Annotated in this window: 51 protein-coding genes and 1 tRNA gene (2 of these 52 running past the window's edge); 30 read left to right on the top strand and 22 right to left on the bottom strand. The window is 36.2% G+C overall.

Annotation, left to right across the window (positions count from 1 at the left end; genetic code table 11):
* On the bottom strand, positions 1-1,697 hold the 5' portion of the coding sequence (locus DBR39_RS17175) for a M4 family metallopeptidase (protein WP_124535133.1). Its footprint begins 259 nt before the window's first position; only the first 1,697 of its 1,956 coding nucleotides appear in the window; it begins with the start codon at positions 1,695-1,697; its stop codon lies beyond the left edge, outside the window.
* A gap of 362 nt (positions 1,698-2,059) precedes the next feature.
* The gene (locus tag DBR39_RS17170) at positions 2,060-3,280 is read right to left on the bottom strand and encodes a type IX secretion system plug protein domain-containing protein (RefSeq protein WP_185147210.1); all 1,221 of its coding nucleotides are present in this window, start codon (positions 3,278-3,280) and stop codon (positions 2,060-2,062) included.
* Between the two features lie 60 nt (positions 3,281-3,340).
* Here DBR39_RS17170 and DBR39_RS17165 point away from each other — a divergent pair, with 60 nt between their 5' ends.
* Positions 3,341-3,979 carry an MBL fold metallo-hydrolase gene (locus DBR39_RS17165; protein ID WP_124535129.1) on the top strand — a complete coding sequence of 213 codons (639 nt, stop codon included), beginning with the start codon at positions 3,341-3,343 and terminating at the stop codon, positions 3,977-3,979.
* A gap of 129 nt (positions 3,980-4,108) precedes the next feature.
* Here the strand turns inward: DBR39_RS17165 and DBR39_RS17160 are convergent, their stop codons facing one another.
* Genes DBR39_RS17160 through DBR39_RS17150 form a run of 3 tightly spaced genes read right to left on the bottom strand, consistent with a single transcriptional unit; the run spans position 4,109 to position 9,275 of the window.
* Positions 4,109-6,538, bottom strand: a complete 2,430-nt coding sequence (locus DBR39_RS17160) for a TonB-dependent receptor (RefSeq protein ID WP_124535127.1) — start codon at positions 6,536-6,538, stop codon at positions 4,109-4,111.
* Between the two features lie 23 nt (positions 6,539-6,561).
* On the bottom strand, positions 6,562-8,043 hold the full coding sequence (locus DBR39_RS17155; RefSeq protein ID WP_124535126.1) for a trehalase family glycosidase: 1,482 nt from the start codon (positions 8,041-8,043) through the stop codon (positions 6,562-6,564).
* Positions 8,044-8,045: 2 nt separating this feature from the next.
* Positions 8,046-9,275, bottom strand: a complete 1,230-nt coding sequence (locus DBR39_RS17150) for an MFS transporter (RefSeq protein ID WP_124535124.1) — start codon at positions 9,273-9,275, stop codon at positions 8,046-8,048.
* Positions 9,276-9,398: 123 nt separating this feature from the next.
* On the opposite strand from DBR39_RS17150, the gene DBR39_RS17145 reads away from it, so the two are divergent.
* Together DBR39_RS17145 and DBR39_RS17140 are read left to right on the top strand one after the other, a co-directional pair.
* Positions 9,399-10,304 carry an AraC family transcriptional regulator gene (locus DBR39_RS17145; RefSeq protein ID WP_124535122.1) on the top strand — a complete coding sequence of 302 codons (906 nt, stop codon included), beginning with the start codon at positions 9,399-9,401 and terminating at the stop codon, positions 10,302-10,304.
* Positions 10,305-10,396: 92 nt separating this feature from the next.
* Positions 10,397-10,687, top strand: coding sequence for a DUF3892 domain-containing protein (locus DBR39_RS17140; protein WP_124535120.1), 291 nt, complete (start codon positions 10,397-10,399; stop codon positions 10,685-10,687).
* Positions 10,688-10,777: 90 nt separating this feature from the next.
* On the opposite strand, the gene DBR39_RS17135 is transcribed toward DBR39_RS17140, so the two are convergent.
* A complete protein-coding gene (locus DBR39_RS17135; RefSeq protein ID WP_124535118.1) occupies positions 10,778-11,332 on the bottom strand; it encodes a thioredoxin family protein in 555 nt (184 codons plus the stop codon).
* Between the two features lie 320 nt (positions 11,333-11,652).
* Here DBR39_RS17135 and DBR39_RS17130 point away from each other — a divergent pair, with 320 nt between their 5' ends.
* The 4 genes from DBR39_RS17130 (at position 11,653) to DBR39_RS17115 (ending at position 18,584) form a co-directional block, all read left to right on the top strand.
* On the top strand, positions 11,653-12,249 hold the full coding sequence (locus tag DBR39_RS17130) for a TetR/AcrR family transcriptional regulator (RefSeq protein ID WP_103235497.1): 597 nt from the start codon (positions 11,653-11,655) through the stop codon (positions 12,247-12,249).
* A 365-nt stretch (positions 12,250-12,614) separates the two neighbouring features.
* Positions 12,615-13,775, top strand: coding sequence for an efflux RND transporter periplasmic adaptor subunit (locus tag DBR39_RS17125; RefSeq protein WP_124535116.1), 1,161 nt, complete (start codon positions 12,615-12,617; stop codon positions 13,773-13,775).
* 40 nt (positions 13,776-13,815) lie between these two features.
* Complete coding sequence (locus tag DBR39_RS17120) at positions 13,816-16,998, top strand: efflux RND transporter permease subunit (protein WP_124535114.1); 3,183 nt, start codon at positions 13,816-13,818, stop codon at positions 16,996-16,998.
* A 173-nt stretch (positions 16,999-17,171) separates the two neighbouring features.
* Positions 17,172-18,584: an efflux transporter outer membrane subunit gene (locus tag DBR39_RS17115; RefSeq protein ID WP_124535112.1), complete on the top strand. Its 1,413-nt coding sequence runs from the start codon at positions 17,172-17,174 to the stop codon at positions 18,582-18,584.
* A 313-nt stretch (positions 18,585-18,897) separates the two neighbouring features.
* On the opposite strand, the gene miaA is transcribed toward DBR39_RS17115, so the two are convergent.
* Positions 18,898-19,818 (bottom strand): tRNA (adenosine(37)-N6)-dimethylallyltransferase MiaA, encoded by a 921-nt coding sequence (miaA, locus tag DBR39_RS17110; RefSeq protein WP_124535110.1) that lies wholly within the window; start codon positions 19,816-19,818, stop codon positions 18,898-18,900.
* A 185-nt stretch (positions 19,819-20,003) separates the two neighbouring features.
* Between miaA and DBR39_RS17105 the strand changes: the two genes are divergently transcribed.
* The 4 genes from DBR39_RS17105 (at position 20,004) to DBR39_RS24320 (ending at position 22,859) form a co-directional block, all read left to right on the top strand.
* Positions 20,004-20,861 carry a YicC family protein gene (locus DBR39_RS17105; protein WP_124535108.1) on the top strand — a complete coding sequence of 286 codons (858 nt, stop codon included), beginning with the start codon at positions 20,004-20,006 and terminating at the stop codon, positions 20,859-20,861.
* 96 nt (positions 20,862-20,957) lie between these two features.
* Entirely contained in the window at positions 20,958-21,521 is a 564-nt protein-coding gene (gene gmk, locus DBR39_RS17100; protein ID WP_124535106.1) for a guanylate kinase, read from the top strand.
* 104 nt (positions 21,522-21,625) lie between these two features.
* Positions 21,626-22,645 carry a quinolinate synthase NadA gene (gene nadA, locus DBR39_RS17095; RefSeq protein WP_103233140.1) on the top strand — a complete coding sequence of 340 codons (1,020 nt, stop codon included), beginning with the start codon at positions 21,626-21,628 and terminating at the stop codon, positions 22,643-22,645.
* Between the two features lie 52 nt (positions 22,646-22,697).
* Positions 22,698-22,859 carry a bacteriocin-like protein gene (locus tag DBR39_RS24320; RefSeq protein ID WP_153816329.1) on the top strand — a complete coding sequence of 54 codons (162 nt, stop codon included), beginning with the start codon at positions 22,698-22,700 and terminating at the stop codon, positions 22,857-22,859.
* 36 nt (positions 22,860-22,895) lie between these two features.
* On the opposite strand, the gene DBR39_RS17090 is transcribed toward DBR39_RS24320, so the two are convergent.
* The 5 genes from DBR39_RS17090 to DBR39_RS24605 form a co-directional block, all read right to left on the bottom strand.
* Positions 22,896-23,105 (bottom strand): bacteriocin-like protein, encoded by a 210-nt coding sequence (locus DBR39_RS17090; protein WP_410494261.1) that lies wholly within the window; start codon positions 23,103-23,105, stop codon positions 22,896-22,898.
* A gap of 65 nt (positions 23,106-23,170) precedes the next feature.
* Positions 23,171-23,368 carry a hypothetical protein gene (locus tag DBR39_RS17085; RefSeq protein WP_124535102.1) on the bottom strand — a complete coding sequence of 66 codons (198 nt, stop codon included), beginning with the start codon at positions 23,366-23,368 and terminating at the stop codon, positions 23,171-23,173.
* 63 nt (positions 23,369-23,431) lie between these two features.
* Positions 23,432-23,602: a bacteriocin-like protein gene (locus DBR39_RS24315; protein ID WP_185147209.1), complete on the bottom strand. Its 171-nt coding sequence runs from the start codon at positions 23,600-23,602 to the stop codon at positions 23,432-23,434.
* 58 nt (positions 23,603-23,660) lie between these two features.
* The gene (locus DBR39_RS17080; RefSeq protein WP_124535100.1) at positions 23,661-23,855 is read right to left on the bottom strand and encodes a bacteriocin-like protein; all 195 of its coding nucleotides are present in this window, start codon (positions 23,853-23,855) and stop codon (positions 23,661-23,663) included.
* Between the two features lie 14 nt (positions 23,856-23,869).
* The gene (locus DBR39_RS24605; protein ID WP_410494260.1) at positions 23,870-24,070 is read right to left on the bottom strand and encodes a bacteriocin-like protein; all 201 of its coding nucleotides are present in this window, start codon (positions 24,068-24,070) and stop codon (positions 23,870-23,872) included.
* A gap of 334 nt (positions 24,071-24,404) precedes the next feature.
* On the opposite strand from DBR39_RS24605, the gene thrA reads away from it, so the two are divergent.
* The 9 genes from thrA (at position 24,405) to DBR39_RS17035 (ending at position 34,157) form a co-directional block, all read left to right on the top strand.
* Positions 24,405-26,852 (top strand): bifunctional aspartate kinase/homoserine dehydrogenase I, encoded by a 2,448-nt coding sequence (gene thrA / locus DBR39_RS17075; protein WP_124535098.1) that lies wholly within the window; start codon positions 24,405-24,407, stop codon positions 26,850-26,852.
* A gap of 10 nt (positions 26,853-26,862) precedes the next feature.
* Positions 26,863-27,789 (top strand): homoserine kinase, encoded by a 927-nt coding sequence (locus DBR39_RS17070; RefSeq protein ID WP_124535096.1) that lies wholly within the window; start codon positions 26,863-26,865, stop codon positions 27,787-27,789.
* 16 nt (positions 27,790-27,805) lie between these two features.
* Positions 27,806-29,110 (top strand): threonine synthase, encoded by a 1,305-nt coding sequence (gene thrC, locus DBR39_RS17065; RefSeq protein WP_124535094.1) that lies wholly within the window; start codon positions 27,806-27,808, stop codon positions 29,108-29,110.
* A 4-nt stretch (positions 29,111-29,114) separates the two neighbouring features.
* Positions 29,115-29,483 (top strand): dihydroneopterin aldolase, encoded by a 369-nt coding sequence (gene folB, locus DBR39_RS17060; RefSeq protein ID WP_124535092.1) that lies wholly within the window; start codon positions 29,115-29,117, stop codon positions 29,481-29,483.
* A 35-nt stretch (positions 29,484-29,518) separates the two neighbouring features.
* Positions 29,519-30,883, top strand: a complete 1,365-nt coding sequence (locus tag DBR39_RS17055) for a DUF4403 family protein (protein WP_124535090.1) — start codon at positions 29,519-29,521, stop codon at positions 30,881-30,883.
* 43 nt (positions 30,884-30,926) lie between these two features.
* On the top strand, positions 30,927-31,424 hold the full coding sequence (locus DBR39_RS17050) for an RDD family protein (RefSeq protein WP_124535088.1): 498 nt from the start codon (positions 30,927-30,929) through the stop codon (positions 31,422-31,424).
* Positions 31,425-31,482: 58 nt separating this feature from the next.
* Positions 31,483-31,553: transfer RNA gene (locus DBR39_RS17045), tRNA-Cys, on the top strand.
* Positions 31,554-31,928: 375 nt separating this feature from the next.
* On the top strand, positions 31,929-32,198 hold the full coding sequence (locus DBR39_RS17040) for a hypothetical protein (protein ID WP_103235382.1): 270 nt from the start codon (positions 31,929-31,931) through the stop codon (positions 32,196-32,198).
* Between the two features lie 1,125 nt (positions 32,199-33,323).
* Positions 33,324-34,157, top strand: coding sequence for a glycosyltransferase family 2 protein (locus DBR39_RS17035; protein WP_124535086.1), 834 nt, complete (start codon positions 33,324-33,326; stop codon positions 34,155-34,157).
* Positions 34,158-34,636: 479 nt separating this feature from the next.
* Here the strand turns inward: DBR39_RS17035 and DBR39_RS17030 are convergent, their stop codons facing one another.
* Complete coding sequence (locus DBR39_RS17030; RefSeq protein ID WP_124535083.1) at positions 34,637-35,077, bottom strand: hypothetical protein; 441 nt, start codon at positions 35,075-35,077, stop codon at positions 34,637-34,639.
* A 351-nt stretch (positions 35,078-35,428) separates the two neighbouring features.
* On the opposite strand from DBR39_RS17030, the gene DBR39_RS17025 reads away from it, so the two are divergent.
* The 8 genes from DBR39_RS17025 (at position 35,429) to DBR39_RS16990 (ending at position 44,726) form a co-directional block, all read left to right on the top strand.
* The gene (locus DBR39_RS17025) at positions 35,429-35,983 is read left to right on the top strand and encodes a YMGG-like glycine zipper-containing protein (protein WP_124535081.1); all 555 of its coding nucleotides are present in this window, start codon (positions 35,429-35,431) and stop codon (positions 35,981-35,983) included.
* Between the two features lie 55 nt (positions 35,984-36,038).
* A complete protein-coding gene (locus tag DBR39_RS17020; RefSeq protein WP_124535080.1) occupies positions 36,039-37,673 on the top strand; it encodes an LIC_10190 family membrane protein in 1,635 nt (544 codons plus the stop codon).
* 50 nt (positions 37,674-37,723) lie between these two features.
* Positions 37,724-38,794: a chorismate synthase gene (gene aroC / locus DBR39_RS17015; protein ID WP_103232664.1), complete on the top strand. Its 1,071-nt coding sequence runs from the start codon at positions 37,724-37,726 to the stop codon at positions 38,792-38,794.
* Positions 38,795-38,811: 17 nt separating this feature from the next.
* A complete protein-coding gene (locus DBR39_RS17010; protein ID WP_103232663.1) occupies positions 38,812-39,375 on the top strand; it encodes a thioredoxin family protein in 564 nt (187 codons plus the stop codon).
* 9 nt (positions 39,376-39,384) lie between these two features.
* Positions 39,385-39,924 (top strand): TlpA family protein disulfide reductase, encoded by a 540-nt coding sequence (locus DBR39_RS17005; RefSeq protein ID WP_124535078.1) that lies wholly within the window; start codon positions 39,385-39,387, stop codon positions 39,922-39,924.
* Between the two features lie 83 nt (positions 39,925-40,007).
* On the top strand, positions 40,008-40,349 hold the full coding sequence (locus DBR39_RS17000; protein ID WP_103232661.1) for a YkvA family protein: 342 nt from the start codon (positions 40,008-40,010) through the stop codon (positions 40,347-40,349).
* Positions 40,350-40,470: 121 nt separating this feature from the next.
* Positions 40,471-41,850: an orotidine-5'-phosphate decarboxylase gene (gene pyrF / locus DBR39_RS16995; RefSeq protein WP_103232660.1), complete on the top strand. Its 1,380-nt coding sequence runs from the start codon at positions 40,471-40,473 to the stop codon at positions 41,848-41,850.
* A 53-nt stretch (positions 41,851-41,903) separates the two neighbouring features.
* Positions 41,904-44,726 (top strand): aminopeptidase, encoded by a 2,823-nt coding sequence (locus DBR39_RS16990; protein ID WP_228447857.1) that lies wholly within the window; start codon positions 41,904-41,906, stop codon positions 44,724-44,726.
* A gap of 162 nt (positions 44,727-44,888) precedes the next feature.
* On the opposite strand, the gene DBR39_RS16985 is transcribed toward DBR39_RS16990, so the two are convergent.
* The 3 genes from DBR39_RS16985 to DBR39_RS16975 form a co-directional block, all read right to left on the bottom strand.
* Complete coding sequence (locus tag DBR39_RS16985) at positions 44,889-45,698, bottom strand: T9SS type A sorting domain-containing protein (protein WP_124535076.1); 810 nt, start codon at positions 45,696-45,698, stop codon at positions 44,889-44,891.
* Between the two features lie 157 nt (positions 45,699-45,855).
* Positions 45,856-46,701, bottom strand: coding sequence for a T9SS type A sorting domain-containing protein (locus tag DBR39_RS16980; RefSeq protein WP_124535074.1), 846 nt, complete (start codon positions 46,699-46,701; stop codon positions 45,856-45,858).
* Between the two features lie 96 nt (positions 46,702-46,797).
* Entirely contained in the window at positions 46,798-47,583 is a 786-nt protein-coding gene (locus DBR39_RS16975) for a T9SS type A sorting domain-containing protein (RefSeq protein WP_124535072.1), read from the bottom strand.
* A 152-nt stretch (positions 47,584-47,735) separates the two neighbouring features.
* Here DBR39_RS16975 and DBR39_RS16970 point away from each other — a divergent pair, with 152 nt between their 5' ends.
* The gene (locus DBR39_RS16970) at positions 47,736-50,963 is read left to right on the top strand and encodes a hypothetical protein (protein ID WP_124535070.1); all 3,228 of its coding nucleotides are present in this window, start codon (positions 47,736-47,738) and stop codon (positions 50,961-50,963) included.
* Between the two features lie 74 nt (positions 50,964-51,037).
* Here DBR39_RS16970 and DBR39_RS16965 read toward each other — a convergent pair whose 3' ends face one another.
* Positions 51,038-53,008 carry a T9SS type A sorting domain-containing protein gene (locus DBR39_RS16965; protein ID WP_124535068.1) on the bottom strand — a complete coding sequence of 657 codons (1,971 nt, stop codon included), beginning with the start codon at positions 53,006-53,008 and terminating at the stop codon, positions 51,038-51,040.
* 198 nt (positions 53,009-53,206) lie between these two features.
* Between DBR39_RS16965 and dusB the strand changes: the two genes are divergently transcribed.
* Positions 53,207-54,202 (top strand): tRNA dihydrouridine synthase DusB, encoded by a 996-nt coding sequence (gene dusB, locus DBR39_RS16960; RefSeq protein WP_124535066.1) that lies wholly within the window; start codon positions 53,207-53,209, stop codon positions 54,200-54,202.
* Positions 54,203-54,255: 53 nt separating this feature from the next.
* Here dusB and deoC read toward each other — a convergent pair whose 3' ends face one another.
* The 5 genes from deoC to DBR39_RS16935 all read right to left on the bottom strand — a co-directional run.
* The gene (gene deoC, locus DBR39_RS16955) at positions 54,256-54,999 is read right to left on the bottom strand and encodes a deoxyribose-phosphate aldolase (RefSeq protein WP_124535064.1); all 744 of its coding nucleotides are present in this window, start codon (positions 54,997-54,999) and stop codon (positions 54,256-54,258) included.
* Between the two features lie 4 nt (positions 55,000-55,003).
* Entirely contained in the window at positions 55,004-55,474 is a 471-nt protein-coding gene (locus DBR39_RS16950; RefSeq protein WP_103232653.1) for an Lrp/AsnC ligand binding domain-containing protein, read from the bottom strand.
* 27 nt (positions 55,475-55,501) lie between these two features.
* A complete protein-coding gene (locus DBR39_RS16945) occupies positions 55,502-56,437 on the bottom strand; it encodes an endonuclease/exonuclease/phosphatase family protein (RefSeq protein WP_124535062.1) in 936 nt (311 codons plus the stop codon).
* 382 nt (positions 56,438-56,819) lie between these two features.
* Positions 56,820-57,491, bottom strand: coding sequence for a tRNA (guanosine(37)-N1)-methyltransferase TrmD (gene trmD / locus DBR39_RS16940; RefSeq protein WP_103235448.1), 672 nt, complete (start codon positions 57,489-57,491; stop codon positions 56,820-56,822).
* A protein-coding gene (locus tag DBR39_RS16935; protein ID WP_109738347.1) for an NAD(P)/FAD-dependent oxidoreductase crosses the window boundary here: on the bottom strand, positions 57,488-57,671 show its 3' portion. The gene runs 1,079 nt beyond the window's last position; the window shows 184 of its 1,263 coding nt (coding positions 1,080-1,263); its start codon lies beyond the right edge, outside the window — the gene reads right to left on this strand; the stop codon is at positions 57,488-57,490. The genes trmD and DBR39_RS16935 overlap by 4 nt, the downstream gene beginning before the upstream one ends.

Here is a 57,671-nt window from a genome sequence, read left to right as displayed (position 1 = left end):
ATTTTTCCTGCCGGAGAAGTTCCGCCTCCTACCCCTACTGCATTCCATGCATTGGTAGTCTGAATGACTTCATTACCTCCTGCACCATAAAGATCTGCAGCTGCCTGAAGAGAATAAGTTCTTGCATTGGCATAGGTAGAAGAAGAAGTAAGATAAGTAGTCAATGTTCTGTAAGCTATAGCGGCTGCTTTATCTAATCCGATTCCGGAAACATTATACGCAAAGCCTTTATCATTGGTTCCTGATCCTCCGGTTACCAATAGATAGTACCAGAAGTTAAGCACTCCCGAATTGGTATGAACTCCGCAATAATCATTCGATTGGCTTGGGCTGGCACATCCTGAAGTTGTGGTAGCTTTCCAATACGTTCCCAAATAAGTATCAGGCTGACTGTACGCATTAGGGTTTGCCATATTTCTGATCACATAGTTGAAGTCTTCTCCCAATGTCCAGCTTGCCTGCGTTGGTCTTGCCCAGCGTTCAATTGTATTTCCAAAAATGTCTGAGAATCCTTCATTTAAAGCTCCGGATTCTCTCTGATAAGCAAGATTGGCTGTTTTGGAAGTCATTCCATGGGTAATTTCATGACCACAAACATCAATGGCAGTTAATGGTTTCCCTCCGTTTGTAGAAGAGCTGCCGTCTCCATAAGTCATTCTGGAACCATCCCAAAATGCATTAAAATAATTGGTTGAATAGTGAACATAAGATTTAATAGCAAAATTATTGTTATCAATACTCTTACGTCCGAATTTTGTATAAAAATAATCTACCGTCATTTCTGCTCCCCAATGTGCATCGGTAGCATATTGATCTTTATTGGTATTGACATTATTCCAGTTATTATCTGTGTCTGTAAAGTCTACTGCAGAAGCGTAGCTGGTTCCTTTTTTCAAATTATAGGTTTCCACAGCAGTTCCTGCGTTTCTTCCCGTTTCTCTTAATCTATAGCTTCCATTATAAGAATCTGCAGTTATATTTCGGGTTCCGCTATATCCTGTAACAGCGGTTCCTGGGGTATTTACCTCATGAATAATGGCATCTACACCCAGTACTTTTCCATTTTTAGCATCTACAAAAACATATTGTCTGCTTAATGGCTTCTCAGCATAGATATCAAATTTATAAGCTAGTCTTACATGATTCAATCTTTCATCGTCCGGATCTGAATAATACACTAATTCACCTTTGGGAGCAAAGCTTGCGTTTGGATCTCCCGTTTCTTTTTTAAGAAAGTCTTCTTCCTCTTTGTTTTTCCATTTATAAGATTCTGCACCTACAAATGATAAAGCACTCTGTAATGCTCCGCTTTCGGAAAGGCTGGCTTTTTTGTCAATTGCTTTTGAAACATCCAGAATCCACTTTCCTGTTTCTCCTACAATTTTACCATCTTTGGTCTGTACGGCCATCATTCCATATTCTACGGGAATATCGTTGATGGTCTGCTGAAATCTATGCGTTTCAAATCCCAACGCATCCTTTTCAAATCCCAGCTTACGCGCCTCTCCCTGTAAAAGTCTCTGAGAAGATTCATCAAATAAAACAGGACTTCCCTGAAAAGCAGGTGCGCTTTTTTCGAATCGCATAAATTCTGCATGTAATCCGCTTTTACCCGGAACTAATTTTGAGGGTGTGTTTTGTCCAAAAACAAAAGAGCATGCTGCAATGCTTGCAACTAAGATAAATTTCGTTTTCATAATAATATTGATTGGTTGTAAAAACGAATGTATAAATTTTTCACAACAAAATGATATATATAGTGTGATAAATTCAATTGATATTATAAATCAATAAACAAAACACAATGATGATTTTAAAACAAAGAAAACTATTTAATGATATTTTTAAAATAAAAAAGATTTTACATTAATATATTTAACAAAAATCAAAGTTTTGTGAATTATTTTTTTTAACTATGCTACGCATTACAATCGACTCAATAATAAAGATTTTAAAATCGGACAAGATATACGCCGCCAGGATCAATAAAAAAGGACCACCTCAAGAGATAGTCCCGTTTTATAAATGTATTTTTAAAATAATAATTGATATCAGATCATTATCGCTTATTCGCAATCGGAGTTCTGAATTCTCCATAGCCCATGAGCCCATCATAGTTTCTTCCGAATGGTGCATAATAAAGAAATGCCTGATACAGGTTTTCTGTCTGCCAGAAATTACCATTTACCTCTCCGAAATTCAATGGTCCGTTCCCTTCTTTTGTTACTAAAACATAGTTGTAAAAACCTTGTTTCAGGAATATTTTAGCTACATATTGTTTAGTGGCTGCATCGTACTGCATCTGATTTTCTTTGCCTGGCTTAAAATTATTAAACCCACCCAAAACATAAATCTCTTTATCTACAGGATCCGACTCCAGATAGAAGTGTACCCATGAATAATCCCCTTCTCTATCGGCATCTCTTTCTCTTCCCAAATCATTTCTTCGGTAATACCATGCTCCGTTGACATCCGGCTGATATTGATAATTTAAAGGAAACGCCCATACAGGATGAAGATAAGTCTGGTTGACATCATCTTTTATTTCAGTTGAACGTACCATATCCGCTGCCATGTTCATATTTTTATTATCAAAATAATAAAACTCATTGTCTCCGGGAAAAGTAAGGTTCATCTGCTGAAAAAGCACCTGATTTCCTAAAACAGCGCTCGGCTTCTGATTGGAAATCACCATATTCGGGTTGTTATTCTGCATCACATTCATAGTGATTGAATTCACATTGGAAGAAATATCTCCTCCTTTCGGAGAAACATTTACCTCTACCCTTTGGTTGATATTGGGATTCTTTGCATCTGCAATTCTGGAAATATTTAAAGCCAGAGCCGTCATATCTTCTACCAGATAAAATCTTTTTTTGAAAAGAGGCTGATCTGCGGAATCTTTGTAAACAATCAGCTCATAATTCCCTGAGACCTTCAGCTGGATTTTATCATTCGGAAAAACCAGTTTATAATGGGTATAAGCCTGCAATGTGTTGAAAGAATACTGAAACTGATCCAGAAGCGCATTCATACTTCCGGTAGCAAATTCTGTAAAAAACAGATTATCTTCATTCCAGTTTCTGTCGTAATGTTTGAATGTATATCTGTAAATCTGACTGCCGTTTGTAAGATCATCAAAGCCTAGAACCAATTGTTCTCCAATTTTAATTACCGGGGTTTCATCATTGGTCTGAGGATTAAACAACTGAACACTTTGGATATTTTGTCCAAAGACCAGTCCGCCTAAAGAAAGTAAGAGTATTCGCAAAGTTTTCATTAAGACGAAGATAGCCATTTCCTTAATAATATTGTATTTTTGAATAAAAAATATTCAGATATGCTTCAGATTCAAGGTTTCGTATTCAACTTTGCGAGCGAAAATACTTACATCATTTATAACGACAATAAAAATGCGTGGTTAATTGATCCGGGAAATATGAGCGGACAGGAAACTCAGGCTATTGATAACTTCATCAAAGAAAACGGGCTGAACATTCAGAAAATCCTTCTTACCCATGCACACATTGATCATGTATTTGGGCTTCAATGGGCTTTTGATACATTCAAAGTTCCTGTAAATATGCATCAGGAAGATCAGGAAGTACTGGATATGCTTCAGGCGAGCGGCGTAAGATTCGGAATGCAGATAGATCCTGTAAAAGTGGAGGTAGAATATATCAATGAGGGTGATGAATTGGATTTAGATGGTGAAAAGTTTAAAATCTATCACGTTCCGGGACATTCTCCGGGAAGTGTGGTTTATCATAATGAAAACCAAAAGTTCATGATTTCCGGTGATGTTCTTTTTGAAGGAAGTATCGGAAGAACAGATCTCTATAAAGGAAATTATGATCAGCTGATTGATGGTATTAAATCTAAACTTTTCATTCTGGATAATGACACTCAGGTTTTCTCAGGACATGGAAATCCTACCTCTATAGGATTTGAGAAACAGTATAATCCGTTTTTGAAATAAACACATCTTTAAATCTCCCACAAATCATTCAGATTCTTTATGATGAAATGGAGATTAATTTTACAATAAAAATATGAAACCACCAGAAATTTCCGGTGGTTTCATTAATAAGAAGAAATAGAGTCTGATTTAGAAATCTAAAGTAATTGATGCTCTGGCAGCAGCTCCCATAATAGGTCTTGCCATGATCGTTCCATCTCCGTTTGGTGATCCTGCTCTTGGATCTCCTTCTGTGATACCAATGGTATTAAAGATATTGGTTCCATCTACTGCAAAGCGTATTTTTCCTAATTGATAAGACATTCCTGCACCAAATTCTGTGAAAGCAGGTAGTGTCTGTACATTTTTCTCATCCTGGAAACGTTTTCCATAGTAATTCATACTTGCATAGGCTCTCCATGCTTTGGTAATATTGACTGCCGGTGAGATATTGAAGAAAAACTTCGGCATTCTTCGTACTACATTTCCTTCAAGAACACTTCCTGCTTCCAGGTTTTTATATTTAGGGCTTTGAACTGTTCCGTTGAATGAAACTTCTAAAATATTGTTGAACAGACGGGCATACCCTTCAAATTCAACCCCGTAGTTTTGTGTATTGGCAAATGTATTTTCAGATTTTCCATTAGAGAAAATATCCGTGAAAGAAAGATTCTTCAATGTAGAATAGAACGGAATCACTGCGATATCAAAGGTACGCGAGTAATATTTATATCCAACCTCCAACTGATTGGTCGTTACAGATTTTAACGGTTTATCAGGAGTTGGGTTGGAGAAATAGTTGTAGTATGCTTCTTCATTCGGAGATCTGAAACCGTTAGAAAAACGTGCATATACGGCATTTTCTCTGTTGATTTTATAATTAGCCGCTACGGTGAAAGACACTTTATCGATGTTATAATTCCAGTACGTGTATTTATTTCCCAATACGCTCATGTTATCATCAGCAGTTGTTGTGTTGAAGCCGTGAGTTCCATCCGTTGTCAACCCAGAATTATTTAAATTGCCAGTCGTTGTATTGGCAAAATTTCCTTTATAGTAATCGTGGCTGTAACGAAGACCTCCATTTACACTTAAAGCATCTGTAATATTATAATCAAGGTTTACATAAAGATCATTCAAGCTTCCCTGAGTCTGTGTATCTCTCTGTAGAAAAGTCATGCTGGTAACTCCGTTATACGTTTTTGAATATCCAGTATCCAAAGGCGTAAGAGAAGTATCTACAAGGTTCAGTAATTCAGGTTTGTCCGTAGCTGTTGCCAGAATATTACTCCAGTTCCAGTACTGGTGAGACTTCCAGTTAGATTTGTAGAAACCTGCTGTAACATTTCCTTTATCAAATTTATAATTGAACTGTAAATCATTTACGAAATTATTCATCTGCTTGTCAATAGCCCAGAATCCAAGTTCCTGTACGAATTGTGGATTAACAATTCCGCCATTGCTTACCATTGAATATTGATAATTACTTCCGGTAATTCCACTGCGCTTCGCAAATTCTGCTGCTGTATATGGAGCTCCGGCAGGGAAAATCCCTGTATAATTCATATTGATATTGGTATATCTTGTTTTGTTTAAAACACTGAAATTGTTTCCAAGATCATATTTAAACTCAGCACCCAATACATCTACTTTCGGATGAATTCCATCTTCAAGATTTCTTTTGAAAAACCCGCCTCCGGCTTGTGGAATATTCAGCTGGCTGATTGATCTGTAGCTGTATGTTCCATAGTTAGGATCAAAACCAGGGAATTCTTTCAGATCATTCCCATTTTGAGTCAAAGGAATCGGAAGGAAGAATGTATTTCTGTCGTCCAGTTTTTTATAATACACTTTTACATAGCCTTTATCAAAGACATATTTCAGATTCATTCTGATCTGACCTCCGTCATTGGCTTTGAAACCAGTTTTTCTGATTCCGCTGTCTGTTCTGTAGAAACCACCGATGTTAAAGAATAATTTATCCTGAACCAAAGCGCCCCCTACATTCAGGTCTGTACGCATCAATCCATAGGTACTTGTTTCCACTTTTGCAGTTCCTCTGAAATCATTGGTTCCTTCTCTGGTAATAAAGTTGATAAGCCCTCCCGGAGAATTTGTAGCAAAAATAGATCCCGAACCTCCTCTCAGAGCTTCCAGACGATTGACCGAATTATCTACACGGAAAAAGTTATCAGCATTGGCAAACTGCAGTGCTCCATCTTCAAAAACCGGGAGACCATCTTCCTGTACCTGTACAAATTCATAGGCACCTGCGGAAGGAATTCCTCTTGCAAAAAGGTTATTCCCTACTTCACCTCCTGAAGTTTCCACAGCAAATCCAGGAACCCTCTGTAGTAATGCAGCGGCGCTGATCGGGTTCTGTTTCTGAATTTCTTTGGCACTAAATGTAGAAATCGCTGTACTGGATTCTATTTTTTTCTTAGGACCGGAATTTCCGGTAATGACAATCTGATCTATAGAAGAAACTTTTGCCGAATCTTTCGGAGTTTCCTGGGCATAAGCATTATTAAAGTATAATGTAGCTGTTGCGGCGATTAAAAAGATCGATTTTTTTTTCATAGCCATATCTTTTATTGTTAGTTTCAGTTTTGTTGTAATTGTAAATACACTCCATTGGTCCAACCGAATCCGTCCTGATTGGGGTATTCCCCGCCGCCTGCTATTGTTTCTGTGTCTAATGCATTGTATTTTTCCATCAGTTTCCCAGTGTTTTTGTAGACCCTTTCTACATTGGAACACCAGTTGTTTTTAATTTTTTCTGCCAGTTCATCAAAGCCGTAATTTTTCATTGCCTTAAAGCCCAGCCATTGATAAGGAGCCCATGCATTGGGAAGATCCCACTGCTGACCCGAGTTTTTAGTGGTTGTCACCAAGCCTCCCTGATAAAGAAACTTCTCAGCAACTGCTTTGGCAACTGCCTCCGCCTGCTTCTGATCGGCGATTCCAAGGAATAAAGGGTAAAGAGCAGCAATATGTTCAGACGGTGTTTTTGTGTTTTTTTTAGTGTGATAATCTTTATAATTGTTAGTATTTCCATCCCAGAAATATTTATTGATCATCTGTCTTCGGCTTGCTGCTCTTTCTGAAAAATAATTGTTTTTTTCACTCAGATTTTGAAGTGCTGAAGATTTTGCCAAAGTCTTTTCCAAATGCCACAAAAGGCAGTTCAGATCAACCTGTGCAAGGTTCAGCGTTTCTATCGTCTGTATATGTTCTCCGTCTGCAAACCATCTGCTGGAAAAATCCCAGCCTGACTCACAGCCGCTTCTTATGTTTCTGTAAAATTCATCTCCTGCCCCTTTTTCGTGATCTTCAATATCGATCAGGTAACTTTCAGGACGTGGTGCATTCTCTGCATCATAGTAACGGTTCAGGATATCTCCATCCTGTGTTCTGACCACTCTTTTTACACTTGAATTGTTCTCAAGCGACTCTTCGCCATTCATCCAGAAAGCATATTCTTTCTCCAGTGTTTCGTGGTATTGGGTATAAATTCCTTCATCGCCTTTGGTTTCAAAAAGAAGATCCAGCATCAGCGAAAAATAAGGAGGCTGCGATCTGCTCAGGAAATGAGTTCTGCTCGCATTCGGGACGAAGCCTACATTTTGGATCAGGTAAGAGCAGTTTTCAACAATGTTTTCCATCATTTCTACTCTTCCGGAAGCTTTTAATCCCAACATAATAAAATAGCTGTCCCAATAGAAAAACTCATTAAAACGACCTCCCGGAACGATATAAGGTTTCGGCAGTTTTAAAAGTGTTCCTTTTTCTTCATAGGCGGTACGCGTCAGTTCATCCCACAACTTTTCAATATGTTCCCCAATGGGAAGCTGCTTGTCTCTGTGAACAGAAACTCTTGCTCCCAAAAAGTCAAAATGGGCCATCACAAATTCTTTCAGATCAAAATCTTCAGTATTTTTTAATTTTTCATAATCCTCATTGATCTTCGCAATTGGAAATAGCGGAACTGCATCTGTCATCATTTTCTGATCTTCAAAAATTTCAGACCTCTGTACCTCATCAAACAGACTTTGAATTTCGTTTATGTAAAGCTGATTACTCATTGTTATTTTTTAGGATTAATTTTTAATTTATTCATGAAAACGGCAGACGTGATCAGTAATGAAAGCGGAATCAGAGAAAGATAAAATGCCTGCTGCCCGCTGAACTCCTGAAATACAAATCCCGTAATTATAGAGCCTATAGTGCCTCCGATTGCTGAGAAAACAACAATCAATCCTGACATCGCGCTGTGCAGATATTTGGGAATCGAAGCAAGAATTACAGAATTAATGCTTGGATAGATAGGTGCCAGCAAACCTCCCATCAAAGGAAATAAATACACGGCCAAAGGCGCATTCATCCAGGTGGTATTCGCATCAATATGAATATTATGGGTCAACGGCAAAACCAGCAGTAAGCTAATGGCAAAACCTACCACACAAAAAGAAACTACATAGATCCAGCTGAATTTTTTAGAGAAAAACCCGGACAAAAATCTTCCCAAGGCAAAAGCTCCTGCCAAAACTGCTCCTGCCTGAATGCTCATGGATGTTGGCATTTTTAAAATCTCCTTATAAAAAGTAGGAGTCCATGTTTGGAAACTCTGTTCTACCAATACAAAAAGAAAGGCACACAATAAAAAGCATAGTACTTTTTTATAACTGAATAAGCTTACACTATTTTTCAGGTCTCCCAACAGGTCTGTTTTCTCACTTTTAGCTTCCTGCTCATTCAGTTTTGAAAAGAACAGAAATAGAAAAGATAAGGTTGAAAGTCCTCCCAGAATCCAATACACATTCAGCCATTCTGTAGATTTCGGATTATGATCATCAATATATAGACTGAATAAAAGATTTCCTGCCAATACTCCGATCATAAAAAAACCTTCCAGAAATCCCATAAAACTTGAATGTTCTTTGTCTGTTTCTGTAACCAGTCCTATAGAGGTAAAAACTGATATTTTTATCAATGCAAAGGAAATTCCTACAATGGCAAATAATAATTTGAATACCCAGAACTCATTGGTAAAAGGCATTACAAAACACATACAGCTTACCAGGAATAAGGCGATTAGCATTGAGTTTTTAATCCCGATTTTCGGAAGAAATGATGCCAGAATGAAAGAACATATCGCAATCGGAAGATCTTTGAAACCTTCCAGAATGCTGGCCGAAGATTTTGAAATCCCAAAATTCTGCTGTACCTGCAGGATCACTGTTCCCACAGAATTCAGAAGAATTGCGAAGACAAAATAGTTTAAAAATAAAACGGCCTTGATGTTAAGATTTTTCATTCAGGTTATTTCTTGTCGGCTAAGATAGAAGCATTTCTGTTAACGATAATTTAACACAGTAAACAAATATTTGAACTATATTAATATAATTAGTATTTTTAGTAAATAAATATGATTAATTAAATGAAAGTTACTTTTGAAAGAGTGATCCCCAATGAGAAGAGCTCATTCCGTACGATTCATAATAACTCCCCTATTTCAGAATTTAAATGGGAGTATCATTATCATCCGGAAATTGAGCTGGTCTGTGTCATTTCCGGGAGCGGAACCCGTCACGTAGGTTACCATAAAAGTAATTATACGAATGGAGATTTGGTTTTAATCGGGTCCAATATCCCCCACTCCGGATTTGGGCTCAACTCTATTGATCCGCATGAAGAGATTGTCCTTCAGTTCAAAGAAGAAATTCTTCAGTTTCCCCAACAGGAAGTGGAAGCCAGCTCTATCAAAAATCTGCTGGAGCTTTCAAAATATGGGATTCATTTTCATCACAAAGTAAAAAAAGTAATGCTTCCCAAATTGAAACTGATATTGGAATCGGAAGGCTATAAAAGATATTTGCTGCTGCTGGAAATTCTTTTTGAACTTTCAAAATGTCACGACTATGATCTCTTAAATAACGAAATCATGCCCTATACTATTATTTCAAAAAATAAAACCCGGCTGGAAAACATTTTCACTTATGTAGAGCATCATTATGATAAAGAAATTGATATTGAAGAGGTAGCGAAATTAGCCAATCTCACTTTACCGGCTTTCTGTAATTTCTTTAAAAAAGCGACTCAGATTACCTTCACAGAGTTTGTGAACCGATATAGAATCAATAAGGCATGCCTGCTGATGGTACAGGACAGGTCTATTTCAGAATGCAGCTACCAATGCGGGTTCAATAATGTAACGTACTTCAACAGGATGTTTAAAAAATACACAGGGAAAACGCCTTCAGAGTTTATAAAGAATCACTCTCACAATAAAGTCAATGTAGATTTGAAGGTTGAAAAGGAGGTCAAAAGTAAGGCAAGTTTTTAATTTTTTGTTAATCAGTGATCTGTTTATGGAAAACCGTAAGGCTAAACAACTTACATAAGTTACTTTCGTAAAACAATTTAAAATAAAAAACCATGGCAATTAGAATTACATGTATCAACAAGGACAACGGTTATCATGAAAATCCAAACTTAGCAATCACTCATTTAGGATGGACTGGAGATGATGGAAAACCAGGAAAAAGTACTCGATTAGAAATATATAACTGGATAAAGAATGAAAGAGGATTAGCTTATGTTACCGATGGTTATGGAAACCAAGTAAAGGTTATCACAGCTGAAACTTACAATGGCACCAAATATTTAAAAACGGAGGCAGATAATACAACAAAAAATAATTTATTATCACTCCCTGAATGTAAATAAAGGTTGGAAGTTATTAAATGAAAGGCTGTCCTACTATTTAATAGAACAGCCTTTTATATTATATAAATAAGAATCAGTAATTACCGAAAATTATTTCCATTTGATATTGCATCCCATGCTAGGTCTCTGAATTTCTTCCTGAGCTTCCCCAGCCAAAAGATTTTCAAAAGCAATAATCAGGTCTTCACCTGTTATATCTTTATTATTTCCAGGTCTTGAATCATCCATCTGACCTCTGTATACAAGATCAAGCTTATCATCAAAGAAATAAAAGTCTGGTGTACATGCAGCTTCATAAGCTCTAGCCACCGCCTGGCTTTCATCGAATAAATAAGGGAAGTCAAATCCTCTTTCAATCTGAAATTCGATCATTTTTTCCGGAGAATCTGCCGGATATTTTTCAATATTATTGGAATTGATAGCGATAAATTCAATTCCTTGCTCGTTATAATCTTCATACAATTCATTGATCTTATCGATCACGTGAAGAACAAACGGGCAATGGTTGCACATAAAGATTACCAATGTTCCTTTTTCTCCTTTCAGCTCTTCCAAAGACTGAAGTTCATTCGTTTTTGATGGGTTAGGAAGTTCAAAAAACGGAGCTTTTGTTCCTAATGCCAGCATATTTGAGGGAGTATTCATATCCTTTTTTCTTTAGTGGCAAAGATAGATATTTCTTTTTATTAATAAACCGGGTTCTGAATAAGACATTATTTATTTAGTATTGTAAGGAGGTTTGAAGCTGGAGGAGGGAAGATATTAGCCCCTCAAAAATAGTTATAGTCAAATTCTATTATTGCATTATTCAACCCTAAAAATAACTTCCAGCTCCCATTCTTCCAGCTTCCAGCCTTTGATTTATTTTTCTTTAAATAGTCGCCCAATCTATAAAACTCATAATATCCTTTGGAAGTTATGTTAAAAAGTTTGTAGTTTTGCTAACGCTGTTAGTAAAGAATATAATGGGCCTACATGAACGTCGTCAAAGAGAAAAAGAATCTATCCGTGCAAACATTTTGCAGGCTGCATTCACTTTGGCTAAAACGGAAGGCTGGGGATCGCTTTCTATGCGTAAGATAGCAGATGCTATTGAGTATAGTGCTCCCGTAGTATATGATTATTTTGAAAATAAAGAAGCTATTCTATTTGAAATTTCTTTAGATGGCTTTCACAAGTTGCATATCGAATTATTAAAAGCTCAGCAGAAACACAGTACCCCGGAAGAGCAGCTTGTTGCTATTGTGGATGCTTACTGGAGCTTCGCTTTTAAAAATAAGGAATATTACCAGCTTATGTTTGGTCTTGGTATGCAGTGCTGCGGAAAAGGCCAGATGAAAAAAGAATTCTCATCATTCCAGGAGCTTATCTATGAATGTACTCATGAGATTATTATGAAAAACGGATCAAATCCCGACAATGCCTGCCATATGTCACATGCTCTGTTTTCGGCCGTTCACGGGATGATCTCTATTATGATGATGCGTACTGCTGATATCCCTTCAACGATGAACAAAACGTCTTTGGACGAAACTGTTTCGGCTTTCATTAAGTCATTATAAATTTTTTTTGAATTAAAAATTAACACCGTTAGGAAACTTAACACTGAATTAATTAAAACATTTAGTTCAGTTTAATTAAAAAACTAAAATAATTTATGTAAAATCTTACAATTTCAGTAATTAAAGATAAGCATTTTTATCATATCAATTAACACTGTTAGTAAAATTAACACGAATACACCTCATTCTTATCATATATAAATCAACATTAAAAATTTTCAATTATGGAAACTATCGACCCAATTGCACATTAAAAATTCTGTAATTTTTTTTGAACTAATTATTAACACTGTTAGGAAAAAACACAGCATTTATCAAAACACATTACTTACCTCTAACACTTCATTAAAAAAATTAAACCAACAATGAAATTACCTGGAAAAACAAGGTTTATTGTACTTATTGCAAGTATAATTCTTTTACAGAGCTGCACCAAAGCCGCAGAAGGAACCAATGCCGCACCTCCAGCTCCAGAACTTCCGGTTTATACCGTTATTACATCACCCGCCACTACATATCAGGAATTCCCAACCGCTTTGGAAGGGAAAAACAACGTAGAAATCAGATCTCAGGTAGACGGATATCTGGATAGAATCTATGTAGAAGAAGGATCTTACGTAAGAGCGGGACAGCCGTTATTTAAAATAGATTCAAGAAGCTACGGCGAGCAAATGAATATGGCTCAGGCTAATCTTCAGGTTGCCAATGCCAATATCCAAAAAGCAAGAGTGGAAGTAGACAGACTTCAGCCACTGGTTGCTGCAAAAGTAGTTTCTGATGTACAGCTTAAAACAGCGAAAGCCAATTATGAAGCTGCTGTTGCTGCTGCCTCACAAGCCAGAGCCTCTGTAGGAAGCGCCAGAATCAATGTAGGATTTACAACCATTACAGCTCCTGTAAGCGGTTATATCGGAAGAATCCCTTACAAAAAGGGAAGTCTGATCTCTAGAACAGATGTAAATCCATTGACATTATTATCTGATATCAGTGAAATTTATGCCTATTTCTCTTTAAGCGAACTGGACTTTATTGCTTTCCAAAATAAATACCCGGGAGCAAGTCTGGAAGAGAAACTGAAAAATATGCCAATGGTAGATCTTGTCATTGCTGATAACAGTACATATCCTGAAAAAGGAAGATTGAGTATTGTAGACGGCCAGTTTGACAAAACTACCGGAGCCATCAGTGTACGTGCTATTTTCCCTAATACAAACGGAGCTTTAAGAACAGGAAATACAGGAAGAGTACGCATGCCGCAACTGATCTCGAATGCTGTAGTGATCCCACAGGAATCCACTTTCGAAATTCAGGATAAAACGTATGTATATGTAATGGGCAAAGATCAGAAGGTAACCGGAAGACCGATCAAAATATCAGGAAAAACGGATAGCTATTATTTTATCTCTGAAGGGCTTACACCTGGAGAAAAAATAGTATTCACAGGAATTGGAAGCTTAAAAGATGGTGCATCCATCAAGCCTAAAAATATTTCTTCTGACAGCTTATTAAAAGCGAAACCATTATAGTCCATTCCGAATACAGAAGACTTAAAAAAATAAACTTCTTATGTTAAAACAATTTATAGAAAGACCGGTCCTTTCAACGGTCATCTCCATAATACTCTTATTATTGGGAGCTTTGTCTCTCTTTAATTTACCGATTGCCCTCTTTCCGGATATCGCTCCACCGAGTGTTCAGGTAACGGCTTTCTATCCTGGAGCTAATGCTGAGGTTGTAGCACGTTCTGTAGCCACACCTATTGAGGAAGCCGTGAACGGGGTTGAGAATATGACCTATATGACTTCCAACTCCAGTAATGACGGTACCATGACACTTAGTGTGTACTTCAAGCAGGGAGCCGATGCGGATAATGCTGCTGTAAACGTACAGAACCGTGTATCGAAAGCGATGAGCCAGCTGCCTCAGGAAGTGGTACAAGCCGGGATTTCGACCCAAAAGGTTCAGAACAGTATGATCATGTTCATGGGATTGACCAGTGAAAATGAAAAGCAATATGATGAATTATTCCTTCAAAATTATCTGAAGATTAATGTTATTCCACAGATACAGCGTATCCCCGGAGTGGCTCAGGCTCAGGTATTCGGAACAAGGGATTACTCCATGAGAATCTGGCTGAAACCGGATCGTCTGGCTTCTAACAATCTTTCTCCTCAGGAAGTTTTAGCAGCCATTAAAGACCATAACCTTGAAGCAGCCCCTGGGCGTCTTGGACAAGGAAGTAAGGAAACTTACGAATATATTCTTAAATACAAAGGAAAACTGAATAAGAATGAAGACTATGAAAATATCGCTATCAAAGCGAACAGCGATGGTTCTTTCTTACGATTAAAGGATGTAGCACGAGTAGAGTTTGGGTCTTATACCTATACTGCAACTAACAGAGTAGACGGAAAACCGGTTGCCGGATTTGCGATCTTACAGACTGCGGGTTCTAACGCCAATGAAATCCTGACTGAAATTGAAAATCAGGTGAAGGTGATGGAAACGACCTTACCAAAAGGAGTAAAGCCCATTATCATGTATAATTCTAAAGACTTCCTGGATGCTTCTATCCATCAGGTTGTAGAAACACTTGTTATTGCTTTCATATTGGTATTTATTGTAGTATATATCTTCCTTCAGGATTTCAGATCTACATTGATCCCGGCTATTGCCGTACCGGTAGCAATTATCGGAACCTTCTTTTTCCTGCAGCTATTTGGTTTCAGTATCAACATGCTTACCTTATTTGCATTGGTGCTCGCCATTGGTATTGTAGTGGATGATGCCATTGTAGTGGTAGAAGCCGTCCATTCTAAAATGGAACAGACGGGAATGCCTGTAGAACAGGCTACCATGAACTCAATGAGTGAAATTTCAGGAGCCATTATTTCCATTACATTGGTAATGTGTGCCGTGTTTATTCCGGTTGGCTTCATGCAGGGACCTGCAGGGGTATTCTACAGACAGTTTGCTTTCACATTGGCCATTGCGATTTTAATCTCAGCAGTAAATGCATTGACATTGAGCCCTGCATTATGTGCAATGTTCTTAAATGATCCTCAGGGAGAACATGGTGAACACGGTCATAAAAAAGGTTTTGGAGCAAGATTTTTCAATGCTTTCAATGCCAGCTTCAACAGCATGACCAGAAAATATATCTACAGCCTTAAATTTTTAATTAAAAATAAATGGGTGGCTATAGGAGGTCTTGTTGTCATTACAGCAGCCAGTATATTTCTGATCAAAAAAGCGCCGTCAGGATTTATTCCTACTGAAGACCAGGGATTCGTATTATATGCAGTGAATACTCCTCCGGGAAGTTCATTGGAAAGAACGCACAGAGCTACAGCACAAATTGATAAAATTATCAATGCTGAAAAAGCAACCAATCACCTTTGGGTAGCAGATGGAATGAACTTCATCAGTAATGCTAACGCTTCTCCATATTCCGCAGGTTTCATTAAGCTTAAAGATTATGACAAGCGTGGTGACATGAAAGATCCTGACCAGATTGCAGCAATGCTTACAGGAAAGGTTAGCCAGGTAAAAGATGCGAACGCATTCTTCTTCAACTTCCCTACTGTACAAGGTTTCGGTAACGTTTCCGGATTTGAGTTCATGCTTCAGGATAAGACGAATGGTTCTTTTGAACAGTTGGGAACAACTACCCAACAGTTCATTGGAGAGCTGATGAAAAGACCTGAAATTGCTTTCGCCTTTACCACTTACGCGGCAGGAAACCCTCAGTACACCATTGATGTGGATACTGATAAAGCCAACCAGCTGGGTGTTTCTGTAACAGAGCTGATGCAGACGATGCAGATTTATTTCGGAAGTAGCTTTGTATCGGATTTCAACAGATTCGGGAAATATTACAGAGTAATGGCTCAGGCAGATATTCCTTACCGTACGGATGTCAATTCACTGGAAGGAATTTATGTGAAAAATAAATCAGGAGAAATGGTTCCTGCAAAAACACTGGTAACGTTAAAAAGATCTTTCGGTCCTGAGACGGTAACAAGAAATAACCTCTTTAATGCAGTAACCATCAACGGAACTCCAAAACCTGGATACAGTACCGGTGACGCCATCAAAGCTGTAGAAGAAGTTGCTCAGCAATCATTACCGAGAGGATATGGATATGAGTGGACAGGGATTACCCGTGAAGAGATTAAGACAAGTGGACAAACTTCATTTATCTTCTTCCTGAGTATCTTATTTGTTTACTTCCTATTAGCAGCACAATATGAAAGCTATATTCTTCCGTTTGCCGTTATTCTTACCATTCCTACAGGGATTTTCGGAGTATTTGCTTTCACAGGATTAGCAGGAATAGATAACAACATTTACGTACAGGTAGGATTGATCATGCTGGTCGGGTTATTGGCCAAAAATGCCATCCTGATTGTAGAGTTTGCCGTACAGAGAAGAAAAGCAGGTAAAACCTTGATAGAATCTGCACTTCAGGCATCAAGATTACGTTTGAGACCGATCTTAATGACCTCTTTTGCCTTTATTGTGGGAATGCTTCCATTGGTATGGACACAGGGTGCTTCTTCAAAAGGAAACCACTCTATCGGTTATAGTACCGTAGGAGGAATGCTTACAGGAGTAATATTCGGGATTTTCATTATTCCGGTAATGTATGTCGTGTTCCAGTATCTGCATGAAAAAATGCCAAGCAGAAAAAAGAAAAGACTTCTGAAAAAACAAATGGAGGAAGAACTTTTAGCTGCTAGTCACTAATAAAAAAATGAATGACAAAAACTTAGAGAAAATTTTAAGATCACAAAGGGTTAACTATTCTCCTACCTGTTCTTAATGGTTTAAAAAAGCTAACTATTTTCTCCTACTAAAGACAATTTTTGCATCAACAGAAACCTCTCTAAGTTTTGTATTCAATTAAAAGTTTAAAAACTATGAAAAGAGTAAAAAATATTATTCTAACATTTGCACTGGCTATAGGCTCTGTTTCGTGTGTGTCCAAACTGGCATATACGGAGCCCGAGCTTCCTCTTCCGGAAAAGTTCCAGTACACCGCAACTGCAGATACTGCCAGTATAGCCAATCTGGAGTGGAAACAGTTTTTCAGTGATCCTATTTTACAGGGATTGATTGAAAAAGGAATTAAAAATAATTATGACCTTCAGATTGCGCTAAAGCAGGTAGCTGCTTCACAGGAAAAACTGAAACAGGCAAAATATATGCAATATCCGGATGTTGGTTTCGGAGTGAGCGGACAGATTTCAAAACCTTCCAAAAACAGCATGAATGGGCAAAGCTTAAATTTGTTTTTAGGACAAAGCCATGTTGAAGATTACAATGCAGCCTTCAACCTTTCATGGGAAGCTGACATTTGGGGGAAAATCAAAAACCAGCAGGAAGTTTCAAGAATGCAGTATCTTCAAACCTATGAAGGTTCAAAAGCTGTTCAGACTCAGGTGGTAGCAGCTATAGCACAGGGATATTACAACCTGTTGATGCTTGACAGACAATTAAACATTGCAAAATCCAATCTTGAATTGAGCAGCAATACCCTAATGATTACACAAAAAATGTGGGAAAGCGGTGATAACACTTCTTTAGGGGTTCAGCAGGCAGCAGCACAGAAACAGGCAACTGAACTTCTGATTGCTCAACTTGAACAGAATATTGCCATTCAGGAAAATGCACTGAGCATTCTGACAGGAGAACTTCCTAATAAAGTAAACAGAACGATTGAAATGTCTGATACTTCATTACCTCAAAATATTACTGCAGGACTTCCGGCAGCTATGGTAAGCCGTAGACCGGATGTACGTCAGCAGGAGTTGGTTTTATTAGAATCCAATGCTATGGTAGGAGTGGCACAGGCCAATATGTACCCGGCATTGAAAATTACAGCCAACGGTGGGGTAAATTCATTCAAAATTGATAACTGGTTTCAGATTCCGGCCTCATTGTTCGGATCCGTTTTAGGAGGTATTACCCAGCCTATTTTTCAGAAAAGACAATTGAAAACGGATCTTGCAGTAGCCAAAATTCAGAGAGAGAAAAACGTTCTGGCTTTCCGTCAGTCGGTATTGAATGCTGTAGGAGAAATTTCTGATGCTTTGGTTTCCAATGAAAATTTAAAAGTTCAGGAACAGAAAGCAACAGAACAAACGACGACGTTGAAAGATGGAATTAAAAGTGCACAGCTTCTTTACAAAGGAGGTTCAGCCAATTACCTGGAAGTGATTACAGCACAGGGAAATTCCCTACAGGCAGAGTTGAACCTGGCTTCCATTAAAAGACAGAGATTAAGCAGCATTGTAGATCTATACAGAGCGCTAGGCGGCGGTTGGAAGTAGTAAATTAAATTATATTTGTTGAAGTGCGGTTCTTTTTAGGACCGCATTTTTTCAATATTAAAGTCCCCTCATTAATTATCATCTGTACTGTCATTCTGAATGGAACAAAGTAGAATGAAGAATCTTTAAAAACAATCAATGAGATTCTTCCTTCGTCAGAATGAAAGGAGAACCATTAAGAACATATAAGTTGTTAAGCTTAATTAAGAAAAATCAAATAGATTTTTAAGACAATACTTCATAAGGCAAAGCTTTCTTAATATTCTTAACACCTTAATAGCTCCTTCATGGTTTAAAATAATTCAGGTAAAATTTATTCCTGAAACTGTTCCGAAATCCATTGAAGCAAGTCTTCAAAATCATTTTGAGAATATCCCAACTGTAAATAATGAATATCATCTGCCTTTCTATACCATGTCAACTGACGTTTTGCATATCTGCGGCTATTTTTCTTAATTTCTGAAACAGCAAAATCAAGATCCCATTCTCCGTCAAAATATTTAAACAATTCAGCATAGCCTACCGTATTCAAAGCCGTCAGACTTTTAAATTGTTCAAGGTCCTTCACCTCATCCAGCAATCCATTTTCCATCATGATATCCACTCTTCGGTTGATTCTGTCATACAGTTCTTCCCTTGAAGTTTCTATTCCGATTCTGATTACATTAAAATCTCTGCCATTTTGGGAAACAGCAATATGTTCAGAATATTTTTTATCCGTTTGCCAGATGATATCTATGGCACGCAAAAGCCTGCGGTGATTGTGAATATCTACCACACTGAAATATTCAGGATCGAGTTCCTGCAAAATTTCCTGAAGTTTTTCAATGCCTTCCTGCTCCATAATGGATTGAAGCTTCTCCTGGTTTTCAGTATTGGCTTCCGGCAGATCATGCAAGCCTTCTATCACTGCTTTTTCATACATCATACTTCCGCCGACAAGAATGACGGTGTCATGAGTTTTGAAAAGTTCATTCAGTTTTTGAAGGGCATCTTCTTCGTATTGTCCGATAGAATAATATTCTTCCACTGAAAGATTTCCGATAAAATGATGAGGTGCTCCAGCCAATTCTTCTTCAGAAGGTGCAGCCGTTCCTATTTTCATTTCCTTAAAAAACTGCCGGGAATCACAGGAAATAATTTCCGTATTGAAGTGTTGAGCCAAATCAATAGCCAATCTCGTTTTCCCAATTCCGGTGGGGCCTACTACAGAAATCAAATTTTTCTTTTTCACAGCGCTAATTTACAAAAATGAGTTTATTTAATTTGCTGGAAGACGGAAGCCTGAGGCTGGAAGTTAAAATTAGATATAATTTATATTTACAACGATCTTCCCGCTTCCTGCCTCCATCTTCCAGCCATTCAACATTAGCCCAACTATAGACTTAAATGTTTATCTTTGTAGAACAATAAAAAACTATGATTTTATCAATGACCGGATTCGGTAGAGCCGAAGATGTTTTTGAAGGAAAAAAAATTACAATAGATATTAAATCACTGAACAGCAAGAGCTTTGATTTAAATATCAAAATTCCTTTACGTTATAAAGAAAAAGAATTTGAAATAAGAAAAATTCTTAATGATAGAATTATCCGTGGAAAAGTAGACTGCTATGTCAATATTGAGAATCTTGAAGAGTCCAATGATGTAAAAATTAACAAAAGCTTAATTGACTCTTACATCAACGAACTTAAAAACATTGCTTCAGACGGACCCAATTTCGAATATCTTAAAATGGCGGTAAGACTTCCTGATGCCATCACATCAAGACCTGACGAATTGACGGAAGGTGAATGGGAATCTTTGGCAAAAATTGTCAACAATGCCGTAGACAAATTCGAAGAATTCAGAAGGACTGAAGGCAGTATCTTACACGAAGAATTAAACAGGAATATTCAGAATATTGATAAATATCTTGGAGCAGTAATTCCTTTTGAAGAAGAAAGAATTGTCAGCGTGAAAGAACGTTATCAGAAATCTTTGAAAGAGTTTGAAAACGTTGATGAAACACGTTTTTACCAGGAAATGGCCTATTTCACAGAAAAACTTGATATCTCTGAAGAAAAGGTAAGACTTACCCAGCACTTAAAATATTATAAAGAAGTAATGGATAATGAATCTTTCAATGGGAAAAAACTAGGCTTTATTTCTCAGGAAATCGGAAGAGAGATCAATACTTTAGGTTCTAAAGCCAATCATTCGGAAATCCAGAAACTGGTCGTAATGATGAAGGATGACCTGGAAAAAATTAAAGAACAAACATTAAACGTATTATAAGTTGCGGGGTTCGAGATGCGAGGTAATAATTCCGAGTGCAAACACTAAGGAATCACTACCCGAAACTCACAATCCCGAAACCCGAAACACATAGAAATGGATAAAGTAATTATATTTTCAGCACCATCAGGGAGCGGAAAAACTACATTGGTAAAGCATTCTCTGGAAACATTTCCTGAACTGGAATTTTCTATCTCATGTACCACAAGACAGCCGAGAGGAAGTGAAGTTCATACAGTAGATTATCATTTTCTGACACCGGAAGAGTTCAGACAGAAAATTTCTGAAGAGGCTTTTGTAGAATATGAAGAAGTATATACTGATAAATATTATGGTACTTTAAAATCTGAAGTAGAAAAAATCTGGAATCAGGGAAAAGTTGTTATTTTTGATGTAGATGTAAAAGGAGGTATTTCTTTAAAAAAATATTTTGGAGAAAAAGCGCTGTCTATTTTTATAGAACCGCCTTCCATTGAAGAGTTGGAACGAAGATTGATTTCAAGAAACACAGATGATGCAGAAACCATCAAAACCCGTGTGGCAAAGGCAGAAGAAGAAATGACCTACGCCAGCGAGTTTGACAAGATCGTGATTAATGAAGATCTTGATGCAGCTAAAGAAGAAATAGAAAGTTTAATAAAAAGTTTTATCAGTAATTAATGGCTGGAAGATGGAAGCAGGAGGATGAGAGTAAAATACTACACTCAAAATCTAACTTCTAATTTCTAACCTCTAGCTTCTGATAATAAAAAATTGAGGTTGATATGAGTACCGAAACATTAGAAAAAGCTAAATCTGCAATTCCTGTCAGAGGATTTTTGGATATAAAAGATATTGCCATTCCTCAGGGAGAAGAACTGGTAAAAGCCATCCTTAAACTTAAAGAGGAAAAAAATGCTGTCATTCTTGCCCATTATTACCAACCGGGGGAGATTCAGGATATTGCTGATTTCCTGGGTGATTCTTTACAGCTGGCAAGACAGGCAAAAGAAACGAATGCTGACATGATTGTATTCTGTGGAGTACACTTCATGGCGGAAGCTGCAAAAATTTTGAACCCAACTAAAAAAGTAGTTCTTCCTGATACCATGGCCGGATGCTCTCTGGCAGACGGTTGTTCCGGAGAAGGATTAAGAAAAATGCGCGAACAGCACCCGAATGCTTTAATCGCCACTTACATCAACTGTAATGCAGAAACTAAAGCAGAAAGTGATATTATCGTAACAAGTTCAAATGCTGAAACAGTGATTGAAGCACTTCCGAAAGACAGACCTATTATTTTCGCACCGGATAAAAACCTGGGAAGATATTTGTCTAAGAAAACAGGACGTGATATGATCCTTTGGGACGGAAGCTGTATTGTACACGAAGCTTTTTCAATGGAAAGAATTGCTCAACAGCTGGCTGACAATCCGGATTCAAAAATGATTGCTCACCCTGAAAGTGAAGAAGCCGTATTGAAACTTGCTCACTTTATTGGTTCCACTTCTGCCCTATTAGATTACGTAGAAAAAGACGACTGTCAGAAGTTTATCATTGCCACAGAAGAAGGAATTCTACACGAAATGAGAAAACGTGCTCCTCACAAGGAATTGATTCCTGCTCTCGTTTTTGATGAAAGCTGTAACTGTTCAGAATGTTTCTATATGAAGCGTAATACAATGGAAAAATTGTATTTATGTATGAAATATGAGCTTCCGGAAATTCTTATCGAAGAAGAATTAAGATTAAAAGCATTGAAGCCTATTGAAGCCATGCTGGATCTTTCCAAAAGTATAAAATAATTTTTTTGTTATTCAATATTTATTATATTTAGCATTCAAACTAACAATAAATATGAAAAATCTAAAAAAATTAGACAGAAGAAGTCTTAAAAATGTAAACGGAGGCAGTGGCATATGTAACTTAAACTGCGAAATACATGAAACCTGTGGTTCAGGATGCAATGGAGAATTGATCTGCGTACCAAGAGGAATGTATATTCCCGATAACTGTTAAAAAAATAAAGCACTGTTTTCACAGTGCTTTTTTATTTTAGTCAGCAGTAATCGCAACAAAGCAATCTACACTTACCATCACACACATTCTGCAGTTTTCTGACAGATGCCAATAGGCCTCACACGAAGGATCACTGGATGAACCCGGCCCAAAAACAAGGTGGGTAGGGCAACCGTCACAACGAGAAACGCCAGCGCCTTTCACTTGTTCTAAATTCCTTCTGTTCAATTTTTTTAAGTTTTTCATAGTAGTTTTAATTAAATTCTGATTTTGATCTTTTTTACAACAAATTGATACTCTTCACTATCTGTCTAGCCCTCAAGAACTGGACAGCTGCCCGGAATAGATGGATCATAAGGTAAAAGGTAAAAACAAACTTTACGCCCTCTCAAATCTGTACATACTGCACAGCCTCTTGGTCCGCAATCAAGGTCTACAGCACAGGTATCACCCACACCTCCAATAATAGCTCTTAAGCTTTCTCTGTTTAGTTTATTTGAATTTCTCATGGTCATTTTAATTTTTAAATTAAATTTTGATTTTTTCCATTGGATAGGATAATCAGCCAATCCTTACAGCATCGGTGCATAACAGGTTCCTCCCGGTTTCAGCCAGCATCCCCATTTTCCTCCTCCGCGGAAACATACAAATTGTTCTCCTCCACATGCTTCAATCTGAATATCAGTGAAGCCACCTTTGATACTTTTTTTATCCTCTCTTGATAATTTTTTGATTGTTTTCATATTGTAATAATTTTAGTATTTGGTAATAAAAGAACAACAAACTTTTTGTTGTTAAAAATTAATAAGGACCGAAGCATTCAAAGCTCACCAGCACTCTTCCTTTACAACATGCCGGTAATGCATTATAATCATCACATGATCTTGGCTCACCTGGTCCGTAGGGTCCGGCAGGACAATTTTCAAAACAGTTATTCACATCTCCCCCACTCACTGATTTCAGATTCTGGCGGTTTAATTTTTTTAAATTTTTCATATTATTTTTTTTGATTAGCCTTCAGGATACATACATAGTGAACTTACGAATACACAGGATTTGCAGCGTCCCGGTAATGCATCATATTCTTCGCAAGAATGCGCAAAGTCAGGTCCTGGGCCATACCCTCCACCAGTAGGACATCCATCACATCTGAATGCTGCTCCACTGATTTGCCCTAACTCTTTTCGAGAAATTTTCTTTAAATTTTTCATGGTTATTTTGTTATTAGTTAATCTGATAAATATAACATTTTTAATCAATTACACAAAATATATCTCTAAAAAAGGAAATATATTTTATAATGCTAATAAGTTGGCTGTTCCAAAATAATTTGTACATTTGTTCCGTAACAATGAGTTTATTAAGAAACATATCTGATATTTCTGCCCTGAAATCACCTATTTCAGGAGGATCTTCTGTTTCTACATTCACAACTACAACAACTACCCCATAACGGGGTAAATTTTCACATATTATTTCCGGTACCTGTACTCTTTTTTTTAAAGAGGCAACATTTCGTTTTACCCAACTTCAAAAAAATAATTGATGAAAATTTTAAAATTCGGCGGAACATCAGTCGCCCATTCTCAGAATATATTACTGGTAGAAAATATCATAAAAAATGAATCTTTAAAAAGCAAGGTCGTTGTGATTGTATCAGCCCTTCATGGTGTTACCGACCAGCTGATCAAAGCAGCAGAAAATGCATCCGTTAAAGATGAAAGTTACCTGCAGATTGTACAGAATCTTGAAGAAAAACATATCAACCTGGTCAAAGAACTGTTCTCAATTGCAGAACAAAGTTCATGGTTAAGCTTTGTTAAAAAGCATTTCAACGATATCGAAGATCTTTACAGTGGAATTTTTGTTCTTGGTGAACTTACGGACAGAATCAAAGATAAAGTTGCATCCTATGGAGAATTTCTGTCTTCAAAAATTATAGCAGCAAGACTTCAGCACAAAGGATTAGATTGTGTTTGGATGAACTCTGCAGATCTGATCAAAACAGACAGCAGTTTTACCCATGCAAAAGTAGATTTTGAATGTACAGAAAGTAATATTGTCAAATTTCTGAATGAAAATCAGAATCGTATTATCGTAGGACCAGGTTTCATAGCCCGCGACGAAAAAAATAATGCAACAACATTAGGAAGAGGGGGTTCCGATTATTCAGCATCCATTATAGCGGCGTCTATTCAAGCTGAAGAACTTCAGATCTGGACAGATGTAAGCGGAATGATGACCGCTGATCCCCGTCTTGCTTCCAATGCTAAACCTATTGCGGAAATATCTTATCATGAAGCGATGGAACTTTCTCATTTCGGGGCTAAGGTACTTTATCCCCCTTCCATTCAGCCTGTCATGATTAAGAATATAAACTTGATCATCAAAAATACTTTTGATACTGACGCTCCGGGAACTTTAATTTCTCCCCAGCTGAAATCATCCGATTATGAAAAACAGATTGCGGTAGGCATTTCCAATATGAACAGTATTGCCCTGCTCACACTGGAAGGCAGCGGAATGGTAGGAATTCCGGGGATTTCCGCCAAACTTTTTCAGTGTTTAAGTCATGAAAAAATTAATGTAATTCTCATTACACAAGGATCTTCAGAGCATTCTATCACCATTGCGATTGATGAGAAAGAAGCATTGCGCGCTGAAAATGCAATTAATTCTTCTTTTGCTGATGATATTAATCTGAAAAGAGTATATCCTGTAAAAATTGAAACCAGCCTTTCCATTGTGGCGCTGGTAGGAGAAAGCATGAAAAGCAAAAGTGGTGTAAGTGCAAAAATGTTCGGATGTCTGGGCAATAACGGAATCAATATAAGAGCAATTGCACAGGGATCTTCAGAGAGAAATATCAGTATTGTCATTTCTCAGAAAGACAGCAAAAAAGCGGTGAATGTCCTTCATGAAGAGTTTTTTGAGTCTGAAATTAAACAAGTTCATGTCTATATCTGCGGAACTGGAAATGTAGGATCAAAACTGATCCAGCAGATTTATGACCAGAATGCTTTTTTAAAAGAAAACTTCTTGATCAATCTGAGAATCGCAGGGATTTCCAACAGCCGTCATATGCTGTTTTCGGATAATGGAATATCTTATGAAAACTACCTTACATGGAATCAAGAGGGCGAAAAAGCCTCTCCATCAAAATTTGCTGAGGAAATTATACGCAGGAATCTCAGAAACTCAGTTTTCGTTGACGTGACTGCAAGTTCTGACCTACCGGAAATCTATGAGAGCCTGTTAAAAAGAAGTGTTAATATCGTGGCTTGTAATAAAATTGCAGCTTCTTCAGATATAAAAAAATATAAATCTTTAAAAAATACAGCAAGGAACCACAACTGCAATTTTTATTTTGAAACTAATGTAGGAGCCGGACTTCCGGTAATAGGCACTATCAACGATCTTATCAAAAGCGGAGATAAAATCCAATCTATACAGGCTGTTTTAAGTGGAACATTGAATTTTGTCTTTAATGAGTATGATGGCAGCAGAACATTCTCTGAAGTAGTAGCTCAGGCTCAGAAAGAAGGATATACAGAACCGGATCCAAGACTTGATCTTTCGGGAACTGATGTAGCAAGAAAAATTTTAATCCTGGCAAGAGAAGCCGGATATCCGCTTCAGTTTGAAGAAATTGAAAATATAGGTTTTCTGCCGGAAGAATGTATGCAGGGAAGCGTTGCTGACTTTTATGAAAAGCTTACAGTATATGAAGATCATTTTAAAAACTTATTGAATCATGCTAAAAATGAAGGCAAAATATTAAAATACGTTGCAGAGTTTGAAGATGGAAAAGCAAAAGTAGGTTTACAGCATATCGCTCCGGGCAGTGATCTGTTTCATCTTTATGGCAAGGACAATATCGTCATTTTTAAAACGCTCAGATATTCTGAACAGCCTTTGGTGGTAAAAGGAGCCGGAGCCGGAGCTGACGTAACAGCAAGCGGAGTTTTCGCAGATATTATTCGTTCTATTTAAAAATACAATTATGAAAAAAGTAAAATTAAAAGTACCCGCTACTGTTGCCAATCTGGTCTGCGGATTTGATATCTTAGGTATGGCAGTTCATGAACCATACGATGAGATGGAATTCAGATTATTGGAAACTCCGGAAATTATTATAAAACATACTGACTCTTTTGGACTTCCTGAAGAACCTTCAAGGAATGTTGCGGGTGTTGTCTTATTAAAAATTCAGGAATATTTTAATCTGAAAAACGGTTTTGAGGTCATTATCCATAAACATATAAAACCCGGCAGCGGGCTAGGCTCCAGTGCGGCAAGTGCCGCAGGAGCCGCCATTGGAGCCAATATATTGTTAGGGAATAAGCTATCAAAGGATGAAATGATTCATTTTGCCATGTTTGGAGAAGAACTGGCTTCAGGAGTACGCCATGCCGATAATATAGCACCTTGCATTTATGGAGGGATTACATTGGTAAAATCAACGAATCCAATTGATATTATTCCCCTGAATAGTCCTGATTTATTTGTAACCGCTGTACACCCGCAGGTGGAAGTGAAAACCTCGGATGCCAGACAGATTTTAAAGAAAAATATCACATTGAAAAGTGCCGTTGAGCAGTGGGGAAATATTGCAGGACTTGTGGCAGGAATTCAGAAAAATGATTTTCCGCTGATTGGCAGAAGTCTCAATGATGTTATTATAGAGCCTATACGCAGTATTTTAATTCCGAAGTTCGACGAAATTAAAGAAAAAAGTCTGCAATTGGGAGCTTTAGGAGGCGGAATATCCGGTTCAGGGCCTTCTATTTTTATGCTGTCTGAACAAAAGGAAACCGCAGAAAAAATTGCGCAAATGATGAAATCAGTCTATGATGAGATTGAAATAGAAAGTCTTGTCTATGTTTCAAAAATAAATCCTGCAGGTATTGAAATCGTTGAAGAAGCTTAACCCTAAAAAAACAAAAATGAAATATTATAATTTAAAAGATTCTCTGGAAAAAGTTGATTTCAGAGAAGCAACCATAAAAGGTCAGGGAAAAGAAAAAGGATTGTTTTTTCCCGAAACCATTCCTCAGTTTGACAATGAATTTATTCAAAACCTCCATCAGTATTCCAACGAAGAAATTGCGTACCAATGCATGAAAGATTTTGTAGGAGACGAAATTCCTTCAGAAATATTAAAAGAAATTGTTGCAGAAACCGTTAGTTTTGAAATTCCGCTGGTAAAGATCAGTGAGCAGATATCGATCCTGGAGTTGTTTCATGGCCCTACCCTAGCCTTTAAAGATATTGGAGCAAGATTCATGAGCCGCTGTCTAGCCTATTTGCTGAAAGATCAGCAGAAAAAAGTCACTGTTCTTGTAGCAACTTCCGGAGATACGGGAGGTGCTGTCGCCCATGGATTTTATAAAACGTCACAGATCAATGTGGTTATTCTGTATCCCAAGAACAGGGTAAGCCCGGTTCAGGAAAAACAACTGACCGCGTTAGGAGAAAACATTGCTGCGCTGGAAGTAAACGGCAGTTTTGATGACTGTCAGAATCTTGTAAAACAGGCTTTTTCGGATGAGGAAATCAACAGTCGATTGTTTCTGACTTCTGCCAATTCTATTAATGTTGCGAGATGGCTTCCTCAACAGATTTATTATTTGATCGCCTTAAAACAATGGATCCAGCATCATAAAGAACAGCCTGTCATCTGCGTTCCAAGCGGAAATTTCGGAAATATCTGTGCCGGACTTCTAACTCATTTCAGAGGTTTGCCGGCCGGCCATTTTATCGCAGCCTGTAATGCCAACCACGTGGTTCCTGATTATTTTAAAACCCAAAACTATCAGCCACAAAAAGCAGTTCATACCCTATCCAATGCTATGGATGTAGGGAATCCAAGCAATTTCGTAAGGATTTTGGAGCTTTTCGGGCATCAGTTTGAAGTGTTGAAAAATAAAATATCAGCCTACTCCATTGATGATCACAAAACAATGAATACCATCACAGACGTCTATGAGAAATACGGATATATTCTGGAGCCTCACAGTGCCGTTGCATTTGCCGCAATGGAAGAGTATCTGCAAGAAAATCCTGACCAAAAAGGGTTTATTCTGGGTACTGCTCATCCGGTGAAATTCCCCGATGCAGTGGAAAAAGCAATTCATACCCAGATTAGAATTCCGGAATCATTGAATGAACTGATGAAAAAGGAGAAAAAAACTGTAGAAATAAATTCAGATTTTGAAGAATTAAGACGATTTTTGCTTGATAAAATCTGAAGCAATGAGCAAAATATATCTTGAAGATGTACGAATATATGCATACCATGGTGTACTCCCTGAAGAAAACATTATCGGGACGTATTATATCCTGAACGTAGAACTTCATACCGATCTATGGAAAGCAGCAGAATCTGATGATCTGAATGATACGATAAGCTATGCAGATATCAATGATATTCTCCACAAGGAAATGAAAATAAAATCCCAATTACTGGAACATGTAGCCGGGAGAATGATTTTAAAAATTCGCGACAGCTTTCCACAGATCGATTATATAAAATTAAAAATCACGAAAACAGCTCCACCCATGGAGGGAGAAATGAAAGGTGCCAGCATTGAGCTTGAAAAAAGCTTTAAACCGGAAAATTAAAATTCTTATTTTCGTTCATTAAAAAAACATACAAATTGAAATTCGTTAAAATATTATTTTTAGTAGCAGGAATCAGCACTTTCGGGCAGAACAGCGTTGATAATCAGCTGGCAAGTTATAACTTTCCAAAGATAAAGTCCAGTATTACCATGCCTGTGACCATTCCTCTTTCGGAACTCAGCAATATGATCAATGCTTCTGTGAAAGATCTGGTTTATCAGGACGATTCTTATACAGACAACAACAATGACCAGTTTAAGGTAAAAGTCTGGAAAACCAGACCTATTCGTCTGGTAGGCGGAACCAGCCAGAATCTCTTAATTGAAGTTCCCTTAAAAATATGGGCAGAAAAGGGAATTGGTACTTTGGGAGTATATACGTATCAGAATACCACTTTTGAAACGGTAATGTCATTCAATACCACCGTTACATTTAAAAATAACTGGACCATTACCACCAATACACAACCCAACGGCTTCAGATGGGTCACCAAACCTGTTCTGGATTATGGAAGAATTCAGATTCCTATTACTTCCATCGTTGAAAAAAGCTTAAAAGAGCAGCAGGAAAAATTCTGTAAAACAATAGACCAGCAAATGGCAACGCAATTGAATTTCCAGCAATATGCCTTAATGGCCTGGAATACTTTTCTGCAGCCTTTTAATATTTCGGAAGAATATAATACATGGTTGAAAGTAAGCCCAATGACAGTGAATATCACTCCTTTGAAATTTTACGGAAATGAGATCAGTGCGATTCTTGGAGTTGATGTTTATTCCGAAACTTTTACAGGAAGTAAGCCTGCCGCATCTTTGCCGGTGACCAGTGTTGCTAACTTTAATACCACTCCTACTGTTGCGGATAAGTTTATCTTACAAACCACCGCCAATATTCCTTTTACAGAAGCTAGTAATATGGCCAGAAAAACCTTTCTGAACAAGGAATTTGATATCCGTGATTCTAAAGTGAAAGTAACGGATATCAGAGTATATGGCGTTGATAACAGAGTCGTCATTGAGGCTCAGACTGATGGCTATATAAAAGGAACTTCCATTATTTCCGGAATCCCGGTGTATGATGAAACGAAACGAAAAATTGTTTTATCGGAAACCAAATTCAAACTGAAAACCACCAATATTCTGCAGAAAACGGCCTCTCTCTTATTTCAGGGGAAAATCGTAAAAATGATTGAAGAAGAATATGGTATTCCAACTCAGGAAATGGAAGAGACTTCGAGAAAAAGTATTGAACAAGCCTTTAACAAAGAATATTATAAAGGTTTAAAGATGAACGGAAAAGTTTTCAATCTTAAGCCAAGTAAAATTCTCCTAAGCAATACAGGAATCACCGCCGTTATTGATACCAATGCTTCATTAAAGTTATTGGTAAACGGATTTTAAAATTTTAAATAAAAAAACAAAACTAAAAAACTAATAACCAACCATGAAAAGAATTCTAAATGTTGTTGAATATAATAAAGCCTCATCATTAGTGAGACTTGCTAATAATTTTCTGGATCTTATAATACTATATGTTATTAATTATCTCCTCTCTATTGCTTCTAATCTTCTTTATGAAGTAACTTCAATTGAGTTTTTCTACTTCTATAGTAATGGAAATATAGTATGGCAGCTCTTTATTGGAAATTTCAATTATTGTCTTTATTACTTTTTGATGGAAAACTATTTAGATGGGAGAACCGTTGCAAAGTATATTACAGGATCCAAAGTAATCAGTACAGATGGAACGAAACCAACCACCAAGCAAATTATTTACAGAAGCCTTTCCAGAATTGTTCCTTTTGATGGCCTATCATTTCTTGGGGTAAATGGCTGGCATGACAGCTGGAGTGATACTAGAGTAATTAACATCAAAAATTATCAGGCTGAAATTCAAGCAAAAAGCGAAATAGAAGCTCTCGGAAGGAAAGAAATTGCTTAAAAACTTTTGTTCATAAATAAATTTTGCTATATTTGCACACCTCAAAAATGGTAAAAATGGTACTTTGGCCGAGCGGCTAGGCAGTGGTCTGCAACACCATCTACAGCGGTTCGAATCCGCTAGGTACCTCACAAGAAACCTCTAATTTATTTAGAGGTTTTTTTGTTTTCAATTTTTCCAATAGCCAACAAAAAGTGCAGACATTTATTTCTTTTTTTGGATTACTATAAGCTAATCACATGTATATTTTTATATTTGTGAAAAAATCACACTCATATCTAACAAAATATAACCATGTTTTTATTATTATCATCAACTCATATCATAATTTTGGCAATCATATTACTATTAATTGCCTTAGGTAGCATTTATGGCTTTTACATGTTAATAAAGTGTGCAGTCAAAAAAGGGATTAAAGAATCCAAAGAAAATAATAGTCCCTTTCGGATTTTTAAATAACGCTTTAAAATAGTCGTATATTAGTAAGACTAAAATCAAATATTGATGATACACTTTACCCCTGAAGAAAAAAGCTTACTATTAGCAGCAATGCAATATGAAAAAGAAATACAAGACAGGTCTGATGATGAAGAACTTGAATATGTAGAAGAAATAGAAGAGGAAATTCAAAGAGAAAATGTTTTTATTTCAAGAAGACAAATTGACTCACTCATCATTTATTTAGGATCCTTACTTGATAAAAAAGATCAATACAACAGCGGTGAAGTCCTGGCTTTAGAAAGCAAATTAGACGATTTATCCAACTTACCATAATCAATATCCTCACTATCCGGTGGGGATTTTTATTTTTAATATACTTCTATCCTCACAGATATCACATTGAACTCTCGAAAAAACATTCTTTGAAACAAACTCTTCTAATCCAAAAAGACATGAATATATACTACAAAATGCGATGAGATAGAAAAATCATTTTATTCAAAAATTGGATTGATCAGTTTGCATTTACAAGCTACATCATGTTGGGACAAAAAAAAATCCTCGGAAATTCCGAGGATAAAAACTAATAACCATGAAAACTCAAATTAAACATGAGTTACATTTCTATATTGAAAAATCGTGCCAAGAATATTAATTTTTGGAAAAAAAATCAATTTATTCTTGCTGCAACAATTTCATCAATTCAGTATTTTAAACCGATTTTACTGATACTTTAAAAACCCCTTCATAATTACCTATAATAATTTCAGATAAATCTAACGCTCCGGCAAAAGTATTAAAAATAAATTAATTTACATTTTAATAAAATAAAATTAATATTCAAAGTATAAAGTTTTTTAAATATTCACTCTGCCAATAAGAAATAGGATAAACTACAAATTGTCATACTTTCTTACTTACATGAATCCATTAAATTAAATATCATGTCAGCAATGAAAAGGAATATCAGCCGGAATAAAAAAATAAACTTAAAATACCCTATCTGATGTCAGACTGCTTTTTGATGTATGAAATTATTTTTAAGATTCAATATTAAAAAAGCCTCCAATAAATGGAGGCCTCAAAAAACACAAATGATGAAAAAAATTTTATATCAAAGATAAAAATGATTTTATCTATTAATTTCTACCCAAATATATACCACTCTTTCTTCTTATTTTATGAGTATAATCATAAAATTATTATTTCTTTTCAATGAGGTCTTTCAGGCTATTGATACCAATTCTCAAAAAAAGACAATAAACGACGCTCACAAATTATTCACTATATAATTATTTACCAATATATCAACTATTTAATACCAATAAACAATAATTAATACACAGTTAACACCCATAACTTTCAAAATATAATAAAAAAATATCAGATACACGATGATCAAGGGTATGTTTTTCATGTATATTATTTTATAATTTTACACCATTAATTCAAAACAACGTGATAAATTTTTCTATACTTATAGCCAACTATAATAATGGAAAGTATTTTAAGGAATGCTATCATTCTTTAATCAGTCAATCCTATAAAAATTGGGAAGTGATTATTATTGATGATGCTTCTACAGATAATTCAGTCGAGATTATAGAATCTTTGATCAAAAATGATTCCCGTTTTAAGCTCTACCATAATACAAGCAATAAAGGCTGCGGCTTTACTAAAGCTGCATGCATGACCTATGCTCAGGGAGATTTGTGTGCTTTTCTGGATCCGGATGATGCTCTTTATCCGGAAGCCCTGGAAAAAGCAACTCAGGAATTCATCAACAGGGATGACCTTGTAGCCGCTTATACCCAAATGATGCTTTGTGATGAAAAGCTTGTTCCTGAAAGAGTGTATGCCGGCACTAAGCAGATTTATAATAATCGATATTTCTTTAACTGCCCTACTCAGTTTGCTCATTTCTTTATATTTAAGAAAGAAACTTACCTAAGAACATCCGGGATTAATCCTGATTTGAAAAATGCAGTAGATCAGGATCTATATTTAAAAATACTGGAGCAGGGAGAGATAAAATACATCAAAGAACCTTTATATTTATACAGACTCCATTCTAATGGAATTTCTCAGCAAACAGCAAAACAAAGTGCAAAAGAATCATTTGCCAGAGTGATACATGATACAATGACAAGGCGGGGAATCAAAAAAATCAACAACCAGATTGTTCCGAAAGTTTTTACCAGCTCAGATGAGATTTATGAACTTCTTAATTACCAAATCAACAGAAAACACCGCATAATCAGTAAAATAAAGGCTACATTAGATAGTATATAACAAAAGGCTTCTCATAACGGGAAGTCTTTTTCATAAAATAGAGAAGAAAAAATGTTCTTACTATCAAAAGCACAGTATCCAAACATTTATTATATCTGTAGACTCATAAAACTTGGAGTAAAAGAAACGGCCTCCTAACGGAGGCCTAAAAAACACAAATGATGAAAAAAATCTATTTAGAAAAATCTAAACAGAATATTGTAGAATCATTCAATATGACCTTTACTGTCACACTTCTTTAATAGAAGAAACATGATACACTATCGGAACAAAAGAATGAATATTCTTTATGAGAATAAAGCCGCATACTGAAGATTAAATCAATGTAAATAATTTTAATTAATATATCGATACATTAGTTTTTATTTAATACAAAAAATATTTAATCAAAATAAAAACCATGAACAATCACCTGTTGATTAAAAAATCTTCATTTTTGGAAAGCGTAAATGTAGCTAATTATTTTTGGGCTCACAAGCCTATTCCTCCCAAATGATCGGAATATACACGGTAATATATCCATCAGAATCTACCTGCGCATCAGAAACTGTAGCAACTACTGTTCCATAACCTACCCAACCTCCCTGTCCCTGCATAGCAGAAAAGGTGTAAGTTCCTGCCGGAAGACCATCATAATATTGCGGAACCGACTGAAATCCACCGCCATAATAAGTATCATACACTTCTCCGGTAGCCATGTTTTCAGCAAGAAAACTTCCTACATCATAATTTCCTGAAAGAATTTTTGTTCCATTTTTTGAAAGAAGTCCATAACGGATCTTATAAGTCTGAGCTTTTGGTGTAATATCAGATATTCCTGAACAGGCTTTATTGATTTCCACAACTTCCTTTGAAGAAAATGATGTTGCCACAGTCAGCAATCCAATAAATGCTGATACTGTAAAAATTGATTTTTTCATATTAAAAGTATTTGGTCCTTAAAATTAAGTAACTTATATGAATTCGATAAAAATTATTCATGAATTAAAATTTACAAATGTTCCTGATAAATTCCCTGAACAGTGTAAAAACACATGAAAGATTTTACTTAAAGAATCAATTTTTCTCCTCTGACGAATTATTTAACATAAAACCAATATTCAATACGAAACACATAGAATCCCCACCAACAATACAAAATTGACCGGTATTTAAAATTAATTCACTTTTCCCTTACCAAATTTAACACTCATTAACTAAAATTTGGCTTCATAATTGGAAATAAACTAACATCAAAGTCGTTTTGGCTTTATCTTATTAAAATTTGAATTATGAGAAAGATAGTATTAGCAGGATTTTTATCCGTCTTATTAATGACGGCCTGCAAGAAAGATGACAGAACTGCCGAGAAATCACTGGAAGTACAGAAACTTGAATTTCAAGCTAAACAACTTGAAATAGAAAAGCAAAAACTAGCCATTGAAAAAGAAAAACTGGTATATGAAGCCCAGAAAAAAGCAGACAGCATATCAGAAAGCAAAAAAGCAAAAGCTACTGCTGAAAATAATTCAAAACCACAGGTGATCAGAGAGACACGAACAGTATACAGAGACAGAAGCTCAAATTCCAATTCAGGAGGAAGCAGCAATGGAACTTATGCCAATAACGGAAGCGGTACTTCACAAGGAACCACTAAGAAAAAAGGATGGAGTAAAGCTGCCAAAGGAACCGTCATTGGTACCGTAGGTGGAGCTGCTGCCGGAGCGCTTATCGCTAAGAAAAACAGAGGTCTTGGAGCTGTAATTGGTGGTGTTGTAGGTGGCGCAACCGGTTATACCATTGGTAGATCACAGGATAGAAAAGACGGAAGGGTACAACCTCGTTAATAAATATTTTCCCAATACAATATAAAGATTGCTTATTTTTAAGCAATCTTTTTTTATGTTATTGATTCTGCTTTCTTCCATTTTCATCATTCCAGTCTTAATAGGCTGGGGAGAAATCATGGGAAATTTTTCCGGAATACTATATAAAGGAATCACTGGAAAAATCCTGTCAGGAATCATGGGAATAAGCCTGATATGGACTATTATCTCTTTTTTTATTCCTTTAAATATCTATATTGAAATACCTTCTATCGTATTGGGATTATTCTTTTTCTTTAAAAATAAACTCTATCAGGAATTCTATACGTTTTCAAAGAGAGATTTCACATTAATGAGTGCTGTAACTCTTATTATTATATTTGCAGGTTCATTTTACCCTTATATATTAGATCATTTCGGATACTATATTCCCACTATCCAATGGCTTACGGAATATGGACTGGTAAGAGGAATCTCCAATCTAGATCTCACCTTAGGGCAGATGTCTATCTGGCATATTTTTCAGGCCGGGTTTTCAAATTTTTCAGACCCTTTTTTAAGAATCAATGCTGTATTACTGATTATCTATACTTTTTATAGTATTGAAAGAAAAAATTGGATACACCTTTGTTTCCTTCCGATATTACTATTGTTTTCACAATCACCAAGTCCCGACCTTCCCGTCATTATCTTCTCCCTAATTATTTTAAATGAAATTATAATCGGAAATAAGAAAACACCACTTCTTTTTGCTTTCTCAATTTTCGTTTTTACCATAAAGCCCACCATGATTTGGCTGCCCATATTGGTTTTCCTAAACACTATTTTTATTTTAAAAGTAAGTTTTAAACAATTGCTTTTTGGGATTTCAATTTTATTGCTGTTCTTCATTAAAAACATTTGGACATTCGGTTATCCTGTCTTTCCTGTAGCAATAGGTGATTTAGGAATGTTCTGGAAGCCCAACCATGAAGTTTTAGAAACTTCTTCACAATTTGCAATCATGAAAACATATGACATGCAATACTCTTATGAGGAAATTCAGAAGTTTTCAACTGCCGATCATATTAAAAATTGGTTCTTTCTTGAGGGAATCAAATCAAAAATCAATATTCTTTTTGTTCTGAGCTTAGTTATATTTTCAGTATTCGCATGGATCAAAAAAAGAAGGCTCATTACCCTCATCTGTATTTCATTGTTGATAAAAAGTATATTGATCCTGTCTTTTTCAGCCCAGTACAGATTTTTTATAGATGTTTTTTTCGTGATATTCTTTGTCCTGTTTCACGAATATTTTAATCAAAAAAAATCTATTCTTGTTTTTTCGGCGCTCAGTGTATTTTTTATTTCAATGATATCTTTTCCCGGGCTTATCCAAAAATATATTCCAAGTTTCCGGGTGGGAAGTTTTATGACAGGATTTGAAAAAGAGCAGCTTTACCAGCCTTCAACTTACAAATATCAACAGTTCGACATATTCAAAGTAGGAAACTTTACATTTAATGTTTCCCATAATTACCCTTATAGTTTTGACACTCCTCTTCCCGCTATTACCCCTTTCTATATTTTCGATGAAGCTAAAGCAGGAATTTTCCCACAGCTTTTTGACAAAAATGACATCAAAAAAGGATTTATCTGGAAAAAAATGACTTCTGATGAAAAAAAGGAAGCGGAAAAAGTTATTAATAATATCAAAAACATTGATAAATAGAACAAATCCAGAAACTTTATTATCTGAAGAAAAATAGGTAATTTTGTAATATGTTCAACACATTAGGTAATCTTCTTAGTCTTACAACATTTGGAGAAAGTCACGGAGTGGCTTACGGCGGTATCATCAATAATTTTCCGGCAGGTTTAACGGTAGATCTCGATAAGGTTCAATATGAACTGAACCGAAGAAAGCCTGGCCAGTCGGCAATCGTTACACAAAGAAAAGAAAGTGACACAGTAAAGTTTCTTTCCGGAATCTTTGATGGAAAAACAACGGGTACCCCAATCGGTTTTATCATTGAAAACGAAAATCAGAAATCAAAAGATTATGACCATATTGCAGGAGCGTATCGTCCGAGTCATGCTGATTTTACTTATGACCAGAAGTTTGGTTTCAGAGATCATCGCGGTGGCGGAAAATCTTCTGCAAGAGAAACAATGAACTGGGTAGTGGCAGGAGCTCTTGCCAAACAGCTTTTATCAGACATTGAGATCAATGCTTACGTTTCTTCTGTAGGTGATATTTTCTGTGAAAAACCTTATCAGGCTTTAGATTTTTCTCAGACCGAAAGCAATGACGTTCGTTGTCCTGATGCTGAAACAGCTGAAAAGATGATTTCAAGAATCAAGGAGATCAAAAAAGAAGGGAATACGATCGGAGGAACAATCACCTGTGTGATTAAAAATGTTCCTGTGGGAATTGGTGAACCTATATTTTCAAAACTTCAGGCCGAACTGGCAAAAGCAATGCTGAATATCAATGCCTGCAAAGGTTTTGAATATGGAAGCGGTTTCTGTGGTGCCAAAATGACAGGAAAAGAGCACAATGATGCTTTCAATACAGATTTTACCACAAAATCTAATCTTTCAGGAGGCATACAGGGTGGTATTTCCAACGGAATGGATATCTATTTCCGTGTAGCTTTCAAGCCTGTGGCCACTATTCTGAGACCTCAGGACAGTATTGACAAGGAGGGAAATCCTGTGATCGTAGAAGGAAAAGGACGTCATGATCCTTGTGTGGTTCCAAGAGCTGTCCCTGTAGTGGAAAGTCTTGCTGCATTTGTATTGGCAGACCTGTTTTTGATCAACAAAACAAGAAATATCAATAATTTTTAACATAAATATTTTTGGTAATGAAAAATTACTGGGATAAAGGAATTTCCTTTGAAGAATATCTTCAGATTGCAAAAAAAAGATTAGAAACCCCTGCCAACCAGCAGGAGGCTGATTATAAACAATATTATGAACTGGGTCTTCAGAGAATGGACAGAACGGTAAAAAAATACGTTCCGGATGAAGATCAGCTGAAAGAACTTGCTGCCAAAAATTTTGACGGAAAGATTTTAATCATTTCTGAAGCATGGTGTGGAGATGCAAGCGCAACAGTACCTGCACTTTTCAGATTTTTTGAAGGAAATAATGAAGTAAGAGTTTTTCTGAGAGACAGCGATAAAAGCCTGATCAATCAGTTTCTGACCAACGGTACGGAATCTATTCCTAAAGTACTTATTCTTGACAAAGACCTGAATGTAAAAAATTCATGGGGACCGCGTCCGAAATATGGATATGAGCTCCTGATGAAATATAAAGCAGATCCTGAAGCCTATCCAAAAGATATGTTCTATAATGACCTGCAGATATATTATGCCAAAAACAGAGGAAAAGATGCTGTTCAGGAAATTTTAGATCTGCTATAAAAAAGAGATATGAAAAAAAATATCATTTATCTTGTATTAATTATTGTTATCGGTATCGTCGCTTTCGTTCCTGGAATAAGAAATTTCCTGAAGGATACTTTTTTACCGGTTGCAACCATTGAAAATGCTGTTCATATCAGTGAAGAGGATTACGATATTGAGCTTAAAGGAATCAATGTTCCGAGTACGAATCTTAAAAATTTTAAGGACAAAGGAGTTTTTCTTAACTTCTGGGGAACCTGGTGCCCTCCGTGCAGAAAAGAATGGCCATCTATTCAGAAACTGTATGATTCCCGAAAAGACAATGTAGATTTTGTCCTGATTGCTATGAATGATAAGGAAGAGGATGTCAGAAAATTCTTGAAGGAAAATAATTACAGTGTTCCTGTATATATTGCTCAAAGTCCGATTTCTGAGAAAATTCTTCCCAAAGTATTTCCTACGACTTTCCTTTTGGATAAGCACGGCAGAATCCTCATTAAAGAAGATGCTACAAAGGATTGGAACACAGAGACTGTGCATCAGTTCATTGACAATATCATCAAATAATATTTTAACTAAATTTTATAATTTGTTGGTACAGGATTTGTGAAATTAATAGCGTTGAAAAGTTTATTAAATCCAAACACAAAATGAAATATTCAAAATTAAATCTTGCAAAAGAAGCCATCAATCACAAGGGCTTTATAAAAAAGATCCCTGATATTTTCAGAATGGTCAAAATGTGGAGAAAAGGAGTTTATCCAATGAAATCCATAGACATTATCCTTCCTTTACTGGGAATTTTATATGTACTCTCCCCTATTGATCTGCTTCCTGAATTTGTTATTCCCGTACTTGGAGTCATGGACGACCTGGCAGTATTGTCACTGACGATTCCTAAGCTCATCAAAGAGGTTGACAAATTTTTATTATGGGAAGCCGAACGAAGATACAGCGGTGCTCAAGTCATTGATGCAGAAATCGTAAAATAACAGTTTATTATATTTTTCACACCATCCTGGTCAATCCGGGATGGTTTTTTATTTACAAATGAGTGATAAATTTTTAAGCCTTATTTCAATTCCTTAAATTTGCAATATCTAATAAAAAATAATGGAAAGTAAAAAAGAATTCTTTTTAGAGTGTTACAAGCTAGGCATCATCAAATTTGGAAGGTTTACCTTAAAAAGTGGCATCGAAAGTCCTTTTTATGTAGACTTAAGACCTTTGGCTTCAGATCCTAAAATTTTAAAAAATCTTGCTAATTATTTATTGGAAATGCTTCCATTGGATAATTTTGATTTAATCTGTGGAGTTCCTTATGCTGCTCTTCCTATGGCTACTGCCATGTCTCTGGAAAGCTACATTCCATTAATTATTAAAAGAAAAGAAGCGAAAAGCTACGGTACGAAAAAACTGATTGAAGGAATTTACCAGAAAGGGCAGAACTGTCTTTTGGTAGAAGATGTGATCACATCAGGAAAATCTTTGCTGGAAACCATTCCTGAAATAGAACAGGAAGATCTTAAGGTTTCTGACATTGTGGTGGTATTGGACAGAGAGCAAGGTGGAAAACAGCTGTTAGAAAGCAAAGGTTATAGAGTACACACTCTTTTCAATATTTCGGAAGTATGTGACATTCTTCAGGAAACTGGTGAATTGTCAGATGAAGAAGTAAAAAGAATCCAGGATTTCCTTCAGGGGAATCATATTCAGTTTGAAGAAGAAACCAGATCTTCTTATGAGCAAAAACTTCAGAATGCACAGCACTCCGTTTCAAAGAAGTTGCTGGAAGCAGCGTTAGCAAAAAAATCAAACCTTATTGCTTCTGCAGATGTAACCACTACTCAGGAGCTGTTGGAACTGGCTGAAAAAGTAGGTCCGCATATCGTTGCTTTAAAAACGCATATTGACATTATTTCTGATTTTGAATACGAAAAAACAATCACTCCTTTAAAAGCAATTGCTGCAAAACACCAGTTCTTATTAATGGAAGACAGAAAATTTGCTGATATTGGAAACACTCAGGAACTTCAGTTCACAAGCGGGGTTTTCAAAATTACAGATTGGGCAGATTTCGTAACGTCTCAGGTGATCGGAGGTTTTGAATCGTTAGACTGTTTCAATAATGTAGGGGTAGTAGCCATCGTTGGAATGTCTTCTAAAGGAGCATTAACAACTGCAAGCTATCGTGAGGAAGCTTTAAAAATAGCTTTATCTCATCCTAATGTAATTGGTGGTGTATCTCAGAATAAAATTCCTGAAGAGCTTTTATTATTCACTCCAGGGGTAAACATTGCAGATTCCGGAGATGGTAAAGGACAGCAGTACAATACACCGGAACATGTTTTCAAAACACTTCATACAGATTTTATTATTGTAGGAAGAGGAATCTATAAATCTGATAATCCAGAAGCATCTGCAATCACTTACAAGACAGAGGGATGGAATGCGTATATTAATTCTTTGGAAAAAAAAGCAATTCAGGGTTAAAATCCTATAAAGTGTATACAAAATAAGTTATATTTGGTCTTTATCACGGATATTTGAAAAAGATCAGCATTTGCCTTATTTTGTTCTTGGGAGTTGTACAGGTTTCTGCACAGACAGACAGTATATATATTGAAGCTAAACTGTCTCCTGACAAAAAGAACCTTGATGTCAGTCAGGAAATTGTTTATTACAATCATTCTGAAAAAGACCTGCAGACCATAAAACTCTTGAATTGGGTTTCCGCTTACAATAAACGCGGAACTTCTTTAGTCTACAGAAAACTGGAAGACCGAAATAACGATTTGCACTTTGCAAAAAGTAATCAATTGGGGAAACTTCTTGAACTGAATATTAAAAATTCTGAAAACGAAGTGGTTCCTGTTAATACCCTCTCAGACGAAAATCTTTTTATTCCTCTGAAAAATGTGTTAAAACCTGGCGAAAGCGTCACTTTACAGTTGCAATACCGGATGCAGCTTCCCGATAAAACATTTACGGGATACGGGACATCCACTCAGAATACTGTATTAAAATATTTCTTTATTGTTCCGGATCATTTTGATCCGGACAATATTTCCAAGAGAAACTACCACGACATTGAAGAACAGGTAAGTTTCAATACTTTCTGGACTGTAAACTTTGATGTCCCTGTCAATAATTTTGTTGAAGGTAATCTTCCACAGACTCAGATGAATTCATTCAGAGGTTCTCTGGATTCGGATCCTGAGTTTTTGATTTCGGCCACTGGCTATCCTTCCATAAAAACCAATGTTGACGGATCTGAAACTGAAATTAAGTTTGGATACAATCTGAAGCCAGAAGAAAAACAAAATCTGGAATTTTATCTTCCTTTACACTTAAAGTTCCTCAAAGAGAGACTCGGTTTTCTTCCGAAGAGTATTTTTATTTCTGATAAATTCAGAGCTAAAGAAGACTTTTTCGGAAATAATGATATTACGTTCTTGAAATTCAGATTCCAGCTATTTACAAATGCTGAAAAGACCGATCTGGATTATTTTGGAATCATTGCCAAGAAAATTCTTGATGAAAACGTTATCGCCGATAAGGAAAAAGATCATTGGTTCAAAAACGGGTTAAAATCCTATCTGGAAATTCAGTATCTGAAAAAATTCTATGCCGAAACGAAACTTCTAGGTACGCTTCCTGAGACTAAAATATTCGGGATCAAGCCTTTAAAATTATTCCACGCATCCAAAGTAAAACTATTGGACCGCTATGGACTCTCCTATCAGTATATCATGCTGCAAAACCTCGATCAGAAGATTGATGAGCACTTTCCTGTTTTAAGTAACTTCAATGATATGGCGATCAGCAGCTTTGAAACAGGAAGCCTTTTTAATTATTCGGCAGATAAAATAGGATATGATCACTTCAATGATATTGTAAAAAATTATATTTCTCAGAATTCCGGAAAAAAAATTAATCCTGATGAATTTCTGATCGCTCTTTCTGAAAAGAATAAGTCAACAGCTTATCTTTCCAACTTTTTCAACCAGAAAAACAGGGTTGATTTTAGACTAAAGAATATTAGAAAAGAAAACGATTCTCTACAGATAAGAATTGCGAAAAATACTGATGTTTCCATTCCTGTAAAATTGGAAACGGAAACTAAAGAAGGAGAAAAGAAGGCGTATTGGATAGATACTGAAGAAAATCAGCACATCACCACTGTATCTCTTCCTGCTTCAGATAACATTTATAAAGTCACGCTAAACAGTGGTTACATTTTCCCTGAATCCAATTACAGGGATAACTTTTTGTATGCAAAAGGAATATTTTCCAATGCAAAAAAAATTAAACTTAAATTAATAAAAGACATTCCGAATCCGGAATACAATGAAATTTATATCAGTCCAAGAGTACGTTTCAACAATACGTATGATAAATTTCTCTTGGGAATTAATTTAAAAAACCAATCTTTCTTTGACCAGAAATTCCTGTATTCGGTTACCCCCACATATAGTACGGGAACAGGAAAGCTGACGGGTTCGGGAGCAGTTTCCTACTCTTTTCTTCCCGCTGAAAGTATTATCAGAAGCTTAACATTCGGTGTTTCCGGTTCTTATTTTCATTACGATTATGGGCTAGCCTACAGAAAAAGCTCTATTGCGTCAAGTATCAATTTCAGAAAAAATCCGAGAAGTACAGTAAGCAGAAGCGTAGGTATTTCATATAATTATTTTGAAAGAGACCTTAGTCCTTTGATGATTGCTAATAACGATTACAGTAAATATAATCTCTGGAGTATCGGGTATGGCTACAGTGACAGCCAGATGATCCATGAAAAAAGCTTCAGTCTGAGCGCTCAGGGAATGGAAGATTTCAACAAAATAACAGCTGAAGGCTTCTACAGATGGGAATTTGCACCAAAACAAAAGCTGAGCTTACGTTTATTTGCCGGATATTTCATGAGAAACGATACCCGAAATAATCTTTTCGACTATGGTATTTCCAGGGTTTCAAACTACTCATTCTCTTATACCCTTTTGGGAGAAAGTGCCAGCAGCGGACTTCTTTCACAACAGTTTATATTAGCAGATGGTGGTTTCAAATCTTTTCTCCCGGGAACTGTCAACCAATGGATTACTTCTGCAAATGTAGATTCCAGTATCTGGAAAATATTCCATGTGTATGCTGATGCCGGAGTATATAAAAATAAGGATCTTCCTGCCAAATTCATATGGGATACGGGAGTTAAGGTAAGAATTATCCCGGATTTCCTGGAAGTCTATTTCCCGATACAGTCTTCTTTAGGATTTGAACCTTCCTTTAAAGATTATGGAAAACGGATCAGATATACCCTGATTCTTAATCTGGGGTCAATTATCAATGCAGCAAGAAGAGGCTGGTATTAGGATTCTGGAAAACAAAAAAGATGGTTTCAAAAGTCAAACAATTTGGCTTTTGTCATTCTGACGAAGGAAGAATCTTATTTATAGTCAAGCTCATAAGATTCTTCACTACATTTCATTTCTTTCAGAATGACATTTTTGAAAGAAGCTATTTTTTATTAAAAACTAATCTTTTATAATTTTCTGTGAAATCGGAATATTATTGATCGTTCCGGTCACAATATAAGTTCCTTTGGGAAGCTCTGCAATATCAAGACTTGAGGCTAGTTTTGTAGGTGATTTTTTGACAACCTGCCTGAATGTATCGTATACTTTCGCATCTTTCACCTCTGTTCCGAAGACAATTCTACTGTCTTTTATAAAGGGATTTTGTACAAACCCGGATTTCACACTCCCTTCCAGGGAAAAGTCAGCCATATTATTATCACTCCCTACCAATGTTCTTTTTATAGCGGTGGTTGTGGTTGGAGAAGGAGCTGGTCCATCTCCTTTAAATTGATCAGCATTGGATCCATATCCCACAAAATCTAGTACATTGGATGCAGAGGGTCCTGCTACCTGCACTATATTTCCGGCTAAAGCTATTTTTCCTGATATACTGGAGATTCTCAATCCGGAAGATTTGTTAGGTGTTCCGTCAAAATTAGTTATTGTCGTTGCAATAAAATCTGGTGTAGGTAGATTTTCAGTACCTCCGTCAATTGCTGACTCCTGAATCAAATAGGTTTCTTCAGGTCCCAGAGTAAAGTCTGGCAGTGTATGATATTCGGTAAAAGCACCTATCGCTGGTGCATATTGTATACTGGCCCCTGTCAAAGAAACCAAATTGGTTCCGATATTTTTAAGGACAATATAATTATTTTTCAACACAGCCCCTGAATTGGCATTACCACCGTAGATCTCATTGATCACAATCTGAGCATTTGAAAAAGAGGTTAACAAAAGAAGCCCGGCAAGAGTAAAGATTTTTTTCATCGTATTAATTTTTAGAAATGGATTTGTAATAAAAATATCAAAAACAATACCACCAAATTAAGAAATAAAGGCCAAATAAAAATCTAAAATCAACAAATAATCACATAAAAAAAGCCGCTTCTGTGAAGCGACTCTCTGTATTTTTATTTAAAAGAGATTAGTCTTTAAGAACTTTTTGAGAAACCGGTTGGTTGTTTACCGTACCTGTTACAATATAATTACCTTTTGCTAACTCAGCAACACTTACAGTTCCATTTTGTTTTACAGAAGCTTCTTTTACAAGCTGCCCGAACATATTGAAAACTTTTACGTCTTTTACATCAGATCCGAAAACGATCTCGTTGCTTTTAACGAAAGAGTTCTTTACGAAACTTCCTGATTTTACATTTTTAGCATCTATAACAGCTAAAGAACTTGACGTTCCTGAAATTGTAACATTATCTACTCTTGACGTCCCTGCAGCCGCATAATTAGCACCTCCGTTGGGTGTATAAGTAGCATTGTTGGCCGGATCAAATACGGATAATACTCTAAATCCGAAGTTAGCATTGTTATCTGCGCTAGCTGGCAAAGTATTTGTCAGGGTAACCCATGTAGTAGGTGATCCTGTTTGCCCTATTGCAGTTGCAGCTCCAATATTTGTCCAAGAAGCACCATCTGTTGTATACTGCATTTGAAAATACTTAGAACCAGTACCAGAACCTGTAATATCTACAGAAACAGTGATATTAGTATAGTTGGCAGTACTGCTCGTAAACTGAAAACCTGCTGTACCAGAACCTGTACCTTGCGCTGGAAAACCAGCAGTACTCCATGCTTTTCCTGAACCAGGATTACCTCCAGGAAAAGAAGGCGCTCCTGTAGCAACTAAAATGCTCGCTGTACCTGCACCTGTTGTAGCAGCATTTGTGCTTCCGTCAAAATTCCACTGAGTTATTGTTGTTTGTGCAAACATAACCGTTGATGTTGCTAAAGCAACAAATAGAGAATAAATCTTTTTCATGAAAATAATTTTTTTTTAATACTTCGTAAAACTACAAAAAAAACGCTATTCAATTTGAATAGCGTTATATATTTAACAATTAGTTAATTAGCCGTGTTATTTTTTAATAACTTTCTCTGAAACAAATTTACCATTTACAGTTCCCGTTACAATGTAAGTTCCTTCTTTAAGGTCAGAAACATTCAAAGATTGGTTTTCAGAAACAGTAGTCGCTTTTACAACCTGACCTGCCATATTAAAGATTTTAACATCAGATTTAGCTCCGAAAGTAATATCATTATTTACAACAGTGTTTTTAACGAAAACGTTTTTAGAGATGTTTAAGTTGGAAGTTCCTAATGAAGCAGCAGTACCTACTACTTTTACATCATCAATTCTGTAGTTTCCGTTATTATTGGTAACAGAAGACCATCTAAGGCTTAAGCTAGCTGCATTCTCTGTCTGTACTGGTAACTGAATCGCTACCCCACCATTTACAAGAGCCCAGCTATTAGCATTTTTGGTATACGTATAGGTTACATTATTCCAAGTAGTACCATCTGTACTCCATTGAAAAGTAATATTCTGAGCAAAAGTACTAGTTCCCTTGCCAGCCCAGATAATATTAACATTGCTGTATCCAACTGTAGATAAAGAGTAAGTTAGTGTATGGGTAATTCCGTTAGAACCATTTCCAACGAATACAGCGTTCGTTCCTCCTGAAGCTCCTGAATTATTTGATTGATTAGTTGTATTTCCATTCCATCCATTAGTGGTACTTGTGCTTACCCAGCCAGCTGGTAATGTATTGGTAGTTCCAAAATCTTCTGATAAAAGAGTGGTTTGTCCAAAGGCAGTAGCAGCAAACATAGCAGCCGCTACAAGCGAATAAAGTTTTTTCATGATTTAAAAATTTTCTGTTATTAATAATTTCGGGGGCTAAATTACGTTGATTTTTCGCGACTTCACAATATTTGGATTAAATTTCTGTTAATAATTCTAAACCTCTTAGTATTAACATTTTTTAGCTATTTTTACCAATTATTTTTCAAAACTTGCGGAATTTTATTCTTCTATTCGTTTTATTTTTTTTAGGCATATTTTCAGGAAATGCTCAGGTATTTTCATGGAAAAACCCCAATATTCCTGAAGACAGCATTAAAAGAGACAGTATTCTCGCCGCAAGGTTGGAACAGGACATCTTCGCAAAAGATACTCTTGATTTCATAAGAACTCATAACAAGATCATTATTGATGAAGCTGTATTAGCAAAAAATGATAAAAAGAGATTTTTAGGAGAGCTTAATTCAAAAGGTTCTATTATCCGTGGGATCACTTTTGGGAATAACCAGGGACAGTCTGTGCAGAGTTCTATGGATCTTCAGATCTCAGGGCGATTATCAAAAGATGTTACCATTTTAGCCAGTATTTCAGATCATAACCTTCCCATTCAGGCTGACGGATATACCCAAACTTTAGAGGAGTTTGACAAGATCTATATGCAGCTTAATATTAAGGAAAAATCTATCCTCAGAGCCGGGCATCTTGATCTTGTAGAAGCTAAAAATTATTTCGCGAAATACCAGAGAAGGAGTATGGGGCTTCAGTTCCAGACAGAATTTGGGAAAGAAAATAAAACATTTGTAGATATTTCTGCCGGTGTTGCACGAAGTGAGTTCCACCGAATTCGTTTTCAAGGGGTTGAAGGTAACCAGGGACCTTATCGTCTGACGGGTAAAAACGGAGAACAGTTTATTACTTTGATTTCAGGTTCTGAACAGGTTTTCATTGACGGGATCTTAATGAAACGTGGAGAAAACCAGGATTATATCATCAACTATAATACCGGTGAAGTTACCTTTACCAGTTTCCGTCCTATTTTCCAGCAGAATTTCATTACGATTTCTTATAACTACGCCAATAGAAATTATTCAAGATATTTATTTACAGGAAAGCTTGAACATCAGAGAGAAAGATTCAAAGTGGGGCTTAACTGGTTCATGGAAAATGACAACAAAAATGCACCGCTTTCTTTAAGTCTTTCCAAAGAAGATGAGCAGATCCTTGCTGATGCAGGAAACAATCCTGATCTCATGTATGCACCATCGGGAGTGGTCACCGAGTATGACGTCAATAAAATTTTATATAAATTAAACACAGCCGGAAATTTCTACGAGTTTTCCACTGATCCTAATTTAACGCTTTATCAGGTCTCTTTTACTTATTTTGGGGCTAATCTTGGAGATTACAAAATAGCACAGACTACCAATAACGGACGTGTTTTCCAATATGTAGGACCCAATGCGGGAGACTACAGAGCGGTAAGAAAACTTCCTTCCCCTCAGAAATCACAGGTATATTCAGTGAATTCTGAGTATTTATTGAATGAAGGTAAGATAGGCGCTGATATTTCCCTGAGTAATTATGATGTCAATTTATTTTCGTCAAAAGATTCTGATCAGAATATGGGATATGCATGGCGTATCTTCGGGAATAAAAGTTTTACAAAAAACACATGGAAAGGTACTCCAAGTTTTGAATATCAGTACATCGACAAACAGTTTCATATTCTGGACCGTATCAACGATGTGGAATTCTCCAGAGATTTTAACCTTGCACAAGAATTTAACAAAAAGACTCAAAACAGGTTTATTTTCAGCTTCCTGAATAAATGGAATAATAAATCTACTTTAAATTATCGTGTCAATTATTTGAACGAGCAAAATTCTTACAAAGGACTTAAAAATGACCTGGACTTCGGCTGGATTACAGGAAAATTCTTTACCAAAGGGAATTTATCCTACCTGAGTACCAATGCAACCTTACAGGACACTAAATTCATCCGTGGAGGGGCTTCAACTGAGTTTACCGGTAAAAAAGGAAGCTGGACTATCGGTGGAAGTATGGAGCATAACGAGAAAAAATACAATGACACCCAACTTATGGATGTCACGAGTTTCAGCTGGAAAGAGCTCTTTTTGCAAAAGAAAATCGGTGACAGTACAAGAACAAAGCTATTGGCAAAAGTATACATGCGAGATAACGACTCTGTGCGTGACAACAGACTTCAGAATATGAACAATATTTTGGGGATCATGGCGGAGAGCCAGATCATTAAAACAGAAAGAACTACTTTAAATGCTTTAATCCATTACAGAAAATTCTTCTACTCCGGTCCGGAAGGTAATGTAACCCGAAATAATGACTTCGTTGTTGGAAATATCCTTTACAATCAACAGCTTTTCAGAAACGGGATGCGTCTTCAGGCTTTCTACGAACTTGGAAACGGACAGGAAGCACAAAGGGAATTCCAGTACATCAAAGTTACAGACGGACAGGGAGTTTATAAATGGACGGATTATAACGGAGATGGTATTCAGCAGCTGGACGAATTTGAAATTGCCGAATATTCCGATCTTGCACAATATATCCGTGTCTACACCAATTCTGTAAGGTATATTCCTTCCAATAAAAATAAAATACAGTTAGCTTTATTTGTAAATCCGGCTATTGTTTTCAATTCAGAAAATGGATTTTTAAAACGCTGGAATTTCAATATTTCATTAAATTCTCAAAACTCGTTCTATAAAAAAGATAAAGTTCTTGTGTTGAATCCTTTTGAAAAGAACAGTGATCAAATTCTTAAAAATCAGAACATCCTTGCCTCCGTACAGTTCAATCCGACTGATAAATCAGGATGGAACGGAAACTACAGACTCATCACGAATGATAATCTTATTAATGCCAATTTCAGTAATGAAGAGCGTGAGCAGGTTTCTCATTTTCTGAATGTCGGATATTGGTTCAATAAAGAATTCAGAGTCGACTGGGAAAATTCTGTTCATGACATCAAAAACTCTTCACAATTATTTGCGACAAGAGATTATCGTCTTAATAATTTTGAAACCAAACCTAAGGCAACATATAAATTTACAGATGCTATTCAGGCAGAATTGTCTTCTGCTTTCCGCCAGAAACAAAGATTAGATGGTGAAGAGCTTCTTAAAGCTTTTGATGTTACAGGAACAATCCAATGGGAGCGTAGAAAGACTTCCATCCGTGGAAACTTCTCATTCATCAGTAATAATTTTACAGGAAATAATTTCAGTATTGTAGGAAACCAGATGCTGGATGGTCTGAAGCCTGGGAAAAACCAGGTATGGAGTGTATTTATTCAACAGGCCATCAACTCGTTTATCCAATTGAATCTTAATTACGAAGGAAGAAATTCAGGTGAACGGACAATTCACATTGGAAGTATGCAGGTAAAGGCAAGTTTCTAACAGTAATGATTACTTTTTAAATAAAAAATCCCCAATATCGCTATTGGGGATTCTTTTTGGCTATGAGTTACATTTTATTTTTTAATAATTTTCAGTGACTGCGAACCTTTTTCTGCATTTACTTTTAAGATATAAACTCCGGCAGGAGCACGTCTCATATCTACAGAACCTTTTTCAGCATTGATTGTTTCATTAAGAATTTTCTGTCCTGAAACATTATATACTTCAACATCTTTGATTCTACTGTCATTATTGATATAAAGATAATCTACCACTGGATTCGGGTAGAAGCTTACAGTATTCTTTTTAGCAGCATCATTTACCGCCAGTATAGCCACTGTAAATTCAAAACTTCCAAGATCCGGAGTGAGAGCATTTCGCACATTCCCATCTGCATCTAATGTCACTTCTACCACAGGAGTTCCTTTATTATCAAGAGCTGCATTTCCGGTAGCAGACACATGGAAATCAGTAGCAGATACAAACACAGGCAGAACGTTCAGAGAGTTTGCATTGCCACCAAATCCTAACTGAATATCAGCAAGTGTCGCTTTTGCAAGACCTCCAATATATCCCAGATTTGTCCCGGAAGAATAGAAATTATTATAATTAATCGTAGAAAAAACGTTACTGAGCGCTCCTGCATAAATAGTATATCTATCCCCTGCCTGGGTCTGGGTATTTACAAAAAGATTATTTCTCACATCAATACCTCCTAAACCGGTTACTCCGCTGGTAATATTAAACGCAGAAGGTCTTCCTGCAACAGTCTGGTTAACATCCATGACAACTGTATTATAATATACTTTATATCCTCCCCCTGCGGCAATAACAATTCCGTTTCCGTTATCATTGACTCCACCAGTCGTTGCATATCCATAACCAGCTATACCATTCACTACATTATTAGAAACCAGTGTATTGGCTGTAAGACTTGTTGTGGCCAGATAAATCCCCTGAGCTCCATATCCGCCAATATTGGTATTTTTTATACCATTTATCTTATTATTATCAATAGTCACTCCGGATGTCAGCGCACCCCCTGCATAAATTCCCGCAAACAGAGTCCCTGTTCCACTGGAAGTAAAATTCGAAATAGTATTTCCTCTTACTATAATATTAGCTACAGCCGATGCTCCTGTATTTCCGGAGGTAACGGTAATCCCGGAAGCGCCACCCGTAGATGTTCCGGCATATCCGAGATTGGTAATGGTATTTGAAATAATTGAAGAGTTTACAGTACCAGTAGCAAACCAGACCCCTCTTTTGATTTCGGTACTAGCAGTTTCAAAATTACCAATAATATTATTGCTGACGGTCACTCCGTCTGCACCCTGTACATACACTCCTCCAAGACGATTGGCATCTGTTCCGGAAGCGCTTATATCATTACCCGTAACCAAAGTATTTGCTCCATTTCCTGCTGCTATAGCTGCAAATAAATAAATCCCCATATAAGCTTTCTTTATAGAGTTATTCTGGATGGTAACATTATTAAAGAAGCCTCCAACAGGGGTTGTAGCTCCGTCATACATAACTAAAGCTGAAGAACTATTGATACCATTTATAATATTCAGGTTTTTAACCATAATATTGCTATTTGCCACCGCCGCAGAAGCTGCAATAAATGTAAGTACCTGCGGTGCAGTTACAGAGGTATTGGTAAGGGTAAGGTTTCTTGTTGTTCCTGAAGCAACATTGCTTCCATCCAAAGTAATATTACTACCCTGGATTCTCACTAAAGGGGCACTGGCAAGATCACCAGAAATTGTAGCCGTAACTCCTACTGCCGGTTTTATCACAACTGAAGTGTAAATAGTTGCTCCACCACTGGCATTCAAACTCGCAGTGGCTGTTTCGGTTGTACTAGCTGTGATACTGATTGAAATTGCTCCCTGATGTGTTCCCGCATTAATAGCGTCAAATGCTCCCTTTAACGTAGTATAGGTTCCTGTAGCTGTTCCTGCTGTAGCAGAAACATTCACTTGTGAATAAAAATTTGATGAAGCTAAAATTGCCATCAAATAAAATAGAATTTTTCTCATATCATTAATTTTTATTATACTAAATATAAAAAATAATTTTCAAAAAATCAACAAAAACACTGAAAATCAGATAAATATATTCAATTAAAATTAAACAAAATATCTTAAAGTTCCTTAAATAAACAAACAGACGTAAAACAGCAAATAATATAATAGATAGTAAAATATTGTTTTTTCAGAATTTCGTAAATTTGCATCATGATAAAAATAGGCAACATAGAACTGCCGGAATTTCCACTTTTGCTGGCTCCGATGGAAGACGTAAGTGATCCTCCGTTCAGACGTTTGTGTAAAATGCACGGTGCAGATCTAATGTATTCGGAATTTATTTCTTCCGAAGGATTGATTCGTGACGCTATTAAGAGCCGTAAAAAGCTGGATATCTTCGATTATGAAAGACCTGTTGGTATACAAATTTTTGGTGGAGATGAAGAAGCTATGGCCATGTCTGCCAGAATTGTTGAAACGGTAAATCCGGATCTGGTGGATATCAATTTTGGATGTCCTGTAAAAAAAGTTGTCTGCAAGGGAGCTGGAGCTGGAGTTTTGAAAGATATTGACCTTATGGTTCGTCTTACGAAAGCCGTTGTAAGCTCTACCCACCTGCCTGTAACTGTCAAAACCCGTTTAGGATGGGACAGCACCAGCATCAATATTGACGAAGTAGCAGAACGTCTTCAGGAAACAGGAATCAAAGCTCTTACCATACATGCCAGAACGCGTGGTCAAATGTACAAGGGAGAAGCAGATTGGGAACATATTTCAAGAATTAAACAAAATCCTAATATTGAAATTCCAATTTTCGGAAATGGTGATATAGATTCTGCTGAAAAAGCATTAGCCTATAAGCAAAAGTATGCCTGTGACGGTATTATGATTGGACGTGCTGCTATTGGCTATCCGTGGATATTTAATGAAATCAAGCATTTCTTTAAAACAGGAGAACATTTACCAGAACCTACCATATCAGACCGATTACTGGCAGTCCGCCAGCATGCTGAGTGGAGTGCAGAATGGAAAGGAGAAAAATTAGGATTGATTGAAATGAGACAGCATTACAGCAACTATTTCAGAGGAATTCCTCATTTCAAGGATTTCAGAAAAAAGTTCCTGGAAGTTTTCACATTGGAAGAAATGAACAGCCTAATTAAAGAAACCCAACAGTTCTACGAAGAATATCAGGCACAGATATAAAATAAAAACCATCAGTTGAGCTGATGGTTTTTTATATTTTGAATTTTATATTTTTAATATCCTTCTGAGGAAGATTCATCTTTAATTAATGCTAAAGCCGAAGAGGTACCTATCCTTTTAACTCCCATGCTGATCATTTTCTCGGCATCTTCAGGAGTTCTTACACCTCCTGCTGCTTTTACAGGAAGTTTCCCTGCGTTATTAAGCATAATGGTGATCCCTTCAAAAGTTGCTCCGTTAGGTTTACCATCAGCAGTTTTGAAGAATCCTGTCGAAGATTTAACAAAAATTTTTGACCAGTCATTTTCGGAGAAATTCTCTTCTGCCCAGGTAGATATATTTTTAGTAAGATCAGCAATTTGCTCATCAGTCAGTGCTGCAATTTCAATAATCCATTTTACAACTTTATGATGTTCAAGGGATAATGCAGTACATTTTATAAATTCCTCTTTTACCAATTCTATATTTCCCTGCAGATAAGCAGTATAATTAATTACAAAATCCAATTCATCTGCACCATCTTCAATTGCTTTTGAGGCTTCTGCAAGCTTCTCATCAATTGAATATGTACCTTCGTGAAAGCCTATCACAGTTCCTACTGCAACATTTGAATTTCTTTCCTGAATATATTTCTTGATCTCAGATACATAATCCGGACGAATCATCACGGCAAAAATATCATTCTCAATAGCTTCTTGGGCGAGTTCTTTATCTTTTTGAAGTGTTTCTTCATGGGAAATACCTGATTGTTCTGGTGTTTTCAAGTAAGTTGAATCCAAATATTGGGCTATGTTCATATCGTTATACTTTCAATTGTCTGTAAATACCTTGTTCCAAAGATATAAAAGTTTCTGTTCGTGTTACTCCTTTTAGTTTTTGAATTTTGCTAAGAATCTGCATCAAGTGATCATTATCTTTGCAAAGAACTTTCAGAAATATGGTGTAATTTCCTGTTGTATAATGGGCTTCCACTACTTCATTTACGTCATGTAAAGATTTTACCACGTCTGGATAGTGGCTTGGCTGATCCAGAAATACACCAATGTAGGAAGTCACCTTATATCCAATTTTTTTAGGATTAAGGAATGATATTGAATTCTCAATAACTCCCGCATGTTCAAGTTTTTTGATTCTTTGATGTACCGCAGTAGTTGAAATACCAACATGTTTAGAAATGTGGGCTAAGGAAGTTTTGGCATTATCCATCAACATGTAGATAATTTCTTTGTCAATAGAATCCAAATGATAGCTTGTGTTGCTCGAATTTTTCATTTTCTACTTTTTTATTATTTATGTTTTTTACTGTAAATTCTTAAATTTTACAAAAACCGGAAAATGGTCGCTATATCCTCCCAAATACCGCGTACCGGCATAAGTTCGGAAAGGACGTCCTTCAAAATTTCTGGCCCTGCTGCGGATGTTTTCAGAATTGAACACATGGGCATCCTGAAAAGCCAGCGTCTTATTATCAAGCAAAGATCTTGACATAATGATCTGATCATACAGCAATCCAGATTTATAATGAAAAGTAGAATAATTTCTAGTAGAAAACAATTGCTGAAAAGGATTCATTAAAACCTTCTCATGTTGATTGTCATAGAGAATCTGCACTAAATTTTCATCATCCGGGTTTTCGTTAAAATCACCACACAATATGACATGCTCTTTATCAGCATTTACTAATTTCAGAATCCGTTCCCGGACTTCATTCAATATAAAGGCTCTTTTGGGTTTATTGATATCTTTTTCGCGTTTAGAGGGAAGATGCGCGATAAAGACATTAATAATTTCTCCTTTATATTTAATTTTCGAAAAAAGTACGTCTCTGGTTGTATCGTAATATTCTGTGTTTTTATTCACTATTTCAAAAAAGAAAGTAATGGTTTCTGAATCTATCACCTCTACTTTACTTTTATCATATAACATGGCTACATCCACTTTTCTTTCGTCCATAGAATTGTAATGTACAATTCCATATTGCGAATTAAAGGGTTCCATCTCCACGAGGTCTTCCAAAACTTTCCTTCCGGAAACTTCAGACAGCCCTATTACAAATGGCATTACACCATTTTCCTCCTTCATCAACTGAAATACATGGGAGATTTTGAAAAGCTTGTTATTATATCTCTTTTCATCCCAATTCCTTAATCCTGACCGGGTAGGATCTAATTTGTGGACAGGTTTTGGATCGGGTAAAAATAAATTTTCAACATTATAAAAAGAGAACAACTCCATCTACACTAATTTCTATACTTTTTTAATTTATTATGTTCTTTCACTTCAAGAGATTAATCTATTATTTTTTCAAATCTCATCGATTCACCGCCCATTAAGAATAAATAAATTTCAATAAAAAACAATTCAAATATAATAAAAATACCAATGAAGTAAGCTAAAATAAATTAATTTTTCAATCATTCGAGAGTTTTAACTAATTAATCAAAATTGAGACAATATGTTAAATCAAGAATAACAGAAATAAAATATTAATTTAAAATTAGAAACATTAATATTTTTCGTACGTATTAAATTTACAACAAATATTATTCCATTTGCTTTAATAACAGACGGGGTTAAATAGGTTGGCCAGAATGAAATAAATCCCGGCAAATTTGATCTAAAGTAAATCGGGACGTTTTTCTTTGGTAATTCTTACAGCTTCATCATGACGCCATTCTTCAATTTTTCCAGAATTCCCGCTCAGTAAAATTTTAGGAACATCAAGTCCTTTATAACTTTCGGGCCTGGTATAAATTGGTGGTGAAAGAAGATCATCCTGAAAACTGTCTGTTAAAGCACTCTGCTCATCATTCAAAACACCGGGAAGCAATCGTATGATAGAATCTGCAAGAACGCAGGCTGCCAGTTCTCCTCCTGTAAGAACGTAGTCACCAATTGAAATTTCTTTTGTAATATGAAGGTCTCTTACTCTTTGATCTATCCCTTTGTAATGTCCGCAAAGAAAGATAAGATTTTCTTTTATGGAAAGCGAATTGGCTATTTTTTGATTCAAAGTGACTCCATCTGGTGTAAGGTATATCACTTCATCATAATTTCTTTGAGATTTAAGCTCTGAAATACATTTATCCAGCGGTTCAATCATCATCACCATTCCTGCTCCACCTCCGTAAGGTTCATCATCAATCTGCCTGTGTTTATTGATTGCCCAGTCTCTCAGCTGATGAAAATGTACTTCTGCCAGCCCTTTATCCATCGCTCTTTTCAAAATAGAGGTTTTAAACGGACTTTCCATCAGTTCAGGAAGTACGCTTATTATGTCAATTCTCATTGTAATGTTCCGTTTTTCTTAGTAGGTATAATAATTAATCTTAAAGAAGAATCTTTGTTGATATAGCTCCACATCCAGTTGAAGAATATGGCCAGCTTATTTCTAACGCTCAAAATTAGCATTAAATGGAGAAACATCCAGAAATACCAAGCCAGAAATCCCTGAAACTTGATAAATGGC

It is taken from the genome of Chryseobacterium sp. KBW03, assembly GCF_003852415.1.
GTDB classification, from domain to species: Bacteria; Bacteroidota; Bacteroidia; order Flavobacteriales; family Weeksellaceae; genus Chryseobacterium; species Chryseobacterium viscerum.
This window is presented reverse-complemented; position numbering and strand designations above follow the sequence as displayed.

Excerpts from the sequence above, each read along its gene's own strand:
- DBR39_RS17005 (WP_124535078.1), top strand. The coding sequence starts at position 39,385 with ATGAAAAAAAATATCATTTATCTTGTATTAATTATTGTTATCGGTATC.
- DBR39_RS17000 (WP_103232661.1), top strand. The coding sequence starts at position 40,008 with ATGAAATATTCAAAATTAAATCTTGCAAAAGAAGCCATCAATCACAAG.
- DBR39_RS17080 (WP_124535100.1), bottom strand. The coding sequence starts at position 23,855 with ATGAAAAATTTAAAAAAATTAAACCGCCAGAATCTGAAATCAGTGAGT.
- DBR39_RS17070 (WP_124535096.1), top strand. The coding sequence starts at position 26,863 with ATGAAAAAAGTAAAATTAAAAGTACCCGCTACTGTTGCCAATCTGGTC.
- DBR39_RS17050 (WP_124535088.1), top strand. The coding sequence starts at position 30,927 with ATGAAAAGAATTCTAAATGTTGTTGAATATAATAAAGCCTCATCATTA.
- DBR39_RS17120 (WP_124535114.1), top strand. The coding sequence starts at position 13,816 with ATGTTAAAACAATTTATAGAAAGACCGGTCCTTTCAACGGTCATCTCC.
- pyrF (WP_103232660.1), top strand. The coding sequence starts at position 40,471 with ATGGAAAGTAAAAAAGAATTCTTTTTAGAGTGTTACAAGCTAGGCATC.
- thrA (WP_124535098.1), top strand. The coding sequence starts at position 24,405 with ATGAAAATTTTAAAATTCGGCGGAACATCAGTCGCCCATTCTCAGAAT.
- DBR39_RS17030 (WP_124535083.1), bottom strand. The coding sequence starts at position 35,077 with ATGAAAAAATCAATTTTTACAGTATCAGCATTTATTGGATTGCTGACT.
- DBR39_RS17160 (WP_124535127.1), bottom strand. The coding sequence starts at position 6,538 with ATGAAAAAAAAATCGATCTTTTTAATCGCCGCAACAGCTACATTATAC.
- DBR39_RS17155 (WP_124535126.1), bottom strand. The coding sequence starts at position 8,043 with ATGAGTAATCAGCTTTACATAAACGAAATTCAAAGTCTGTTTGATGAG.
- DBR39_RS17105 (WP_124535108.1), top strand. The coding sequence starts at position 20,004 with ATGATTTTATCAATGACCGGATTCGGTAGAGCCGAAGATGTTTTTGAA.
- DBR39_RS24605 (WP_410494260.1), bottom strand. The coding sequence starts at position 24,070 with ATGAAAAATTTAAAGAAAATTTCTCGAAAAGAGTTAGGGCAAATCAGT.
- DBR39_RS17125 (WP_124535116.1), top strand. The coding sequence starts at position 12,615 with ATGAAATTACCTGGAAAAACAAGGTTTATTGTACTTATTGCAAGTATA.
- DBR39_RS17020 (WP_124535080.1), top strand. The coding sequence starts at position 36,039 with ATGTTATTGATTCTGCTTTCTTCCATTTTCATCATTCCAGTCTTAATA.
- DBR39_RS16985 (WP_124535076.1), bottom strand. The coding sequence starts at position 45,698 with ATGAAAAAAATCTTTACTCTTGCCGGGCTTCTTTTGTTAACCTCTTTT.
- DBR39_RS17025 (WP_124535081.1), top strand. The coding sequence starts at position 35,429 with ATGAGAAAGATAGTATTAGCAGGATTTTTATCCGTCTTATTAATGACG.
- aroC (WP_103232664.1), top strand. The coding sequence starts at position 37,724 with ATGTTCAACACATTAGGTAATCTTCTTAGTCTTACAACATTTGGAGAA.
- DBR39_RS17130 (WP_103235497.1), top strand. The coding sequence starts at position 11,653 with ATGGGCCTACATGAACGTCGTCAAAGAGAAAAAGAATCTATCCGTGCA.
- DBR39_RS24315 (WP_185147209.1), bottom strand. The coding sequence starts at position 23,602 with ATGAAAACAATCAAAAAATTATCAAGAGAGGATAAAAAAAGTATCAAA.
- DBR39_RS17135 (WP_124535118.1), bottom strand. The coding sequence starts at position 11,332 with ATGAATACTCCCTCAAATATGCTGGCATTAGGAACAAAAGCTCCGTTT.
- DBR39_RS17165 (WP_124535129.1), top strand. The coding sequence starts at position 3,341 with ATGCTTCAGATTCAAGGTTTCGTATTCAACTTTGCGAGCGAAAATACT.
- DBR39_RS16945 (WP_124535062.1), bottom strand. The coding sequence starts at position 56,437 with ATGGAGTTGTTCTCTTTTTATAATGTTGAAAATTTATTTTTACCCGAT.
- trmD (WP_103235448.1), bottom strand. The coding sequence starts at position 57,491 with ATGAGAATTGACATAATAAGCGTACTTCCTGAACTGATGGAAAGTCCG.
- DBR39_RS17115 (WP_124535112.1), top strand. The coding sequence starts at position 17,172 with ATGAAAAGAGTAAAAAATATTATTCTAACATTTGCACTGGCTATAGGC.
- DBR39_RS17140 (WP_124535120.1), top strand. The coding sequence starts at position 10,397 with ATGGCAATTAGAATTACATGTATCAACAAGGACAACGGTTATCATGAA.
- DBR39_RS17145 (WP_124535122.1), top strand. The coding sequence starts at position 9,399 with ATGAAAGTTACTTTTGAAAGAGTGATCCCCAATGAGAAGAGCTCATTC.
- folB (WP_124535092.1), top strand. The coding sequence starts at position 29,115 with ATGAGCAAAATATATCTTGAAGATGTACGAATATATGCATACCATGGT.
- DBR39_RS24320 (WP_153816329.1), top strand. The coding sequence starts at position 22,698 with ATGAAAAATCTAAAAAAATTAGACAGAAGAAGTCTTAAAAATGTAAAC.
- DBR39_RS17150 (WP_124535124.1), bottom strand. The coding sequence starts at position 9,275 with ATGAAAAATCTTAACATCAAGGCCGTTTTATTTTTAAACTATTTTGTC.
- DBR39_RS16980 (WP_124535074.1), bottom strand. The coding sequence starts at position 46,701 with ATGAAAAAGATTTATTCTCTATTTGTTGCTTTAGCAACATCAACGGTT.
- DBR39_RS16975 (WP_124535072.1), bottom strand. The coding sequence starts at position 47,583 with ATGAAAAAACTTTATTCGCTTGTAGCGGCTGCTATGTTTGCTGCTACT.
- DBR39_RS17090 (WP_410494261.1), bottom strand. The coding sequence starts at position 23,105 with ATGAAAAACTTAAAAAAATTGAACAGAAGGAATTTAGAACAAGTGAAA.
- DBR39_RS17040 (WP_103235382.1), top strand. The coding sequence starts at position 31,929 with ATGATACACTTTACCCCTGAAGAAAAAAGCTTACTATTAGCAGCAATG.
- deoC (WP_124535064.1), bottom strand. The coding sequence starts at position 54,999 with ATGAACATAGCCCAATATTTGGATTCAACTTACTTGAAAACACCAGAA.
- DBR39_RS16950 (WP_103232653.1), bottom strand. The coding sequence starts at position 55,474 with ATGAAAAATTCGAGCAACACAAGCTATCATTTGGATTCTATTGACAAA.
- DBR39_RS17085 (WP_124535102.1), bottom strand. The coding sequence starts at position 23,368 with ATGAGAAATTCAAATAAACTAAACAGAGAAAGCTTAAGAGCTATTATT.
- dusB (WP_124535066.1), top strand. The coding sequence starts at position 53,207 with ATGATAAAAATAGGCAACATAGAACTGCCGGAATTTCCACTTTTGCTG.
- gmk (WP_124535106.1), top strand. The coding sequence starts at position 20,958 with ATGGATAAAGTAATTATATTTTCAGCACCATCAGGGAGCGGAAAAACT.
- nadA (WP_103233140.1), top strand. The coding sequence starts at position 21,626 with ATGAGTACCGAAACATTAGAAAAAGCTAAATCTGCAATTCCTGTCAGA.
- DBR39_RS16965 (WP_124535068.1), bottom strand. The coding sequence starts at position 53,008 with ATGAGAAAAATTCTATTTTATTTGATGGCAATTTTAGCTTCATCAAAT.
- thrC (WP_124535094.1), top strand. The coding sequence starts at position 27,806 with ATGAAATATTATAATTTAAAAGATTCTCTGGAAAAAGTTGATTTCAGA.
- DBR39_RS17170 (WP_185147210.1), bottom strand. The coding sequence starts at position 3,280 with ATGAAAACTTTGCGAATACTCTTACTTTCTTTAGGCGGACTGGTCTTT.
- DBR39_RS17010 (WP_103232663.1), top strand. The coding sequence starts at position 38,812 with ATGAAAAATTACTGGGATAAAGGAATTTCCTTTGAAGAATATCTTCAG.